The 43,217-nt window shown below is 72.5% G+C and carries 39 protein-coding genes and 2 pseudogenes; 24 read left to right on the top strand and 17 right to left on the bottom strand.

Going from position 1 to position 43,217, the window contains the following annotated elements; translation table 11 throughout:
* The first annotated feature begins 168 nt into the window (after positions 1–168).
* The 3 genes from ABEA26_RS15520 (at position 169) to ABEA26_RS15510 (ending at position 2,023) form a co-directional block, all read left to right on the top strand.
* Entirely contained in the window at positions 169–1,164 is a 996-nt protein-coding gene (locus ABEA26_RS15520) for a sporulation protein (protein WP_345592833.1), read from the top strand.
* A 60-nt stretch (positions 1,165–1,224) separates the two neighbouring features.
* Entirely contained in the window at positions 1,225–1,680 is a 456-nt protein-coding gene (locus ABEA26_RS15515; protein WP_345592832.1) for a tellurite resistance TerB family protein, read from the top strand.
* A 76-nt stretch (positions 1,681–1,756) separates the two neighbouring features.
* Positions 1,757–2,023 carry a twin-arginine translocase TatA/TatE family subunit gene (locus ABEA26_RS15510; protein WP_345592831.1) on the top strand — a complete coding sequence of 89 codons (267 nt, stop codon included), beginning with the start codon at positions 1,757–1,759 and terminating at the stop codon, positions 2,021–2,023.
* Positions 2,024–2,154: 131 nt separating this feature from the next.
* On the opposite strand, the gene ABEA26_RS15505 is transcribed toward ABEA26_RS15510, so the two are convergent.
* Positions 2,155–3,795, bottom strand: coding sequence for a penicillin-binding transpeptidase domain-containing protein (locus tag ABEA26_RS15505; RefSeq protein WP_345592830.1), 1,641 nt, complete (start codon positions 3,793–3,795; stop codon positions 2,155–2,157).
* A gap of 59 nt (positions 3,796–3,854) precedes the next feature.
* Complete coding sequence (locus tag ABEA26_RS15500) at positions 3,855–4,967, bottom strand: CE1 family esterase (RefSeq protein ID WP_345592828.1); 1,113 nt, start codon at positions 4,965–4,967, stop codon at positions 3,855–3,857.
* A gap of 85 nt (positions 4,968–5,052) precedes the next feature.
* Between ABEA26_RS15500 and ABEA26_RS15495 the strand changes: the two genes are divergently transcribed.
* Complete coding sequence (locus ABEA26_RS15495) at positions 5,053–6,015, top strand: LysR family transcriptional regulator (protein WP_345592827.1); 963 nt, start codon at positions 5,053–5,055, stop codon at positions 6,013–6,015.
* Entirely contained in the window at positions 6,012–6,890 is an 879-nt protein-coding gene (locus ABEA26_RS15490; protein ID WP_345592826.1) for a serine hydrolase, read from the top strand. Before ABEA26_RS15495 ends, ABEA26_RS15490 begins: the two co-directional genes overlap by 4 nt.
* Positions 6,891–6,979: 89 nt before the next feature.
* On the opposite strand, the gene ABEA26_RS15485 is transcribed toward ABEA26_RS15490, so the two are convergent.
* Positions 6,980–8,599, bottom strand: a complete 1,620-nt coding sequence (locus tag ABEA26_RS15485) for a right-handed parallel beta-helix repeat-containing protein (RefSeq protein ID WP_345592825.1) — start codon at positions 8,597–8,599, stop codon at positions 6,980–6,982.
* Positions 8,600–8,775: 176 nt separating this feature from the next.
* Here ABEA26_RS15485 and ABEA26_RS15480 point away from each other — a divergent pair, with 176 nt between their 5' ends.
* From ABEA26_RS15480 to ABEA26_RS15470, 3 genes are all read left to right on the top strand, one after another.
* Entirely contained in the window at positions 8,776–9,147 is a 372-nt protein-coding gene (locus ABEA26_RS15480) for a DUF6479 family protein (RefSeq protein ID WP_345592823.1), read from the top strand.
* A 341-nt stretch (positions 9,148–9,488) separates the two neighbouring features.
* A complete protein-coding gene (locus ABEA26_RS15475) occupies positions 9,489–9,992 on the top strand; it encodes an FxLYD domain-containing protein (protein ID WP_345592821.1) in 504 nt (167 codons plus the stop codon).
* A gap of 107 nt (positions 9,993–10,099) precedes the next feature.
* Positions 10,100–11,176, top strand: a complete 1,077-nt coding sequence (locus ABEA26_RS15470) for a M24 family metallopeptidase (protein WP_345592835.1) — start codon at positions 10,100–10,102, stop codon at positions 11,174–11,176.
* 48 nt (positions 11,177–11,224) lie between these two features.
* On the opposite strand, the gene ABEA26_RS15465 is transcribed toward ABEA26_RS15470, so the two are convergent.
* Positions 11,225–12,895, bottom strand: coding sequence for a glycoside hydrolase family 13 protein (locus ABEA26_RS15465; protein ID WP_345592819.1), 1,671 nt, complete (start codon positions 12,893–12,895; stop codon positions 11,225–11,227).
* A 90-nt stretch (positions 12,896–12,985) separates the two neighbouring features.
* The gene (locus tag ABEA26_RS15460; protein WP_345592817.1) at positions 12,986–13,969 is read right to left on the bottom strand and encodes a nucleoside hydrolase; all 984 of its coding nucleotides are present in this window, start codon (positions 13,967–13,969) and stop codon (positions 12,986–12,988) included.
* 382 nt (positions 13,970–14,351) lie between these two features.
* Between ABEA26_RS15460 and ABEA26_RS15455 the strand changes: the two genes are divergently transcribed.
* A complete protein-coding gene (locus ABEA26_RS15455; RefSeq protein WP_345592815.1) occupies positions 14,352–15,122 on the top strand; it encodes a hypothetical protein in 771 nt (256 codons plus the stop codon).
* Positions 15,123–15,356: 234 nt separating this feature from the next.
* Here ABEA26_RS15455 and ABEA26_RS15450 read toward each other — a convergent pair whose 3' ends face one another.
* Together ABEA26_RS15450 and ABEA26_RS15445 are read right to left on the bottom strand one after the other, a co-directional pair.
* Positions 15,357–16,103, bottom strand: coding sequence for a GAF and ANTAR domain-containing protein (locus ABEA26_RS15450; RefSeq protein WP_425587844.1), 747 nt, complete (start codon positions 16,101–16,103; stop codon positions 15,357–15,359).
* 91 nt (positions 16,104–16,194) lie between these two features.
* Positions 16,195–17,544, bottom strand: coding sequence for a helix-turn-helix domain-containing protein (locus tag ABEA26_RS15445; RefSeq protein WP_345592813.1), 1,350 nt, complete (start codon positions 17,542–17,544; stop codon positions 16,195–16,197).
* A gap of 117 nt (positions 17,545–17,661) precedes the next feature.
* On the opposite strand from ABEA26_RS15445, the gene ABEA26_RS15440 reads away from it, so the two are divergent.
* Positions 17,662–17,865 (top strand): hypothetical protein, encoded by a 204-nt coding sequence (locus ABEA26_RS15440; RefSeq protein WP_345592811.1) that lies wholly within the window; start codon positions 17,662–17,664, stop codon positions 17,863–17,865.
* Between the two features lie 114 nt (positions 17,866–17,979).
* On the opposite strand, the gene ABEA26_RS15435 is transcribed toward ABEA26_RS15440, so the two are convergent.
* The 3 genes and pseudogenes from ABEA26_RS15435 to ABEA26_RS15425 form a co-directional block, all read right to left on the bottom strand.
* Positions 17,980–19,071, bottom strand: a complete 1,092-nt coding sequence (locus ABEA26_RS15435) for a hypothetical protein (RefSeq protein ID WP_345592810.1) — start codon at positions 19,069–19,071, stop codon at positions 17,980–17,982.
* 76 nt (positions 19,072–19,147) lie between these two features.
* Positions 19,148–19,459: pseudogene (locus ABEA26_RS15430) on the bottom strand (transposase); the annotation flags it as partial.
* A gap of 153 nt (positions 19,460–19,612) precedes the next feature.
* On the bottom strand, positions 19,613–20,851 hold the full coding sequence (locus tag ABEA26_RS15425; RefSeq protein ID WP_345592808.1) for a PP2C family protein-serine/threonine phosphatase: 1,239 nt from the start codon (positions 20,849–20,851) through the stop codon (positions 19,613–19,615).
* A gap of 68 nt (positions 20,852–20,919) precedes the next feature.
* On the opposite strand from ABEA26_RS15425, the gene ABEA26_RS15420 reads away from it, so the two are divergent.
* The 4 genes and pseudogenes from ABEA26_RS15420 (at position 20,920) to ABEA26_RS15405 (ending at position 24,133) form a co-directional block, all read left to right on the top strand.
* Positions 20,920–21,390, top strand: coding sequence for a hypothetical protein (locus ABEA26_RS15420; RefSeq protein WP_345592807.1), 471 nt, complete (start codon positions 20,920–20,922; stop codon positions 21,388–21,390).
* 325 nt (positions 21,391–21,715) lie between these two features.
* Entirely contained in the window at positions 21,716–22,642 is a 927-nt protein-coding gene (locus ABEA26_RS15415; RefSeq protein ID WP_345592805.1) for a hypothetical protein, read from the top strand.
* 71 nt (positions 22,643–22,713) lie between these two features.
* Positions 22,714–22,959: pseudogene (locus ABEA26_RS15410) on the top strand (ADP-ribosylation/crystallin J1); the annotation flags it as partial.
* 163 nt (positions 22,960–23,122) lie between these two features.
* Entirely contained in the window at positions 23,123–24,133 is a 1,011-nt protein-coding gene (locus tag ABEA26_RS15405; RefSeq protein WP_345592804.1) for an endonuclease/exonuclease/phosphatase family protein, read from the top strand.
* A gap of 55 nt (positions 24,134–24,188) precedes the next feature.
* On the opposite strand, the gene ABEA26_RS15400 is transcribed toward ABEA26_RS15405, so the two are convergent.
* Complete coding sequence (locus ABEA26_RS15400) at positions 24,189–26,303, bottom strand: PhoX family protein (RefSeq protein ID WP_345592802.1); 2,115 nt, start codon at positions 26,301–26,303, stop codon at positions 24,189–24,191.
* A 264-nt stretch (positions 26,304–26,567) separates the two neighbouring features.
* Between ABEA26_RS15400 and ABEA26_RS15395 the strand changes: the two genes are divergently transcribed.
* The 4 genes from ABEA26_RS15395 to ABEA26_RS15380 all read left to right on the top strand — a co-directional run bounded on the left by ABEA26_RS15395 (position 26,568) and on the right by ABEA26_RS15380 (position 30,813).
* A complete protein-coding gene (locus tag ABEA26_RS15395; protein WP_345592800.1) occupies positions 26,568–27,890 on the top strand; it encodes a VWA domain-containing protein in 1,323 nt (440 codons plus the stop codon).
* 90 nt (positions 27,891–27,980) lie between these two features.
* Positions 27,981–29,597 carry a methionine--tRNA ligase gene (gene metG, locus ABEA26_RS15390; RefSeq protein WP_345592798.1) on the top strand — a complete coding sequence of 539 codons (1,617 nt, stop codon included), beginning with the start codon at positions 27,981–27,983 and terminating at the stop codon, positions 29,595–29,597.
* Positions 29,598–29,701: 104 nt separating this feature from the next.
* Entirely contained in the window at positions 29,702–30,067 is a 366-nt protein-coding gene (locus ABEA26_RS15385) for a PH domain-containing protein (protein WP_345592795.1), read from the top strand.
* A 137-nt stretch (positions 30,068–30,204) separates the two neighbouring features.
* Positions 30,205–30,813 carry a phage tail protein gene (locus tag ABEA26_RS15380; protein WP_345592793.1) on the top strand — a complete coding sequence of 203 codons (609 nt, stop codon included), beginning with the start codon at positions 30,205–30,207 and terminating at the stop codon, positions 30,811–30,813.
* Positions 30,814–30,919: 106 nt separating this feature from the next.
* Here the strand turns inward: ABEA26_RS15380 and ABEA26_RS15375 are convergent, their stop codons facing one another.
* Entirely contained in the window at positions 30,920–31,132 is a 213-nt protein-coding gene (locus ABEA26_RS15375) for a DUF397 domain-containing protein (protein WP_345592791.1), read from the bottom strand.
* Positions 31,129–32,004 (bottom strand): helix-turn-helix domain-containing protein, encoded by an 876-nt coding sequence (locus ABEA26_RS15370; protein WP_345592790.1) that lies wholly within the window; start codon positions 32,002–32,004, stop codon positions 31,129–31,131. The genes ABEA26_RS15375 and ABEA26_RS15370 overlap by 4 nt, the downstream gene beginning before the upstream one ends.
* Positions 32,005–32,162: 158 nt before the next feature.
* Here ABEA26_RS15370 and ABEA26_RS15365 point away from each other — a divergent pair, with 158 nt between their 5' ends.
* The 5 genes from ABEA26_RS15365 (at position 32,163) to ABEA26_RS15345 (ending at position 36,089) form a co-directional block, all read left to right on the top strand.
* The gene (locus tag ABEA26_RS15365; protein ID WP_345592788.1) at positions 32,163–32,717 is read left to right on the top strand and encodes an ATP-binding protein; all 555 of its coding nucleotides are present in this window, start codon (positions 32,163–32,165) and stop codon (positions 32,715–32,717) included.
* Positions 32,718–32,883: 166 nt separating this feature from the next.
* Positions 32,884–33,741, top strand: a complete 858-nt coding sequence (locus tag ABEA26_RS15360; protein WP_345592786.1) for a helix-turn-helix domain-containing protein — start codon at positions 32,884–32,886, stop codon at positions 33,739–33,741.
* A gap of 50 nt (positions 33,742–33,791) precedes the next feature.
* Positions 33,792–34,397: a Uma2 family endonuclease gene (locus ABEA26_RS15355; protein ID WP_345592784.1), complete on the top strand. Its 606-nt coding sequence runs from the start codon at positions 33,792–33,794 to the stop codon at positions 34,395–34,397.
* 175 nt (positions 34,398–34,572) lie between these two features.
* Positions 34,573–35,157, top strand: a complete 585-nt coding sequence (locus ABEA26_RS15350) for a DUF6932 family protein (RefSeq protein ID WP_345592782.1) — start codon at positions 34,573–34,575, stop codon at positions 35,155–35,157.
* Positions 35,154–36,089 (top strand): hypothetical protein, encoded by a 936-nt coding sequence (locus tag ABEA26_RS15345; RefSeq protein WP_345592780.1) that lies wholly within the window; start codon positions 35,154–35,156, stop codon positions 36,087–36,089. The genes ABEA26_RS15350 and ABEA26_RS15345 overlap by 4 nt, the downstream gene beginning before the upstream one ends.
* A gap of 160 nt (positions 36,090–36,249) precedes the next feature.
* Here the strand turns inward: ABEA26_RS15345 and aspS are convergent, their stop codons facing one another.
* The gene (gene aspS / locus ABEA26_RS15340) at positions 36,250–38,013 is read right to left on the bottom strand and encodes an aspartate--tRNA ligase (RefSeq protein ID WP_345592778.1); all 1,764 of its coding nucleotides are present in this window, start codon (positions 38,011–38,013) and stop codon (positions 36,250–36,252) included.
* Between the two features lie 198 nt (positions 38,014–38,211).
* Between aspS and ABEA26_RS15335 the strand changes: the two genes are divergently transcribed.
* Positions 38,212–40,446: a SpoIIE family protein phosphatase gene (locus ABEA26_RS15335; RefSeq protein WP_345592776.1), complete on the top strand. Its 2,235-nt coding sequence runs from the start codon at positions 38,212–38,214 to the stop codon at positions 40,444–40,446.
* Here the strand turns inward: ABEA26_RS15335 and ABEA26_RS15330 are convergent.
* From ABEA26_RS15330 to ABEA26_RS15320, 3 genes are all read right to left on the bottom strand, one after another.
* Positions 40,383–41,462 (bottom strand): AI-2E family transporter, encoded by a 1,080-nt coding sequence (locus ABEA26_RS15330; RefSeq protein ID WP_345592774.1) that lies wholly within the window; start codon positions 41,460–41,462, stop codon positions 40,383–40,385. The genes ABEA26_RS15335 and ABEA26_RS15330 overlap by 64 nt on opposite strands.
* Before the next feature lie 129 nt (positions 41,463–41,591).
* Positions 41,592–42,569, bottom strand: coding sequence for a pirin family protein (locus tag ABEA26_RS15325; protein WP_345592772.1), 978 nt, complete (start codon positions 42,567–42,569; stop codon positions 41,592–41,594).
* A 159-nt stretch (positions 42,570–42,728) separates the two neighbouring features.
* On the bottom strand, positions 42,729–43,208 hold the full coding sequence (locus ABEA26_RS15320; protein WP_345592834.1) for an SseB family protein: 480 nt from the start codon (positions 43,206–43,208) through the stop codon (positions 42,729–42,731).
* Positions 43,209–43,217: the final 9 nt, after the last annotated feature.

The following is a 43,217-nucleotide window of genomic DNA, read 5'->3' as shown; positions in this document are numbered from 1 at the left end:
GGGCGCCCGAGGTTTTCCCACTCATGGTAAAGGACGAGCAAAAGCATGGGGAGTCCCCAAATGTCCTCGGACCCCTATGCTTCTACCCGCCTGTAGAGAACGGCCGTACGGTTCCGGTTGTTCCCCGCACGAAAGCGCCCGCACGAACGTGAAGGAGAGAACGCCTCGATGGTGTTCAAGCGGCTGCCCGGTTCCCTCGGCGTGGGCGGTCCCACGGTGGACACGGTCCTCGACCCGGGCGCCGCCCGGCCGGGGGGCGCGCTGTCGGGCCGGGTACGGCTCGTCGGTGGCACCGCCGACCAGGACGTCGAGCACGTCGCGCTGGAACTGGTGGCCCACGTCGAGGCCGGGCGTGACACATGTGACGGGCGTGACGGGCACGACAGACGTGACGGGAACGAGGACGGGAACGAGGACGGGGCCGGGAGGAGCGAGAGGGGCGTCGTCTTCGGTCGGCACACCGTCGGCGGGGCCTTCCGGCTCGGGGCGGGCGAGCACCACAGCGTGCCGTTCACACTGTCGCTGCCCTGGGAGACACCGGTCACCGAGCTGGACGGGCGGCCGCTGGGCATCGCGCTCGGCCTGCGCACCGAACTGGCGGTCACCGGCGCCCACACCGGCGACACGGGCGACACGGGCGACACCGATCCGCTGACCGTCGCACCGCTGCCCGCCCAGGAGGCCATCCTGGAGGCCTTCGAGCGGCTCGGCTTCGGCTTCCGCTCCGCCGGCCTGGAGTCCGGCCGCATCGGCGGCACCGGGCAGCGGCTCCCCTTCCACCAGGAGATCGAACTCGCCCCGCCCCCGCCCTACGCCCATCAGGTCAACGAGATCGAGCTGACCTTCCTGGCCGTGCCCGGTGCCCTGGAGGTGGTGCTGGAGGCGGACAAGCGCGGCGACCCGTTCCCCGGCGGCCCGCTCTCCGAGGGACATGACGCCCTCAGCCGTTTCACCGTCCCGCACGAGGGGCCGGCCGGCCCCCTGGACTGGAACGCCCTCGTCGACGGCTGGGTACGGGAGCTGGTGGAGCACCGCGAGTCGTACGGCTCCCACGCGGTGTACAGCCACGAGTCCGGGCGCCTGGCCGGCACCGGATCCGGCAGGGGCACCCCTACCGGCTCCGGCAGCGACTCCGGAACCGTCGTGGGGGCGGAGGAAGCCTGATAACTTCTACAGGAGTGTAGAAGTCAGCAAGTCAGCTCCTCAGACCCGTACGGAGTTCTCATGGCCCTGTGGGACCGCTTCAAGGAGTCCGCGTCGCAGATGCAGACGCAGCTCGTCGCGAAGAAGAACGACCTCAAGAGCGGCGCCTTCCGCGACGCGAGCATGGCGATGTGCGCGCTGGTCGCCACCGCGGACGGGACTGTCGACGCGTCGGAGCGGCAGCGGGTGGCCCAGCTCATCGCCACCAACGAGGTGCTGCAGAACTTCCCCGCCGACGACCTGCGCCGCCGTTTCGAGGCCAACCTGGACAAGCTGACCGCCGACTTCGCCTTCGGCAAGGTCGGCGTCCTCCAGGAGATCGCCAAGGCGAAGAAGAAGCCGGCCGAGGCGCGGGCCGTGGTGCAGATCGGCATCGTGATCGGCGGCGCCGACGGGGACTTCGACAAGGACGAGCGGGCCGTCGTCCGCGAGGCGTGCTTCGCCCTGGATCTGCCGCCGCACGAGTTCGACCTCTGACGTTCGCCGGTTTTGCCGTAGATTCCGTGCGGGCCCGTGCCGCGGGTCCGCACCGTACGCCCACCAGGAGAGCGCCGTGTTCGGACTGAGCGAGCTCGCGATCATTCTCATCGTCGTCATAGCCGTTCTCGCAGCCAAGAAACTCCCCGAGCTGACCCGCTCGGCGGGCAAGTCGGCCCGGATTCTCAAGGCCGAGGCCCGCGCGATGAAGGACGAGGAGCGGACGCCGCCGGAGGACCGGGAGGCGCCCCGGGTCATCCAGGGCGAGGCGGTCCGCCGCGACGACACCGGGGACGGCGACCCCGGCACGGCGCCCGGCGCGCGGGGCACCTCCCAGGGCTGACCGGACCGGGTACAGGTCGGTCCGGTCAGGTGCAGGACGGTCCGCCCGGGTACAGAACGGTCCGCCCGGGTACAGAACGGCCCGCCCGGGTACAGAACGGTCCGCCCGGGTACAGAACGGTCCGCCCGGGTTCAGGACGGGTCCTCCGGTACGGCGGACAGCAGGCTGTGCACGACGGGGCCCGCCGAGCCACCACCGGTGACGCCCTCCTCGACGACGACGGCGACGGCGACGTTGCCTCGGTGGGCGACGAGCCAGCCGTTGTTGTCCTGGTCGTCGGAGACCTCTGCGGTGCCGGTCTTCGCGCCGATCTCCCCGGGCAGGTCGGCCAGGACGCGCGCGGTGCCGTCGGTGACGGTGGCCCGCATCAGTTCACGCAGTTGGGTGACGACCTCGTCGGGGAGCGGCTCGGTACGGGTCTCGTCCGTGTTTCCGGCGGTGACGGACGGCTGGTGGAACTCGCCGGAGACCGCGGTGGCCGTCACCGACGCCATGATCAGGGGGTTGGCCTGTACCCGGCCCTGCCCGATCATCGACGCGGCCTTCTCCGTCTCGTCCTTGGGTACCGGCACGGAGCCGTCGTACGTCGGGATGCCGATGTGCCACTCCTGGCCGACCCCGAAGTGGGTGCGGGCGACCTCGCCCAACTCGCCGTCGTCGAGCTTGCCGCGCAGGCTGATGAACGCGGTGTTGCAGGACTCCGTGAAGTCCTTCCGGAAGGTGGCGCCGGGGTACTCGGAGGTCTCCACGTTGTGGAACTCCTTCCCGACCGTCAGGTACTTGGGGCAGTCCACGACGTCGTCGGGCGCGACCGCGTCCTTGAGCAGCAGCGCGGTGCTGGTGACGATCTTCCAGGTGGAGCCGGGCGCGTAGGTACCGGAGGCGGCGCGGTTGAAGCCGCTGGAGGGGGAGTTGGCGAGGGCGAGGACCTCGCCGTTGTCGATGCGCAGGGCAACGAGGGCGGCGTTCTTGCCGTCGGCCTCGGCGAGGGCCTGCTCGGCCGCGGACTGCCAGGTGGCATCCAGGGTGGTGCGGACGGGCTCGCCCTCCGCCGCCGGGTCGGGCTTCTTGCCGAAGGACGCCTCGGTGCGCACGGTCTCGCCGGTCGCCCGGTCGATCAGCTCGACCGCGCCGCGCGGTCCGCCGTCGGCGCCACCGGCGAGGCGGCCCAGGAGGGGGGTCAGGGACGGGTGGTCGCCGCCCGAGAGTGAGGTTCCCTCGCGGTCGGTGACCTCGGGCGGGGTCGTCTCCTCGCGCTCCAGCCGGAACTTCGCCGTTTCGCTCAGCCGCGGATGGACCAGGGACAGCCGCCAGTCCACCTTCCAGCCGCCGTCGTCCTGTTCGCGCAGCGGCAGTCGCGACTCGTAGGTCCAGGTACCCAGACCGGTGATCGGCATCTTCGCGGTGAAGGGGACGCCGAGGGTGCCGTCCTCGGCCTCCTCCTTCACGTCCGGCGCCGCCGTCAGCTCGGGCTTACTGATGTCGAGTCCGGCGGTGAAGCTCTGCAGCACCTCCTGCGCCGTGTCGGGACTGGTGGTGCGGCCGGCCGCGCTCGGCAGCCGCCCGGCGGCCCAGTCGGCGAGGAAGGCGCGCGCCTGTTTCATCGCGGCGGGGTCGGGACCGTCGTCGCCGCGTGCGAAGGGTCCGAACCCGGCGGCGTACGAGCCGCCTGCGGCGATCGCGAGTACGACCCCCACCGCGGCGACGGCCCGCACGCCGTTGCGTGGGCCGCGGCGACGGGGGGAGGTGAGGTGGGGGGCGTCGTCAGGCATCGGAAGGTCCTTTTCTGTCCGTGACGGGCTGTCCGTGACGGGCTGTCCGTCGTCTCACGTCAGCGACCGGCGCCTGCGCCTGCGCTGCTGCCGGTGCCGGTGCCGGGGCCGGTGCCGGTGCCGGTGAAGAAGTCGATGATCGTGTCGGTGGCGTTCAGGGCCTTGCTCGTGGGGCCGAATCCCTTGGGCGGGGCGATCGTCGAGCCCGGCCAGGTGTGACCGGCGTCGTCGACGACGAGGAGCTGGACGGTGGCTCCTCCACCGGCCTCCGGGGCGTTCTTCAGGCTCCAGACGGTGCGGTCGTAGCCCTTCTTGTGTTCCGTGACCGGACCGCCCGCGTCGCCCTCGGCGGCGAACGCCTCCGCGCTGTCCCGGGCCGACAGGCTCGGCAGGATCGGCTCCTCGGGGTTCGGCGGCGGGGAGGGCCAGCCCTTGAGGGGGCGTACGGGGTCGTCGGCTCCGTAGACGACCATGACGGGGACGGGCCCGGTCGGCTCGACCGCGGCGTCGCCCGCGGGCAGCTGGCCGGACACCGAGGCCGCTCCCGCCAGCAGGTCGGGGAGTTGGGCGGCTACGCGCAGCGCCATCGAGCCGCCGTTGGAGAACCCGGCGACATAAACCTGCTCGGGGTCGGCCCGCTCGGTGCCTACGAGGTGCTTGACCAGCGCCTCGGTGAAGCGGACGTCGAGGTCCGGGTCCGGGCGCTGCTCGGTCGCCCGTGTGCCCGCGCCCCAGCCGTCGTCGAGGCCTTCGGGGTAGGCGACCAGCATGCCGCGCTCCCCGGCGGCCTTCTCCAGCCTGCTCTTCTTACGCATCTCCGCCGCGTCGGCGCCCCTGCCGTGGAAGGCGATGACGAGAGGCCTCGGACCGTCGGCGGCGGTGGTGGGCCGATGCAGAAGGTACTGGCGGGTGTGGCCGTCCACCCGTAGCTGTGCGCGGACGTCCGGCGCCGCGGAGGCCGTGTCCCCGGAAGCCCGGGACGGGCTGCTCGCCGCCGGCGCCGAGTCCGGGCCCCCGGACTCGGCGGCGCAGCCGGCCAGCGGGAGAGCGAGGGCGAGGGCGAGCGCGGTGGGCCACCGGCGGGGGCGCGGGGAAAGGCCGGAGAAGCGGCCCGACGAACCGTCCGAAGAGCGGTCCGAGGAAGAGTGGGGGAGGTCGCGGAAGGAACGCATGGCCCGAGGAGAGCAACCCGGTGCGACCCCTGTCCAAGATTGATATGGATGTCGGTTCGATCAATGCCCGATATGATTACTGGTCGTGGACCTGGTGCGGCACCTGGAGTGCTTTGTGGCTGTTGCAGAAGAGTCACACTTCGGGCGTGCTGCGGCCCGTCTCGGCATGGCCCAGCCACCTCTTTCGCAGCGCGTCCAGCGGCTGGAGAAGGAGCTGGGCGTCCGGCTCTTCGAGCGCACCAGCCGCCAGGTGACGATCACCGAGGCGGGCACGCTCCTGCTCGCCGAGGCCCGGGAGCTGCTCGCCCGCTCCGACTCCTTCCTGGCCACCGCGCGCCGCATCCGCAGCGGCGAGACCGGCCTGCTGCGCGCCGCCCTGTCCCCCGACATCTCCGGCGAGACCGTCGCCGCGCTGCTGGCGGACTTCCGGCACCGGCACGCCGGCCTGGAGCTGGAGCTGCACGAGCTGTCCACCGCCCAGCAGCTCGCCGGGTTCGCCGCCCACGAGCTGGACGTCGGCCTCATCCACCACCCGTGCGACGTCACCGGTCTGGAGCTGGGCCCCGTGCTGCGCCGCGACCTCGGCGTGCTGCTGCCGCGCGGCGCGGACCAGGCGGAGCTCGACGAGGTGCCGCTCGCCTCCCTCACCGGGTACGACCTGGTCCTCTTCCCGCGCTCCGGGGCCCCCGCGGTCTACGACGACCTGCTCACCGCCTGCGCCCGGGGCGGCTACACCCCCGCCGCCGTACGGCACGGCCAGGGCGCCAGCTTCGTCCGCGGACTGGTGCTGTCGTCCGGGGCCGTCGCCCTCGGTCCCCGCGACACCCGGCTCGCCGCGGCCGGTGACGGGGACCTGGTCTGGCGTCCGCTGGCCGGGGCCCCGCTGGCCTGGCGGCACTCGGTGGCCTGGCCCAGGGGGCGCGGTGACGCCGCCGTCGGCGCCTTCGCGGACGCGGCCACGCACGCCCTGCGCACCACGGCCGGCGCCCGCTCCGAGGCACCCGCCCGGCCACTGCACCTTCGCCCGGCATCGGAGTTCTGGCTATGACCGACACCGCCACCACCGGCCGTCTGGACGCGGCCTTCGCCGACGCCGGGGTCACCGGGTGGCTGCATGCCGTGGACATCGACTCCGGCGCGCAGGCCGGGACCGGGGCGGACCAGCCGGTGTGCACGGCCAGCGTCCACAAGGTGTGTGTGCTCCTCACGCTGCACGAGCTGGCGGCGGCCGGGGAGCTCGACCTCACCGAACGGGTCGAGTGCCCGCCGGCCGGGCGCACCCCGGGGCCCACCGGGCTCGCGGCCATGCTCGACCCGGTCCGGCTGTCGCTGCGCGACGCGGCGTTCCTGATGATGTCCGTCAGCGACAACACCGCCGCCGACCTGCTGCTGCGCCGGGTCGGGCTGGACGCCGTCAACCGCACCACGGCCCGGCTCGGCCTCACCCGCACGCGGGCGGTGTACGGCTTCGGCGACATGCTCGCCGCGATGCGCGAGGACACGGGGCCGGACGGTGCCCAGGCCCTGGCCGACCCGCACGTCATCGCCCGGCTCCGCGCCCTGGACCCGGCCCGCACCAACCGCAGCACCCCGCGCGACATGACCCGTCTGCTCGCCGCCCTCTGGCGGGACGAGACGTGCCCGCCCCAGTACGGCGCCGCCATGCGCCGCATCATGGGCCTCCAGGTCTGGCCGCACCGGCTGGCCTCCGGCTTCCCCTTCGACGACGTCCACGTGGCCGGCAAGACGGGCAGTCTGCCGACCCTGCGCAACGAGGTCGGCGTCGTCGAGTACCCCGACGGCGGCCGCTACGCCGTGGCCGTCTTCACCCGCACCGCCCACACCGCCACCGTCCTCCCCGCGGCGGACGCGGTGATCGGCACGGCGGCCCGGATCGCGGTGGACGCGCTGCGGGCACCGTGAGACGGAAACGGCGGGCGGGGGGCGGGGGCGGGGCGGCGGGCACCGGGTCCGGGCCCTCCCGGCAGCGGCGTCGAGGGGCGAAGGCGGCGTCAGCCGTCGTTGTCGCGCCAGCGCCCGCCGCTCGGGGCCGAGTCGAAGCGGGTCGCCGCCGAGGCGTTGCCACTGAAGTCGTTGCCGGAAACCCGGCCGCCGGTCCAGGTGGCCTCGTGCGCGATCCACACGGCGTGGGTCTGGGTGCGCGGGCGCCCGTCGTCCCGGACGCGGTTGCCGTGCACGTACGGGTGGGCCACGGCGGCGGCGGCGGTGATGCCGGTACGCGGGGCCGGGCAGTCCGGGAGACGGTAGGCGGCGCCCGGCGCGGGGGTGCCGCCGTCGGGCCAGGCCGTGTCCGCGCCCGGGCGCCTGGGGGCGAGGGTGAGCTCGGTGGCGGTGTTGTCACGGACCACGGCGTTTCGGCCGTCGCCGACCGTCAGCTCCTTGCCGCGGTGGCCGCCGGGGAGCCAGTCGGCGTTCTCGTCGGTGAGGGACAGCGGCCCGCAGTGGACGCCCTCGCCTCCCCCGTCCGTCGCCGGCGCGGCGCGGCGGCCGTTGTTCCGGATCCGGTTGCCGAAGATCGCCGGCTCGTGCAGCGGGGCGTCGACGCGGATGCCGTCCAGGGCGTTGTCGTGGATGTCGTTGGACTCCAGGACGATGTCGGTGGCGGGCTCCTGGTCGCCCCCGGCCAGGTTGTGCTGCCAGTAGCCGTACCGCCCGTTGCCGCTGACGCGGTTGCCGCGGAAGGCGTACGGCCCGGGGGTGTTGCCGAGCGCGATTCCGTCCCCCACGTTGCCGTCGGTCACGCACCCGGTGACGATGCCGCCGCGTCCGCCGACGCTCGTCGTGCCCTGCGCCGACACGTCGAACCCGGCGACGTGGTTGCCGAGCATCGAGCAACCGGTGACCAGCAGGCCGTCGGCGCCCCAGTCGGAGATGCCGTAGCGGTTGTCCTCGGTGTGGCAGGCGGTGACGCGGATGCCGCGGGGCGGGACCCAGTCGTCCTGCTGGAGTTCGAGGAAGATGCCGTTGGTGCCGTTGCCGGTGGCCGTGCAGTCGGTCACCGCCAGCCGTTCGACCGGCCCCCATCCGCCGACCCCGATCCCGATGCCGGCGCCGCCCATCTCCTCACCGGGGTCCTGTCGTCCGCACCGCTCGGCCAGCACGCCCTCGACGACGGTGTCCTGGAGGAAGTCGCACCCGAATCCGGTGGCGGCCGTGTCGTGGATGTACAGGTCGGTGAAGCGCCCGCGCAGCACGTACTGGAGCCCGAGCCCCTTGGCCAGCACCTCGTAGTCCTCGGTCTCCACCTGGGAGCCGTCGATCTCGAAGTGGGCGAAGGTGACGTCGGCGATGTGGTTGTCCCGTCCGGCGCCGTGCTGGGCGGTGGTGAACCAGGCCAGCGGCACCGGCCGCGTCGGGGCGCCGGGGTTGCACAGCGCGAAGCAGGTGGCACCGCGGCCGGCGCCGATCAGCGAGACGCCGCTGCGCCAGAGCACGGGCCGGTCCCGGATCACGTAGCGCCCGGCGGGCACCCGCACGGTGCGCGGCCGCCCGTCGGCGGCGGTGGCGTCGCCCAGCGCGTCCACCAGTTTCTGCAGGGCCGGCCGGTCGTCGGCGGTGCCGTCCCCGACCAGGCCGTACGCATGGGCGTCGGCCGTCAACGGCGCGGTCATGGGGCGCTCCTTCCACCGACGACGTGGGGGCACGGCGGCGGCGGGCTCGACACCGACGCCGCCGCGCTGCCGGCCGGGTACCAGGCACCGGCCCTTCTCAATCAGGACGAGGGGCCACCGGCACCTACTCGGACATTCCTGGCGCTTTATCTCATTTGGGGGTACATAATCAGAACATGAGTACGGCAACGTATGAACTGCTGGCCGCGTCCTCGCACGCGCTCAACGTGACCATGGCCTTCGTCGGCGGGCTGGTGATCGCCGGTGCGCTGATCTGGGCCGTGCGGATGGGCATGAGGGTCATGGAACGGGAATCCGAACGCCCCCACGCCGACGAGCAACCCAAGCTCCCCCCGACCGGTGCCGTCCACGAGGAACGGGAGATGCGGGAACCCGACGAGGTCCCGCTGATGACGGACGGAAGCCCTCGGCTGATGCCGTACCAGCTCCACCACTCGGGCAGCCGCCGTGGCCAGGACCAGAACCGCCGCCGCTGGCTGCCGGGGTCGAGCGGATCCTTCGGCGGCGGCGGCCCCGGGCACGTCTGACCAAAGCGGCCTCCGCCGACCCGAACGTCCTCCGGCGGCCCAAACGTCCTCCGGCGGCCCGAACGCCCCCCGGCGGCCCGAACGCCCCCGGCGGCCCGAACGCCCCCCGGCGGCCCGAACGCCCCCGGCGGCCCAAACGCCCCCCGGCGGCCCGAACGCCCTCCGGCGGCAGCGCTGCGCAGCCCGACGGGCTCCGCAGGGCGCCGCTCCGCCACCGCCGGGGCGCCCGGGCATCCCCCGCCCGGCCAGCGCCGGCGTGCGCGGCGGCGCCCGCGGACCTTCACTGGAGGAGCCCCGCGTGTCCTCGCGGGGCGTGTACTCACCAGGTCCCTGGAGGCGACATGGCCGGTCACCGGGTGCTGCGGGCGGTCGGTGCGACGGTACTCGCGGGCACCGTGCTGGCCGGTTGTTCCGACGGCGACGGCAGCGCCGCCGACGTGCCGTCGGACGCCGGGAGCGCCGCGGCCGAACGGGCCGCGTCGGCGGCCTCCTCGCTCGCGTCCCGGGGCTCGGACGCCGTGGCGTCGGCGACGGCGGAGGCCGGGCGGTGGCTCGAGGACATCCAGGAGGGCGCCGACGTCGAGGGCGACGTGAAGCTGGGTGCCCCGAAGACCGACGCCGACGGCCGCACCACCGTCGAGGCCACCGTCACCAACACCGCCGACTCCACGAAGTCCTTCGCGGTGCAGGTGAACTTCACGGACGCCGGCGGCGACCTGATCGACACGGCCGTCGTCACCGTCCCCGACGTCCCCGCCGGAAAGTCCGCCCACGCCACCGCCCGCAGCACCCACGACCTGTCCGGGGACGTGCGCACGGTGGTGGCCCGGGCCGTGCGCTACTGACACCCATGAGCGACCCGGACGCCGACGACGGCGAGGGCACGGGCGAAGAAACCCCCGGCACCCACGGCACCCCCGGTGTCTTCAAGGAACAGGACTACGCGGCCCGCATGGCACGGGCCGCGTACGAGGCCGCCACCCTCGGGCTCGCCGGTGTGCTGGTCACCCCGGGCCCCGACCTGGAGTGGCTGTGCGGCTACCGGCCCGCGGGCGCCACCGAGCGCCTCACCCTCCTCGTCCTCACCGCCGACGCCCAGCCCCGGCTGCTGGTCCCCGGACTGGACCGCCCGGACGCGGAGGCGGCCCCCGGCGCGGGCGCGCTGCGCGTCTTCGAGTGGTGGGACGGCCAGAACCCGCACACCGCGGCGGCCGGACTGCTGCGCCCGCACGGCCGGTACGGCGTCTCCGACGGAACCTGGGCGCTGCACCTGCTCTGCCTCCAGCAGTCGCTGCCGCTGGCCACCTACCAGCCCCTGTCCGCCGTACTGCCCATGCTGCGGGCGGTGAAGGACGAGCCGGAGCTGGTCCGGCTGGCGGCCGCGGCGGCGGCTGCGGACGCCGCGTACGAGGAGGTCCTCGGGCTGCGCTTCGGCGGACGCCGCGAACGCGACCTGGCCGCCGACCTGGCCCGGCTGCTGCGCGAGCACGGGCACAGCCGGGTCGGTCTCACGGTGGTCGGCTCCGGACCCCACGGCGCCGACCCGCACCACCGGGCCGGCGACCGGGTCATCGAGGACGGCGACATGGTGGTCCTCGACTTCGGCGGCCTCAAGGACGGCTACGGCTCCGACTCCGCCCGCACCGTCCACGTCGGCGCGCCCACCGACGAGGAACGCCGGGTCCACGAGACCGTCCGTGCCGCCCAGCAGGCGGCCTTCGAGGCGGTGCGGCCCGGGGTGTCCTGCCAGGAGATCGACCGGGCGGCCCGCGCGGTGATCGAGGAGGCCGGACACGCCGAGCACTTCCCGCACCGCACCGGCCACGGCGTCGGCGTCACCGTCCACGAGCCGCCCTACCTGGTGGAGGGCGAGGAGCAGCCGCTCGCACCGGGCATGTGCTTCTCCGTCGAGCCCGGCATCTATCTCCCCGACCGCTTCGGAGTCCGCATCGAGGACGTCGTGACCTGCACGGAGGACGGGGGCCGCCGGCTCAACACCACGTCGCACGAACTGGCGGTCGTGCACTGATCCGCCGGCCCCGCGGACCCCTGGAGCAGAGGCAGGGGCAGGGGCCGTCTAGAGCCCCAGCCACACCGTCGTGTCCGGGCCCAGGCGGCCGTCGTCCAGGGGTGCGCTGCTCAGCAGCACCTCCCCGGCCGGCAGGTCGACCGTCGTGCCGGAGAGGTTGGTGACGCACCGCCAGCTGTCCGAGCGGTCGAACCGGAGGACCCCGGCCGGGACGTCGTCCGCCCAGGTCAGCGACTCACCGTCGAGCAGTTTGCGGCGCAGTCGCAGGGCCGTGCGATACAGCTCCAGGGTCGAGCCCGCCACCCCGTCCTGGGCCTGGACGGCGTACGACGCGAAGTCCGGCGGCTGCGGCAGCCACGCGGCGCCCGCGCCGAAGCCGTACGACGGTCCGCCCGTCGTCCACGGCAGTGGCACCCGGCATCCGTCGCGGCCCTTGCGGACGTGCCCGGTCTGCTCCCAGATCGGGTCCTGGAGGACCTCGGTGGGCAGGTCGGCCACCTCGGGCAGGCCCAGCTCCTCGCCCTGGTAGACGTACGCCGATCCGGGCAGCGCCAGCATCAGCAGCGTCGCCGCGCGCGCCCGGCGCAGGCCGGCCCGCTCGTCGACGGCCGGCGCGTGGCCGCCGGACAGCAGCCAGGCGTCGGTGTCGGTGTCCGGCGGGAGGACCAGGCGGGTGGCGTGCCGGACCACGTCGTGGTTGGACAGCACCCAGGTCGCCGAGGCACCGGCGGCACGGGCGTCTTCCAGGGAGCCGGCGATGACCTCGCGCAGCTCCGCCGCCTCCCAGCGCGCCTGGAGGTACTCGAAGTTGAAGGCCTGGCCCAGCTCGTCCGGCCGGGCGTACAGCGCGCGCCGGGCGCCGGGCACCCAGGCCTCGGCCACCGCCATACGGGGCGGGGAGTAGGCGTCGAGGATCTTGCGCCAGTCGCGGTAGACCTCGTGGACGTCGTCGCGGTCGTAGAACGGGTGCGTGCCCGGGGCGAACCGGTCGAGTGCCGCCTCACTGCTCAGCTCGGGGGCGCCGAGGTCGCGCAGCGGCTCGGTCAGGTCCTTGACCAGCGCGTGCGCCACGTCGACGCGGAAGCCGTCGACGCCCCGGTCGCACCAGAACTTCAGCGTGGTACGGAAGTCGGCGCGGACCTGCTCGTTCTCCCAGTTCAGGTCGGGCTGCTGGGGCGCGAAGAGGTGCAGGTACCACTGTCCGTCGGGCACCCGCCTCCAGGCGCTGCCGCCGAAGACCGACTGCCAGTCGGTGGGCGGCAGCTCCCCGTGCTCGCCCCGGCCGTCCCGGAAGACGTAGCGGTCGCGGGCCGGGGAGCCGGGGCCCGAGTCCAGTGCCTCCCGGAACCACGCGTGGCGGTGCGAGGTGTGGTTGGGGACCAGGTCGACGATGACCTTGAGGCCCAGGCGGTGGGCCTCGGCGGCCATGGCGTCGAAGTCGTCCAGGGTGCCCAGGCGCGGGTCGACGTCCCGGTAGTCGTCGACGTCGTAGCCGCCGTCGGCGAGTTCGGACGGGTAGAACGGGCTGAGCCACAGGGCGTCGACGCCCAGGGCGGCCAGGTGCGTCAGGCGCTGGGTGATGCCGCGCAGGTCACCGAGCCCGTCGCCGTCGGCGTCGGCGAAGCTGCGGGGATAGACCTGGTAGATGACGGCCTGACGCCACCAGTCGGGGTCCTTGGACGACAGGTCGGGCGTGCGGGTGGTGCTGCGTACGGTCACGCGGTCTCCTTCGCGATGCGTGCGGGCGACACGAATAGATCTGTCCACATCACCCGAAAAGCGAACCCGCGCGCCCGCGACGCGCCGGGGTCACGAACCCGTGCGCTCGACCGCCCCCAGGTACAGATTCACGTACCGGGCCACGTCCACGTCCAACGCCACGTCCACCAGGGGCTGTTCGCGCGCGCCCCGGTGCAGTTCGGACTCGCCGGGGCGGGCGCGGCGGTCGACGACGGTCTGGCCGCGGGCCGGCCCGGGGGCCAGGGACACCTCGACGGGCAGCCGGTGCGTGGTCAGACCCTCCGGGTCGATCACCGCGCAGACCGCGCCCGCGTCGCCGAGGCCGCCGCCGGGGTCGGACTCGTCGGTGGCCGGGCCCCGGTGGGCGAGCAGCTCGCCGGCGAGCCGGGTGCCGGGCTCGGCGCTCGCGCGCAGCCGGCGTACGTCCGGCCCCGGGACGACCACCCGCTCGAACACGTCCAGCCCGTACATCGTGATCGGCACCCCGGCGGTGAGCAGGATCGCGGCGGCCTCCGGGTCGTGCCACACGTTGAACTCGGCGACCGGCGTCGCGTTGCCGGTGGCCACCGCGCCGCCCATGAAGACGATCCGCTCGATGTTGGCGGTGACCTCCGGGTGGGTGCGCAGCAGCAGCGCGATGTTGGTCGCCGGGGCGGTGGGGATCAGGGTGACCGGACGCGGGGAAGCGAGGATCTCCCGGCGCAGCAGGGTCACCGCGTCCACGTCGACGGGGCCGCGGGTGGGTGCGGGGGCGGGCAGGCCGAGGTCGCCCATGCCGTCCTGCCCGTGCACGTGCCGGGCGGTGCGCACGTCCTCGATCAGCGGACGCTCGGCACCCCGGGCGACGGGGACGTCCGGTGCGCCGGCCTGCTCCAGCACGGTCAGGGTGTTCCGTACGACGCCCTCCACGTCGGTGTTCCCGGCCACGCAGGTGACCGCGCGCAGGTCGAGCCCGGGGTGCCGGACCGCCAGCAGCAGGGCCAGGGCGTCGTCGATGCCGGTGTCGCAGTCGATGATCACCGGAATGGGGTGCCGGCCAGGGGCGGTCGTCACGGCGGGGCTCCTCGGGTTGGGGGGGGTGGGGGGTTGGGGGGTTGGGGGGTGCTGAGGGCGTGGGCCTCGGTGACCCTACGCGGGCTCACGCGGACACCCACGGCTCGGGGGCGCGGGCCAAGGAACGGCCGGCGCCGGTCCGCGACTCGCGGGCGCGAACCCAGGAACGGCCGGGACAGAGGCGGCTTCGGGGCGCGGGCCCACAACCGCCCGGCGGCGCGCCGCCGCGCGCGACCGTACGTCCGGTGCCGCCGTGCCTCGCCCACCGCGCCTCACCCGGACGGCCCGGCACGCTGGTGGCGCGGCGGGGGCGGTGGTGCCGTGGAGGGTGTGACCGGTCCTGCACGGCGCCGGTCGCCCCGGCCTTCAGGAGGCACCCCTGATGCAGCACGCCGCCCCGGCCGCCCGCCCCGTGCTCGCCGCCACGCTCTCGGCGCTGGCGCTGACGGTGGCGGCCTGCTCCACCGACGGACGGGGGACGGACCGGCCGGCCCGCACCACGCAGGCCACCGCGCAGTCCCCGGCCGCGTTGCCGACGCCCGCCGTGCCGCCCGCGCTCACCCGGGGACAGGCACGGGCGGCCCTGATCACGGAGGCCGACCTGGGGCAGGCGTGGCAACCGACGCGGGGTGCGGCGACCTGGCGGGACGAGGTGCTCAAGGCCTCCGCCGATCGGCCCGACTGCGGGCGGCTGCTGGACGTCCTCTACACCGAGGAACTCTTCGGCGCCGCCACCGCGCCCCGCGCCGTCGTCGCCCTGGACGACACGGCCGGCGGGGCCCAGCTGCACTACCGGATCACCTCGCACCGGGCAGCCGACATCGACCGGTCACTGGCCTGGCTCGCGACGCTGCCGGACGTGTGCGGGCGCTTCACGGCCCGGGCCGCTCACGGCGCCACCCGGACCGTCCGGGTCACCGGCGTGACGCTGCCGGAGTCGGGGGACGCCCGGCAGGGCCTGCGGGTGACGGTGAATGCCGAGGACGGTGCCGTCCTCGTCGTGGACCTCGTCGCCGTACGCGTCGGCGACGACGCGATCAGCCTCACCAGCGGCAGCCTCGGCGAACCGGCCGACGACGCCGTCCGTACGTCCGTCGCGGTCGGGACAGAGCGGCTGACGGAGGTGCGCCGACAGGGACGGGCACACGTCTAGCGAACGGACGAGCGGATGGCCGACCAGGCCGACGGACAGGGCGGAAGGCGGGCGGCCAGGCAGGCCGACGAGCGGAAGGCAGCCGACGGACGACGGATGACGGACAGACGGCTGGGCGGCTGGGCGGCTGGGCGGCTGGGCGGCTGGGCGGCTGGGCGGCTGGGCGGGCCGGTGAGCGCGCGGGCCGACGGACGGCGCGCAGGCCGGCACCGCGTTTCCGCCTCACCGGCCCCCCTACGCCCAACGGTCGCGGTCGCGGTCGAAGCGTCGGCGATGGGTGAGTACGTCACAAGCCACCTCGTGGGCGGTGCGGCCGCAGGCGAACGCGTCGGCGCGCAGGCGGGCCAGGGCCTCGTCGGCGCCGACTCCCAGCTGGGCCATGATCATGCCCACGGCCTGGTAGACCTCGTCGTGGTCACCGGCCAGCTCGTCCAGCCAGGCCGCCTCCTCCCCGCGCTCCTCCCCGCGCGACAGCACCATCAGCGCCACCGTCATGACACCGGCCACCAGCCGCGCCAGGCTCAGCTGCGGGCCGGTCAGCCCGCCGGGAGTGTCGCGGTAGAGGTCGAGGGTGCCCAGACACACTGCGTCGTTGCCCAGCGGCAGCGCGTAGACCGCCCGTACTCCGACCGCCGTCGCCTGCTGGGCGAAGACGGGCCACCGGCCGACGTCGGCACCGGCCGTCAGATCACGGGCGAGCACCGGGGCGCCCGACTCGGCGGCGCTCACGCAGGGGCCGTCACCCAGAGTGCTCTGGATCTCCGCCAGGTACGACGCCCGGTCACCGCTGGCACACAGCCGTACCGGTACTCCCTCGCCGCGCAGCGACGCGCTCGCGCCGGTCACCGGGAGCAGCCGAACGGCCACCTCGCACAGTCGTCCCGGGACCTCGCCCGGCGGGGCGTCCCGCACCTCCGCGGCGATCACTTCCGCGGCGCGAGCCCCGCCCGGGGACCACCCGGATTCGTCACTGGGCCGCACGCGCACCGCCTCCTTCACTCACGCGGCCGCAGGGTCGACTACCCGTGCCCGACCAGTGGAAACTCGGCTGGTCCCCGGGTTGTGGCAGCGTCTACAGAGGCGGCTGTGCGGGCGCCGGTCCCAGAGTGGTCGTGCCGGGTGCCGTCCGGTGTCCGAGGCCGGTGCGATAGGCGTCCAGCGCCGCCTCCACGCGGCCGGTGCGGCGCAGCAGGTCGCCGAGGAGCCGGCACAGGTCGGCCAGGTCGCCGGCTGCTCCGGCCCGCTCCAGCAGGCTCAGGGCGCGGACGTAGTGCTCCTCGGCGACCTCGGTGTCCCGGGCGTCCTCGGCGATGATGCCGAGCAGGCGGTGCGCGCCCGCGGAGTGCACGGCGCCGCGTTCGGAGGAGAGGTCGTCCAGTACGCCGTGCAGCAGTTCGGCGGCCTCCTGGGACTTGCCGCGCCGGTGCAGTACGTCGGCCAGCTCGACGGCGACCTGGCTGCTGTAGAGGGCGGCGCGGGTGACCGAGAGCATGCCGAGGGCCTCCCGCATCTCGGCCTCGGCGCGCCGCAGCTCGCCGTTCTGGGCGCATACGTAGCCGCGCATCCAGTGGCAGTTGGCCAGCTCGGTGCGGAGCTGGAGCGTGCGGTACAGCTCGGCCGCCTTGGCCAGCGAGGCGTCGGCCTCGGCGAGACGGCCCTCGGCGAGCAGCGTTCGGGCGACGGAGCGGTGCATGCGGGCCACCAGGGCGGGGTCACCGGCGCTGGGGGCGAGGGAGAGGGCAAGCTCGGCGGCCTGGGCGGCGCGCGCGTGCGCGCCCATGTCCATGTACGGGCCGATGGCGCTGGCGTAGAGCATCAGCAGCGCGTCGGGGTCGTGCAGGCCGCCCCGGTTCAGCTCGTCGAGGGTGGACTCGAGGAGGTAGACGGCGTAGCGGAGTTCACCGGCGAGGTAGTGGGCGAGGGCGCGTCCGCGCAGGGCGGGGACGCGGGCGGGCAGCGGGGCTCCGGCGTCGGCGAGGCACTGCTCGGCCCGCTCGAAGTAGTTCCGGCCTGTGACCAGCTCGCCGGTCTCCACCGCGCACTCCCCGAGGCCCAGCAGCGCGGCGGCCCGCTCCTCGGGCAGCTCGTACGCCTCGGCCTCGGCGAGCAGCTCGGCGTACTGCCCGGCCGCCCGTTCGGCACCCTCGGTGGCGAGCGTGCGCTGCGCCTCGGTGAGCCTCAGCCGCAGGTCGGTGGCGAGCCGCGCCGGACGCCCGGTGGCCAGTTCCTCGTAGCCGACGCCGAGCCGCTCGGCGAGATGCCGTAGCGCCTCGTCGGACGGGCGGACGCGGCCGGCCTCCAGGGTGGAGATGTAGGCGGGCGTGTAGGCCGGTTCCGCGAGCTGGCGCTGGGTCATTCCGCGCTCGGCCCGCAGCCGCTGCACCCGGCGCCCGATGGCCTCCCGGCCGTCACGGTCCCCCACTGTCAACTCCCCCTGCGGCTCTTGCCGTTCCACTCCGGCGGCTCTAGGTTAAACCGCGGGTTAAGCGCACTTAACAGCGCTTGGCGCCATTCCCGTCCCCCTCCGCAGAAGGACGCCGTGCCCGGACGCACCCGCACCGCCGAACGTTACGCCAGAGCTCTCACCGCCGCCGTCGCCGCCGTGGCCTGCCTGCTGCTGGCCGCGAACGCGGGACCGACGGACACGGCGCACCCGCCGGTACCCGCACCGACGGGGGACACCACCTCGGACAAGGGGGACACCCTCTCGGACCTGGACTCTCTGGCCACGGTGGACCGCTGACGACGCGCACCGGGCAGCGGGCACGAGGCAGCGCGCCCGGGCACCCGGCAGCGGGCACCGGGCACCGGGCACCGGGCAGGAAATGACTCAGCCCCGACGGAACCAGGGTCCCTATCAGCCCTGGGTCTGCAACCGGCTCAGCTCCCGTTGCACATGGTCCAGCGCGCCTTCGCGCGGGCCGGGGACCCGGCCCCGCAGCGCGGCGAGCGCCGCGCCCAGTTCCCGGGCCCGCCCGGCGTCGCGGACCTGCCCCCACTGGTGATGGGCCCGGTCGACGGCCGCCTCCACCGCGGGCGCCTGCGGCGGCTGCCCGGCGCCCAGGCGAGCCTCGGCCACCGTCAGCCACGCCCGGCAGCTGCGCGCCGGATCCCCCGCGAACATCGCCAGGTCGGCCCGGACCTCCGTCCAGTGCAGCGCGTCCTCGGAGGCGGGCCCGTGCGCGTCGGCGGCGGCCCGCTCGTGCCGGGCGGCGAGCGCGTCGGCGTCCGCGTGCCGCCCGGACTGCACGGCGGCGGCGATGACCGCGTGCGGGTCCCCCGCCACCGGCCCGGGCGCCGTCAGCACCAGGTCCGCGCCGGTGGACCCGACGCTTCCCGTCCTGCCCCCCGCGCCCTCGGCCGCGCCACGGGCCAGCGCCTGCTCGTGCAACTGGTCCGGCGGCGGCCGGTGCCCGCTGCGCAGGATCGTCGCGACGGCACGCATGTACGACGGGGTGGCCACCGTCCGCCGCGAGGGCGGCGGCGCGACGCGCCCGTAGACGGCGTTGTTGCGCCCGGAGTCCAGTGGGTTCGCCCGCAGCCACTGCCAGGTCTCCTGGTCGGCGTGCAGGTCGAGCAGCAGTGTCGTCGCGCCGCTCGGCCGCAGCCGCAGCTCCTCGCGGATCCAGTGCCAGGGCAGGGCGGTGTAGCGGACGGTCGCCGGTGTCGTACGGGCCAGCGCCAGATGCGGCAGGCGCTGGCGGCGGTCCAGCTGGAGCTGTCCGGCGACGTAGACGGTCAGCGGTCCGGGGGCCGCCGCGGCGGCGCGCAGCCGGGTGAGGACGGCCTGCGGCTCCAGCGGGTCGGCGAGCTCGACCACGTTCGCAGTGTCGGTTCCGGAGAGCACGGCGGGCGGCACGGCCGCGAGTACGGGGAGCACGGAGGCGGCGTCCACCAGGCACCCCCGGCCCACGGGCGACGCCGCGAGCAGCAGCACGGTTCCGGGCATGTCACCTCCCCCTGTCGATCGATCATTCACAATTTCAATTTCACACGTACCGCAGCACCTTGACGTGCTCCCTGGCCTAAAGTCCAGGGAATCCGGCCTGGGTCGTGTGACCCTTCCGGGGGCTTCCTGCTTCACCGGGCTGCGCGGGCACGCGTGCCCGTCTTACCTGCGCTCCACAGGCGTTCGGTGTCTCCGCCCGTCCGGCGGCGACGATGCGGCGTCCTTCGAAGAGGATATTGCGGGCTGCGTTGGCGACCTTGAGGCGGGCCTTGGCGCGGTTCTTCGATTCCTTGGCCTTACGGGACAGCTCCCGCTGAAGACGCTTGAGCTTCTTCTCCGCCCGGCGCAGGAAGCGCGGGCTGTCGATCTTGCTGCCGTCGGACAGGACGCAGGATGTCCGGCTCGGTGTCCACGACGAAGCTGAGGTGGCCAAGGTCGGCAACCTCAAGGTCAAGTGGTCGCGTCGGCTTCCCACGGCCCCGACTTCCCTGACCGTCACCAATAAGCAACCCGGTAACCGCTGCGGCTGCGAAGCGGGGCCTCAGCCGCCCGTTGTCCCTCTCCGGCGCCGTACCGCGAAGATGGTGGTGTCGTCGGCCACCCGCCCCTGGCAGTGCCGCAGCGTGCCCTCCCGTACGAGCGCCACCAGCCGCGACGGCGCGGCGTTCGAGGGGTCGGCGGCGACGGCGCGGGCGACGTCCTCGGCGTGCCGGTAGAAGCATCCGTCGGGGTCGCGTGCCTCGGTCACCCCGTCGGTGACCAGCAGCAGCGTCTCGTCCGCGGCGAGGGCCAGCCGGTGCACCGACACCGGCGGGCCGGGCGCGAGGTCGCCCATGCCCAGCGGCAGCCCGCCGACGGCCGGCAGGGACCGTACGCCGCCGGGGCCGACCGCCAGCGGGGGTTCGTGACCGAAGACGACGACGTCCACCGCGTCCGGCAGTTCCTCCGAGAAGCCGACCAGCACGGCGGTGGCGAAACGGTCGCCGTCGGACCGGCCGAGGGCCGCGGTGTGCGCGCGGTGGCGCACCATGCGGATCTCCAGGCGCTCGGCGACCGTCGCGAGGTCCGGCTCGTGGTAGCCGGCCTCGCGGAAGCTGCTGAGCAGCGCGGCCGCCGCCTCCACCGCGCCCAGCCCCTTGCCCTGCACATCGCCTACGAGGACGCGGGTGCCGTGCGGGCCGGGCTGGATGTCGTAGAAGTCGCCGCCGACGCGGGCCTCGGTGTCCGCGGAGAGGTAGACGGCGGCGTGGTCGAGGCCGCCGAAGCCCACCGGGAGCGGGCGCAGCACGGTGCGGCGCGTGGTGTCGGCGATGTCCCGCATGTGCAGCATGCGCTGCTCGCCGCCGACCCGGAGCGCGGTGGCCAGCACGGCGATCAGTCCGCCGAGGACGACGAGGATCAGCCCGGGGAGCCCGGTCTCGTCGCGGTGCTGCCAGGTGGTGTCGGCCAGGACGTAGACGACGACGGCGACCACCGCGTACACGGCCGTGGCCCACACCCCGCAGATCGCGGCGGCCGCGCCGGGCACGAGCACGATCCAGGCGATGATCTCGAACGCGCCGGTGGTGATGTCGGTCGCGGTGATACCGATCAGCAGGAGCAGTGGGAACACCCAGGCGACGCTGTGGCCGCGGACGCTGAGCAGCTCGTGCCGGGACACGGCGTCGCCCCGGCCGGCGGCGTGGACGAGCCGGCCGAACAGCCGCCACCGGCCGCGCACCGGTCTGCGGTCGCGACCCCTCACGGGGCCCAGCGAAACACGCGCTCCCACGGCCCGCATCCTGACTTGCCAGTCCGCCTGCCCAGGTGTGCCCTGGTAGACGGGGGCGAGGCGAGAGGAGTGCTCTCATGGCTCACGCGGTACCGACACGCGGGCCGTCCACGCGCGCGCCGTCCACCGGCACGGGCATGCGCGGGCGTACGAGGACGCCCGATGTCTTCAGCGAGCGGACCCACCTGGTGGCGAGGTGGACGCTGCTCGTCGCGGCCGGGCTGGTGTACGGCTACTGGGCCGCGTCCATCCACCGCTTCGGCGGCCCCATCACCGGCTGGAACGTGCTCCTCGGTCTCCTGAGCACGCTCGGGTTCGTCGTGCTCTACGCCGTGGTCCGGGCCGTGGGCCGACGGCTGCCCCGCGAAGGTCACGCGGCGCTGTGGGGCGCGTTCGCGGGCAGCGCGCTGGGCTGGCTGTACGCGCAGAGCGGCGTCGCCATGTTCACGTGCGTCCTCGTGTCCCTGCTCGTGGCGGCGGGGGTGGCCGGGGCCTCGTTCTACTGGTACTACACCCACGAGGACGCACGGGGACTCCCCGTCGCCTGACGGTCCGCGCGACCGGGCCCGCACGGCGACGCGGAACGGCGACGCACGCCCGGTGCGGTACCCGCCGCGGGTGCGGTACCCGCCACACGCCCGTGGCGACGCACGCCACGGTCGGCCACCTCGGTCGGCCGCCGCCCCGGGCGACGGGCGGTGCGCGGCCACCGGCGGCGTGCGCTCGACCGGAGCTCCAACCGGGCGGAGCCCCCACCCGGCGGGGCGCCCGCCGGAGCCACTGCACCGGGCAGGGCGCCCGTTCGGCTCGTCCCGGGGGCCATATGCAGTCACGCCGGTCGCCCGGCCCGCTCCCGGCGCCTTGCCTGGGAGGGTGCCCCCACGTCTTCGGAGCGCCCTCTCGGCCGTCCTGATCGCCCTCTCCTGCCTGGCCGTACCGTTCGGCACGCTGGCGGGCTGGGTGGCGTACGGGCTGACCGACCCCGGGCGGTACGCCGCCGCGACGGCGCCGCTCGCCGACGATCCGGACGTGCGGGACGCGGTCGCCGACGCGGTGGGCGACGGGGTCGTGGACCAGGTCGCGGCCGGCCCCTCGAACAGCGCCGTACGGCTCTTCGCGCAGGACGCGGCACGGTCGTTCACCCGGACCGAAGCGTTCCGCGAGGGCTGGGACGCGGCCAACCGCACCGTCCACGAGGCCGTGCTGCGCGCCCTGCGGGACGAGCGGGCGGCCGGCCGCCCGATCACCGTCGACCTGGCCCCGGTCACCGCCCGCGTCAAGGACCGGCTCGCCGAGGACGACGTGCCCTTCGCGCGGCGCATCCCGGTCCGTCACACCGCGGTCACCGTTCTCCCGGCCCACCAGGCGGACCGGCTCAGGAAGGGCTACCACGTGCTCGACGTCGCCGCCTTCTGGCTGCCGCTCGCCGCCGTCCTCTTCGCGGTGACCGGCATCGCCGTCGCCGCCCGCCGCCGGCGCGCCCTCACGGCCGCCGGGATCGGCACCGCCCTCGGCGGGGCGCTGCTCGCCCTCGCCGTCGTGGTCGGCCGCCGGCTCACCGTGGCCGAACTCCCCGACGCGGTGGACGGCGCGGTGGACGGCCCGGCCGCGGGCGCCGTCTACGACGCCCTCACCGGGACGCTGCGCACGGCCTCCTGGCTGCTGGTCGGACTCGGTCTCACCGTCGCCCTGGCCTCCTGGCTCACCGGCCGGTACGGACATCCGCCGCCCCGCCGCCGGGCACCCGCGGGAGCGCCCGCCGACCCGCCACCGCCCCGGCCGACGCGGGCCCGGTCCTGAAGGAGCGGGCCCGCGGGGCCACCGGGTAATTCCTTGGCCGGGTTCACGGCCGACGGTTAAGGTCGCCGACCATGTCCAAGACGACGCCGACCACGCCCAGGACGACGACCCTGTGGCGCCCCACCGGTCCCGAGGAGCTTGCCCTGGTCAAGGCCTCCGGCTGGACCGCCTGGCCGCCTCGCCTGCCCGAGCAGCCGATCTTCTACCCGGTGCTCAACGAGGACTACGCCGTCCGCATCGCCCGCGACTGGAACGTCCCCGCGTCCGGCTCGGGCCACGTCACGCGCATCGAGGTGGTCCGGGAGTTCCACGCACGGGTATGAGGACCCCTGCGCAACTTTCGGGTCCCGTCGCCCGTCTTTGAGGGAGGGCGCGCACTCACGCAAGGCGAGCACCGCGCGGGACGGTCCCACACAGGCGGGCACCACACAGGCAGGCACCACACAGGCACGCACCACACCCGCGAGCGAAGGGCCGGACTTGGACACCGACACGGCGACCGGTGAGTGGACGGACTCCCGCGAGCGGTCGACGGGCCGCCGCACGCGGTTCGGGGCTTGGTGCGCGGGGTTGCTGTTCACCGGGGTGAGCGTGGTCGTCGGCTGCCGTGTCGCCGACACCGACGGCGTCACCCCCGTACCGCAGCTGCTCGCCTTCCTGCCCTGGCTGCTGGTGCCGACCGGCGCCGGGCTGCTGCTGACGCTGCTCTCCCGGTGGTGGACCGGCGCGGTGTGGGGGGTGGCGCTGCTCGGACTGCTGGCGTGGTTCATCGAGCCGTACGGCAAGACGGGCGACCCCGTCGGCCTGCCCGTCGCCGAGCTGAGTGTCCTGACCTCGAACGTCGAGTTCGGGCAGGGCACCGACGAGCTGATCTCCGCCGTGCGGCGCGAGAAGCCCGACATCGTGTTCGTGCAAGAGTGCGAATACACGTGTGCCGCGGCGCTGCGGCGCGACCTCGCCGGCGACTACCCCCACCGGCAGGCCGTCGAGGGCGGCGGCTCCGAGGGATCCGTCATCCTGAGCACGTTCCCGCTCAAGGCCGCTCCCGACGTCCCCGGCACCATGGGCATGCCCGGCGCCGTCGCCGACGTGCGCGGCCACGCCGTACGGCTCCAGCTCGCCCACCCGATGCCGCCGCTGCCGGACCAGGTCGGCCTGTGGCGCGAGGAGCTGGACGCCCTGCGCGACGTCGCCGACGAGAGCACCGAGGGAAACGGGACCCCGACCATCCTCGCCGGCGACTTCAACGCCTCCCAGGACCACGCCGCCTTCCGCCGCATCCTCGACACGGGGCTGCGCGACGCGGCCCGGCTGTCCGGGGCCGACCGGACGGTCACCTGGCCTGCCCGGACCGCCCCGGCGTTCGGCGTGCAGATCGACCACGTCCTGGTGTCGGAGGACTTCACCGCACGCCGTGCCCGGTTCCTGGACCTGGCGGACACCGACCACCGCGCACTGGTCGTCGACCTCACCCTGCACAGGGCCGGCTGACGCCGGCCCCGCGCGGAAGGGCCACTCTCCGGAAGGGTGTGCCCGAAAGGGGGGCTCAGACGCCGATGTCGCGGCCGTCAGCGCGCCACACCGCCACGACCGCCGGACGTACGAGCTTGCCGGGGCCGTCGGGCCAGGTGCTGGCCGGCTCCTCCACGGAGGCACCGTCGACCTCGCCCGGGTGCTGCACGGCGACCAGCACGCGCCGGTCCTGGATGAGCGGTCCGCAGGTCTCCGCGCCGTTCGGCACGGTCAGGAACTGCTTCAGCTCACCGCGTCGGTCGCCCTTCGTCGCGACGCCGAAGAGGCCGTCGTGGGTGCCGAGAGCATTGCCGTCGGTGGACAGCCACAGGTTGCCGTGGTCGTCGAAGGCGACGTTGTCGGGGCAGGAGATCGGGCTGACCCGGTCCTTCGGGAAGCCCGCGAAGTAGGTCGCCGGGTCCTCCGGGTCACCGGCGACCAGGAACAGCGACCAGGCGAAGGTGGTGGCGTCGGCCCGGTTCCAGCGCTCGGTCAGCTCCAGGACGTGGCCGTGCTTGTTGCTGCCCCGCGGGTTTGCCTCGTCCGGGCCCGCGTAACCGGACTTGCCGCGGTTGGAGTTGTTGGTGAGGGCCACGTACACCTTGCCGGTCGTCGGCGAGGGCTCGATGTCCTCGGGGCGGTCCATCTTCGTGGCGCCGACCTTGTCACCGGCGAGCCGCGTGAACACGCACACCTCCTCGGCGCTCATGCCGTCGACGTGCGAGACGGCGCCGTCCTCGGTGGCGGTGACCAGCGGGATCCAGCGGCCGCTGCCGTCGAACTCGCCGTCGCGGGGCAGCGTGCCCGTGCCGTCGATCTCGATCGCCGGGGAGTCGCCGCTCAGCTTGGCGACGTAGAGGGTGCCCTCGTCGAGCAGCGACAGGTTGTGCTCGCGCGCCCAGCGGCTGCTGCCGTGCCGCATCCGCTTGCTGCCGACGAACTTGTAGAAGTAGTCGAACCGCTCGTCGTCGCCGGTGTAGACGACCGGGCGCCCGTCGTGGGTCAGCCGCACGGTCGCGCCCTCGTGCTTGAAGCGGCCGAGCAGGGTGTGCTTGCGGGGCGTGGAGTCCGGGTCGTACGGGTCCAGCTCGACGACGTACCCGAAGCGGTGCACCTCGTTCGGCTCCTGGGCGACGTCGAAGCGCTTGTCGAACCGCTCCCACTTGCGCTCGGTGGCGCCGGTGCCGATGCCGTAGCGCTTGTCCGTGGCCCGGCCGCTGTTGGCGAAGTACTGGTTGAAGTTCTCCTCGCCGTGCAGCGTGGTGCCCCACGGGGTGGTGCCGCCGGCGCAGTTGTTGAGGGTGCCGAGCACCTTGCGGCCACTACGGTCGGCGGAGGTCCTCACCAGGTCGGAACCGGCGGCGGGCCCGGTCAGCCGGAACTCGGTCGTCGCGGTGACGCGGCGGTTCAGGCGGTGCCGCTTGACGGGCGTCAGCTTCCCGCTGCGTCGCTCCTCCTCCACCACCACGGCGGACAGCCCGTGCGCGGCCCAGGCGATCTCGACCTGCTCGCGGGTCGGGTTCTCGGGGTCGTAGCCCCGGAACATGAGTACCTCGTCGGTGTACTCGTGGTTGGCGACGAGGACCTGCCGGTCCCGCTCCCCGCGCAGCGGCAGCAGGGCGAGGAAGTCGTTGTTGTAGCCGAACTGGCCGGCCTGGGCCCTGGCGGTCTGGCGCTCCGGGTCGAAGTCGGGCGCCCCGCGCAGGATGGGCTCGCCCCAGCGGATCACGACGTCCTGCCGGTACCCCTCCGGGACGGTGACGGCATCGTCGGTGTTGGGTGCGACGGGCGTGAACCGCAGCCCGCGCGCCCCCTTCGACACGGAGGGTTTCCCGTGCCCGTGCCCGTGCCCATGCCCATGCCCGTGCCCGTGCCCCCTGCCGGCGACCGGCGCAGCCTGTGCGGACGGCGCCCCCGCCACCCCCACGGCCCCGGCACCCGCCGCGGCGACGGTGACGACGGCCGCGGCACGCATCATGGAACGGCGGCTGAGCGCGCCGGCGATGACGTCACCGACGTACTCGTTGGAACTGGTGTTGGGCACCTCGTGGAAGCAGGCGTCACCACACCGGAAACGGCAGGTCATGGCGGACCGGCCGCCGGGATGCGAGCCGGACGGCGTTCCGATCAACGGCAGCAGCTTGCGCACGTGTTTCTCCCCTGAGAAGCCCTTGGATGCCCTTGGTGTCAGCGTGACCGTAGGTGCACATACGTGCGGGAGACGGGCGTCGCGATGAACGATGGGTGAACCCACGGAAGCCGGAGAGGAATTGCCACGGCGTCTCGATCCCTCCTTGACGCGCCCGTGCTTTCGTGGCAGACCCTGCACAAGATCACAAGTCGGGGCCGTTAACCTTACGTGTCCGTCCTGGCCAGGGATTGACGGCATCAACTCACGCGAAGGGTTGCGCACATGGGCATTCTCACTCTCCTGCGGAACGCGTTCGGCCGGTCACGCAAAGAACAGGCCGCCCAGGCGGAGGGTGCGACGCAGGAGACGGCACCGCCGGCCATCGCGCCGGAGCCGAAGCTCCCGTCCCAGCCCACCGCACCCCAGGAGCCGATCCCGGCCCCGGAGCAGACGGCACCTCCGGAGCCGACCGCGGCCCCGGAGCAGACCGCACTCCCGGAGCCGATCCCGGCTCCGGAGCAGACCGCGGCGCCGGAGCAGACGGAGGCCCCCGACCCCGACCCCGCTCCCAAGGCGGCGGCCCAGGTCCCCGAGCCCCGCTCGGAGGCCTCCTCGGACGAGCACGAGCACGAACTCGTCAAGGCGGCGTTCGCCAACATCACGGTCCCGAAACCGACGGAGTCCCCGGACGAGATCACGGCCGAGCAGGCCCCGGCTGCCCCGGAGGCGCAGACGCAGCCCGAGCAGGCCGCGGAGCCGGAACGCGAGACGAAGCCGGAGCCCGCGGCCGTCGTCGACGAGCAAGCCCCACAGGGGCCACCCGCACCTGCCGACGAACCCGGCACGGGTGGTGCGGGTGGGAACACAGGCACCGAGGCCGAACCGCACCCCGAGCCGGAGGCCGAACCGCACCCCCAGCCGGAGGCCCCCGCCGAGACCCCGAAACCGGCGACGACCGCAGCCCGAGTCCGCTCCCGCGCCCCGGGTCTCGCCACCGCCTACAAGGCCGCCGCCACCGCCCTCAAAAAGCACGGCCTCACCGGCACCCGCGCCAAGGTCCACCTCGTCCTCGACCGCTCCGCCTCCATGCGCCCGTACTACAAGGACGGCTCCGCCCAGGCCCTCGCCGAGCAGACCCTCGCCCTCGCCGCCCACCTGGACCCCGAGGCCACGGTCCACGTGACGTTCTTCTCCACGGAGGTGGACGGCACCGGCGACCTCACCCTCACGGACCACGAGAGCAAGATCGACGAGCTGCACGGCGCCCTCGGCCGGATGGGCCGTACCAGCTACCACGCCGCCGTCGAGGCCGTCCTCGCCCACCACGGGAAGGAAGCCCCCGGCACCCCCGCCCTGGTGGTCTTCCAGACCGACGGCGCCCCCGACGCCAAGACGCCCGCCACCCAGGCCCTCGCCAAGGCGGCGGCCGATCACCCGGACGTCCACTTCTCCTTCGTCGCCTTCGGAGACCCGGAGAACAAGGCCTTCGACTACCTCCGCAAGCTCAAGACGGCCAACGCCTCCCACTTCCTCGCCGGCGAGGCCCCCAGGGAACTCACCGACAAGGAGCTCTACGAAGGCGTACTGGCCACCTGGCGCCCGTAAGGCCCACAAGGGCGGACAGGGGACGATCCCCCTGTCCGCCCCCCGAAACGCGTGTGAGTCGATCTCCATCCGACCAGTAGGATTTCGACCATGGCGGCCACTGGAAACGAGAAGCAGGGGGCGAAGGCGTACTACGTCTCGACCCCCATCTACTACGTCAACGACGCTCCTCACCTGGGCCACGCCTATACGACCGTCGCAGGCGACGTGCTCACCCGCTGGCACCGCCAGCGCGGTGAGAAGGTGTGGTACCTCACCGGCACGGACGAGCACGGTCAGAAGATCATGCGCACGGCCGAGGCGAACGGGGTCACCCCGCAGGCCTGGGCCGACAAGCTCGTCACCGAGGCCTGGAAGCCCCTGTGGGAGCACCTCGACATCGCGAACGACGACTTCATCCGCACCACGCAGAAGCGGCACACCGACCGCGTCCAGGAGTTCGTGCAGGACCTGTACGACAAGGACGAGATCTACAAGGGCGGCTACGAGGGCCCGTACTGCGTGGGCTGCGAGGAGTACAAGCTCCCCGGCGAGCTGCTCGACGGCGAGGGCGAGTACGCGGGCCAGAAGCTCTGCCCGATCCACAAGAAGCCGGTGGAGATCCTCAGCGAGGAGAACTACTTCTTCAAGCTGAGCGAGTACAGCGAGAAACTGCTCGCCCACTACGAGGCCAACCCGGACTTCATCCAGCCCGAGTCCGCGCGCAACGAGGTCGTGAACTTCGTCCGCCAGGGCCTGCAGGACCTCTCCATCTCCCGCTCGACCTTCGACTGGGGCGTGCCGGTCCCCTGGGACGACAAGCACGTCATCTACGTGTGGATCGACGCCCTGCTGAACTACGCCACGGCGGTCGGCTACAACGAGAACCCGGAGAAGTTCGAGGCGACCTTCCCCGCCGACGTGCACCTGGTCGGCAAGGACATCCTCCGCTTCCACGCGATCATCTGGCCGGCGATGCTGATGGCCCAGGGCCTCCCGCTGCCCGGGAAGATCGCCGCGAACGGCTGGCTGATGGTCGGCGGCGAGAAGATGAGCAAGTCCAACCTGACCGGCATCAAGCCGCAGGACCTGACCTCGCACTTCGGCGTGGACGCGTACCGCTGGTACTTCCTGCGCGCGATCGCGTTCGGCCAGGACGGCTCGTTCTCCTGGGAGGACTTCTCCGCCCGCTACACCAGCGAGCTGGCCAACGACTACGGCAACCTCGCGTCCCGCGTCGCGGCCATGGTCGGCAAGTACTTCGGCGGCGCCCTGCCGGTCTCGGCGGCCGACGGTGACGCGGAGAAGGCGATCCACGACGGCCTGACCAAGGCCGTCACGGAGGCCGACCGGAAGATCGGCGAGGAGCTGGACTTCCAGGGCGGCATCCTGGCCGTCTTCGACTTCGTGAAGCAGGTCAACGGCTACATCACCGAGCAGGAGCCCTGGAAGGTCGCGAAGGACACGTCGGACGAGGGCAAGGCCCGCCTGGCGACGATCCTCTACACGGCCGCGGAGTCCCTCCGCGCGGTGGCGGTCCTCCTCAACCCGATCATGCCGGACACCTCCCAGAAGCTCTGGGACTCCCTGGGCGCCGAGGCGTCCCTCGGCGCCCTCGTGGACCAGAAGGTCCAGGAGTCGGCGGACTGGGGCCGGCTGCCCGCCGGTACGACGGTCACCAAGGGCGCGGTGCTCTTCCCGCGTCTCGAGGAGAAGCCGACCGCGTAACGCGCTCGCTACAGCACGGGGCCCGGGAGAAGGCAGACCTTCACCCGGGCCTTCCGCTTTGCGAAGATCGGACGAGCACACCGGCTCACGAGGGGGCACCAGCCATGGCACTGTTCGGCAACGCACACAGCATCAACCCGGCCCAGGCGCAGCAGGACTACGCGCGCCTGCTCGGCCACGGAGAGCAGATCCACGCCGCCTACCTGCTGATCCGCGACACCATCCTGCTCACCGACCGGCGCCTCATCCTGGTCGACAAGCAGGGCATCACCGGCAAGAAGACCGAGTACCACTCGATCCCGTACCGCAGCATCACGCACTTCTCGGTCGAGACGGCCGGCCACTTCGACCTCGACGCCGAACTGAAGATCTGGCTCTCGAGCTCCCAGACCCCCATCCAGAAGACCTTCACCAAGGGCGTCGACATCTACGAGGTCCAGGCGATCCTGACCCAGTTCGTGGCGCGGTAGGTCTCTTGAGAACCCGTCACCGCCCGAAGCCTCGGTAGCAAGCCCGTGACATGATCACAATGCAAGCTGCACAGCGGGTTGAAAGTGTCAGTGACGCCCGCCCGGTACGGGACGTCCGACGACACAGGGGATTCACCATGGCCCGCTCCACTTCCACCCGCCTTCGCCGCCGCCGCATCGCAGTCGCGGCCACCGCGGGGCTGCTCTCCCTGGGGCTGCTGACCGCATGCGGCAGCGGCTCGTCGGACGCGGGATCGTCGGGCGCGAGCTCGTCCGACGCCGGGGCGAAGCCCCGTTCCAGCGCGACCGAGGAGGTGGAGACGAAGGACATCCTGGCGGGGGACGCCCTCACCTCCCACAACTTCGCCTTCAACATGGACGGCCGAGACGTCGAGTACCTCGCGGAGGTCTCCGGCCTGCGCACGGAAGCAGACGAGCAGACCACGCAACAGTCACAGAACGGCCAAGCCGGTCGCCGCCTGATTCCCGGCGCCGGCGCGGGTGGGGAGGCGGTGATCGTTCGCGGCCAGACCAGGTCCGAGGAGCTCACCAGGTTCGCGGCCGGAGAGACCACGCCCGAGACCGTCTCCCTCGTCGTTCTCGACTACCAGAACAATCCCGTGAAGCGGTACGAGATGGCGAACCCCAGGGTCACCAAGATCGACCAGTCTTCGGTCACAACGGGCTCTGCCGAAGCAACGGCGGAGACCCTCACGATCAGCTTCTCGCAGCTGACCGTCCACTGAGCTTGATGCAGACGAGGGGCCGTGAGGGATCCAGCCCCAGGCAGCCTGACCACAACGCGCCCCGCGTCCGGTGACAACCGGACGCGGGGAATGCGCAGTTGAGAAATCAGCTTCCGGACGCGTATGTCACAAGGTCCGCCCACGCCTCCGGCGCCACCGCGAGGCGGGGGCTCGCGTCGCGGTACTTGGAGTCGCGGACGTGGACGGTGCCGGGTGTGGTCGCCACCTCGACGCAGGAGTCGCCTTCGTTGCCATCGCTGTAGCTGCTCTTGAACCACGCCAGTTCGGAGGCATCCCCGGTGGAAGCCTTGCGGATCATGTTTCTCCCAGCAGTTGTTCGATGAAGGCCAGCGACTCCCCCGGCGGGAAGGCCTGCGCCCGGATGGTGCCATACCTCAGCTCAAGGACGCGCAGTTGCCTCGGGTCGGAGATCGGCCGCCCACTGAACGCACCATCGGAGCGTCCCACGGCCGTTCCGTCCTCGAACTTCAGCAACTCGATCTTGCCGTCCAGGCCAGGGTGGGTCTCGCGGTGCGTCGGCATCACCTGGAGGGTGACATTACGCAACCGCCCCACCTCCAGCAGACGTTCGAGCTGCCGCCGCCACACCATTGTGCCTCCGAGAGGCCGCCGGAGCGGCGCCTCTTCCAGGACGAAGCTGATTGCCGGGGCAGGCTCCCGATCAAAGATCGCCTGCCTGGCCATGCGAGCGGCGACCATCCGCTCGACCTCCTCCTCTGAGTACGGAGGTTGCCGTGACTCGAAAGCTGCCCTGGCATGCTCAGGTGTCTGCAACAGCCCACTGATGCTGTGGCACACATACACCCCGATCTCGACCGCCCGCGCCTCCATCTGAGCAAGATCCCGCACCCTCTTCGGGTACCGGACCTTCGCCACGTCCTCCTTCATGGCAGCGAGCAGCCCGCCCGCCCCCAGCACCTCGTCGGCCATCTCCAGGTACTCGGGCCGGGGAATCCTCTTCCCGCCCTCGATCTTGTAGACGAGGTCCTCGCCGTACCCCACGGCCCTGCCGAACTCCCCGGCCCGCATTCCCACGGCCTCCCGGCGCAGCTTCAGCTGCCGCCCCACGGTGGCGACCACCGCCACACCCCACTCGTCGTCCGGGTCCACCTCCCACCCCGGCTCGTCAGCCTCGGTCCTGAGCTGCCGAACCTCACCGTCCACCGACATGCGCGCGCCCCTCCGTCGTACCGCCTCGTACCAGCCACGCCCTACCCGCACGCACCGCCCTGACAAGCCCGGACACCACCGGACAACCGCCAGACAGTGACCGTACGCAACGGCGTCATCACTCCTCACGGTACGCAGCTGCGGCCACTCTGAGTGACGTGAATCAGAAACTCGCCCAGCCCGGTGGACGCGTCCGCAACTTCAGCCTCCTGCTGTCCCCCACGCCCCGGGGCGCCCGTCTGGCCCGGCTGCTGGCAACCGAACAACTGCGCGCCTGGGGGTTGCCGTTGGACCCGGCGGCACACATCGTCGCCGAGCTGGCGAACAACGCCGCCACCCACGGACGCGTCCCGGGCCGGAACTTCCAGCTCCTGCTCTACGTGGTCGGCGACACCCTCCGCGTCGAGGTCACGGACACGCGCGGTGACCGGCTGCCGTGCCTGCGCTCCACCGACCCCACCGCCCCCGCCGACGAGTCCGGTCGCGGCCTGGCTCTCGTGGCGGCCCTCGCCGACCGCTGGGGAGTGGCCCCCGGCCTGCCGCCCCGCAAAACGGTCTGGGCCGAACTCACCCTCCCGCCCCAGGAAACGCCGGAACGCGACGAGGCGAGTTCCGGTCCCACCCGCGCCCCCTATGAACCACCAACTGGGGAGAAAGCAACCCACCAAGCCCCTCCCCTCCCTCCCGCCGGGCGCGGTCACTCCGGCGAGTGAATATGCCAACTTGGCTGGATTCGGGACCGGTTGTCTGCCCTACGCTCAGCGGCGACACACCACCAGACATGCGACGGCCCTCGCCGGGAGTGGGATCCCAATGCGAGGGCCTAGCCACCAAGGAAGAGAAAGCTTCCCGATGGATGCACAGCACCCTAACGCGCCCATGCCCACCACGTCCGGAACCCTGGACGAAGACCACCCCCACGAGCAGCCGCTCGCGGGCGTCGTCCACGACAACGTCCGCCACACCGAGAGCTTCACGGTGGTCGGCAACCACCTCGTCCAGCACAAGGAGCTGTCCCTGCTCGCCATCGGACTCTCCTGCTACATCCAGTCCGTGCGCCAGGGCACCTCCGTCGACATCAAGAGCCTCGCCGCCCGCTTTCCCGAGGGCCCGACCCGCATCGCCGCCGGACTGCGCGAGCTGGAGAAGCACGGCTACCTGCAACGCACGTGTACGCGCACGTCCACCGGCCGGATCGTCACCCGCACGGTCTCCTGCAACAGGCCCGGACACAGCAGCGGCGGCGGCACACGGGAGGCGGCATCCCGCCCTTCCGCCCGGCGCGCGGCCCAGGAGAAGCCGCCGCCACGCAAGCGCCTCCCCGCCGTGCCCCAGCCGTCGTGTCCCGCCCCCGCCCTCCTCCAGGCAGCCGTCGACGTCCTCACGGGTCTGCGCCGCCGCGACCCCCGCCTCCTCCTCTCCGCCACCGACGCCGAACACCTCGCCCCGGGCGTCGCCGCCTGGCTGGAACGCGAGGTCACCCCCACCGCCGTACGCCACGCCCTGACCGAGAACCTGCCGCTCGAGCCTCTGATCCGGCCGGCCGCCTTCCTCGCCCACCGCCTGACCGCCCAGCTGCCGCCCCCACCACCGCTCCGGCCACCGGCCCCGTCGGCCGCCGCCGAGTCCCGGCACCCCCTCCAGACCTGCGACGGCTGCGACCGAGCCTTCCGCGCCCCGACTCCCGGCCGCTGCCGCGACTGCCGAACCGATCACCCGGAGGACGCCCTAGCATGAACTCGACGATCCTTGCCCGAGCCCGTGGGCACAGACGAGGAGCAAGCGCCATGACCACCGTCCCGGACAACGCGCAGCAGGGCGCTTCCCACCGCTACCGGGCCATGCGGGATTTCGTTCAGTCCGCAGACGACACCCTGCCCGGCAAGTTCGAGATCACCCAGGAAGGGATCGTCCACGACATGATGTCGCCCAGCGGTCGGCACGAGCTGACCACGCTGCGGCTCCGGAGGCGCCTGGAAAGGGTGATGCCGGAGGAGGTCGTGGCTCACACGGGTGAACCGGATGTCGAGGACGAGTCCCAGGGCCTCATGCGCCGGCCTGACGTCATGGTGATCACCATGGAGGACATGGATGTTCCGGGCTCTTTCGATCCCCGTACTCTCATCGCTGCCATCGAGGTCGTGTCCCGCTCTAATCCGGACAACGACTGGGTCACCAAGACGCGCGACTACCCCCTGATGGGCATCCCCGTTTACGCGATCTTCGACCCTCGCTCTGGCGAAGGCGCCGTCCTCACCGACATCCACACCACCCCCGACGGCCCCCGCTATGCCACCCGCAAAGACTTCGTCTACGGCGAGGACGTCACCATCGCCGACTGGACCATCCCGACCCGGGACCTGCCGCTCTACCGGAGCGAGGACCCGGCGTGACGACGACGAAGGGCCAGAGCGAAGACGCCGACCCCAAGGGCGGACGCCAACATCAGCGACTTTCTGACCGCTTCGGTGAGCGAAGCCGCGCGCACGTCGTCTGAGCCGTGCCGTCGACCGCCCCCTCATATCCCGCCCCACCCCAGCGCCCCATCCGTACCCGACAAGGACTCATGTGCTGCCTTCCTTCGCCGCGAACGGACTCCTTCCTCCGGGCCGCTACTCCCTCTCCTTCGGCGAGGCAGAGGACATGCTGGTCCGCGCGCCGGAGTTCCAAGGCTCCGACACACGTTGGGCACTGTGGGACGGACTGAACAACTATCTGGAGCGGTTCTTCGCGCTGGAGGACTCCTACGCGGACGCCCTGGACGGGCGCACTCTCATCCACCGGCTGTGGCTCGGTGGCAGCTTCGTGAGCGCGAAGACGGATCCGGGGAACATCGACACGACTCTCCTGATCGACGTGGAAGCCAAGCGCGCCGTTCGCGGCAGACCCGGCTCCAAATGGCTGACCACCGCTTTTCAGAGCCGGGAGAGCATGCTGCGCAAGTTCGGCGTCTCACCGGTCAGAGTCGGATACCGACCCGTCGGCCATGTCTTCCGATCCGAGCACTTCACCGCCGAGGAGCGGACATACTTCATGGAACGGGGTGTGTGGGACGACTGGTGGCAGCGCTGCCGTCTGCCCGGCCATACGGACCGTGCTCCGTCTCATGAAAGTGCCGCCCCGGCACGCGGATACCTGGAGGTGCGACTGTGACCACCGGCGACAGCTGGCGCGAGCGCAGGCGTGCGGCACTCAGGAACGATCCGGGCGCCACCGAGACCGCCGCGCGCCTCCTTGAAGAGATGGGCACCGAGGAACGGGACGACGAGGAGGTCGAGGCAGATCACCGGGCAAGCCGCCTCGCGGCGGTGCGTGCGTACGAGCCGGACGCTCGTCTCGACGAGGAGCTGCGGCTCCGTCTGACCGGGCCGGACACCGAAGGGGGCGCCCTGCGTTTCCAGTGGGGTGACGCTCTGCTGAACCCGGTGGAGAACGCGATCTCCGTCGCCGCGGGCACTCCCGTTCAGCTGGAACTCACCGGCATCTCGGTCGGCAGCACCGTGGTACATGCCCGTCCCGTGGCTGCTGTCCTCCCTTCAGAGCCTCCGGCCATGGAAGCTCCCGTCACTTCCGCCACGAGCACCGGCATGCGTACGCTCACTCATCTGCTGAGCGCGCTGGAGGCAGAACAGGACGTCCGAGAGTGGTCGCGCCTCTTCGACGCGGTGGACACCCTGGCCCGGGCTCTGGGCAAGTACAAGCTCGACCTGGGGGTGACCTGGTACGGCGCCGACGGGGACATGCGCAGGGCGCGGCTCACCGAGCGTGGCAGGCGTTATGTGGAACGGCTTCGTGAACCGTCACGGCCCCGCGACCAAGAGATGATCATCTCTGGCCGCATCACGGAGCTACGCGAAAGCGGCTGGGTGAAGGTCAAGACGGGCACGTCCAGGAACGCACCGGCCTATGACGTCCATTTCGAGGAGCCCGAGGAACTGCTCCGCATGCGCCCCGGCCTCGGGGACAACATCCACTTCCGGGTCCGCTTCCGCCAGTGCCTGGATTCGGTAGGGATCGCACGGTCGACGGAGTACACCTACCTGGGATCTGCGGCGGAACAGCCCTCACTTCCACTTGAGTCCTGACCGAGGCCTCTGCCCTACTCCGGCCGCACCACGCCCCCCGTCACCTCCACCCGTGCAGCCGGGCGTCACGCCATCGGCCGACGGCCGTGGACAGGACGAGGGCCCGGCACCGGAGATCGATCCGGTGCCGGGCCCTACGCCGTGACGTGACGTCGGCGGACTACTTCGGCTGCGGCTTGCGCACCGTCAGGTGCAGTTCGCGCAGCCGGGTCTCGTCCAGCTCGGTCGGCGCGCCCATCATCAGGTCCTGGGCGTTGCCGTTGAGCGGGAAGGCGATCGTCTCGCGGATGTTGGGCTCGTCGGCGAGCAGCATGACGATGCGGTCGACGCCCGGGGCGATGCCACCGTGCGGCGGGGCGCCGAAGCGGAGCGCGCGCAGCATGCCGGCGAACTCGCGCTCGACGGTCTCCGCGTCGTAGCCCGCGATCGCGAAGGCCTTGAGCATGATGTCGGGCTCGTGGTTCCGGATGGCGCCGGAGGACAGCTCGACGCCGTTGCAGACGATGTCGTACTGCCAGGCGAGGATGTCCAGCGGGTCCTGGTTCTCCAGGGCGTCCATGCCGCCCTGCGGCATCGAGAAGGGGTTGTGGGAGAAGTCGATCCGGCCCGTCTCCTCGTCCTTCTCGTACATCGGGAAGTCGACGATCCAGCAGAACCGGAAGACGTTCTCCTCGAAGTGCCCGGCGCGCTTGGCGGCCTCGACCCGCACCGCGCCCATGATCTTCGAGACCTCGTCGAACTCGCCGGCGCCGAAGAACACCGCGTGGCCGGGGGCCAGGCCGAGCCGCTTGGTCAGCTCCGCGACGTTCTCCTCGGTGAGGAACTTCGCGATCGGGCCGGTCAGCGCGCCGTCCTCGCCGACGCGGACCCAGGCCAGGCCCTTGGCGCCCTGCGTGACGGCGTAGTCGCCGAGCTGGTCGAAGAACTTGCGGGACTGGCCCGCCACGTCCGGAACCGGCAGCGCGCGGACGTGCTTGCCGGCGAAGGCCTTGAACTCCGAGCCCGCGAAGACGTCGGTGATGTCGACGAGCTCCAGCTTGGCGCGCAGGTCCGGCTTGTCGGAGCCGTACTTCAGCATGGCCTCGCGGAACGGGATCCGCGGGAAGGGGGAGGTGACCTCGCGGCCGCCGCCGAACTCCGTGAACAGCTCCGTCATCAGCCGCTCGACCGGCTGGAAGACGTCCTCCTGCTCGACGAAGCTCATCTCGACGTCGAGCTGGTAGAACTCGCCCGGCGAGCGGTCGGCGCGGGCGTCCTCGTCGCGGAAGCAGGGCGCGATCTGGAAGTACCGGTCGAAGCCGGAGATCATCAGCAGCTGCTTGAACTGCTGCGGCGCCTGCGGCAGCGCGTAGAACCGGCCCGCGTGCAGACGGGAGGGGACCACGAAGTCGCGGGCACCCTCGGGGGAGGTGGCGGTGAGGATGGGCGTCGCCATCTCGTTGAAGCCGAGGGCCACCATCTTGCTGCGGATCGAGGAGATGACCGACGTACGCAGCATGATGTTGCGGTGCATGCGCTCGCGGCGCAGGTCCAGGAAGCGGTACTCCAGGCGCCGCTCCTCGTTGACCCCGTCCTCGGCGTTGATGGTGAAGGGCAGCGGCTGGGCGGCGCCGAGCAGCTCGACCTCACCCACCTCGACCTCGACCTCGCCGGTGGGTAGCTCGGGGTTGATGTTGTCGGCGCCCCGGGAGACGACCTTGCCGTCGACACGAACGGTCGATTCCTTGGTCAGTTTGTCCAGCGCCTCGTACGCCGCGGTGCCCGGACGGGCGACGAGCTGCGTGATGCCGTGGTGATCGCGCAGATCGATGAAGAGGATGCCACCCAGGTCGCGCCGATTGTGCAGCCAGCCACTCAGCCGGACGTCGGTGCCGACGTCAGAGGAGCGGAGCTCGCCGCAGGTGTGGGACCTGTACCGATGCATCGTCGTTCATCCAGCCTTCGTGGATCGGGGATGGTGTTCCGCGTTTCACGTGAAACAACCCCAGCGTGAAACAACCCCCAGCGTACCGGCCGGGCACGGCTGTCCTCCTCCCCATTGACGCGACGCTCCCCATTGACGCGGCGCGGACCCGGGGGCGAGCGGTGGCAGTGTCCGATCACCTCTTCCTACAGTGGATGAATGCGCACTGGTGAGCCCCTGCCCGAGGTGGGGGACCTGCTCGCCGCCCTCGCGACCGGTCTGTGGCACTGGGACACCGCCGCGGGGACGGTCACCGTCGACGCGGAGGCGGCCCGTCTGCTCGGGCTGCCCCCGAAACGGGCGATTCTCACCGAGGCCCAGGTACGGGCCCGGCTGCATCCGGTGGACTGGAACGAGATCACCGGGGTGGTCCGGCTGGCCGCCGCGGAGAGCACCCTCGCCGAGGTCCGGATCCGCGTCATGGACGAGCGGGGCCACATCGCCCGGATCGTCCGCAGCCGCTCCAAGCCGTCGTTCGACCCCGTGCGCAAGGCGTACGAGCTGATCGGCACCCTGCAGGAGGTCGCCGAGCCGGCCCCGGGCACCCCCGCCGGGCGCAGCGCGGTCACCGGCGACTGGCGCCGCTCGCGGGAGGCCTTCCTGCTGGACGCGGGCAGGGCGCTGGCCGAGGCGCGGTCCACCGAGGAGGTGCTGCGGGTCGCGGCGGGCCTGTCGATGCCGGGGTTCACCCCGGACGGGCTGGCGGTCTTCGGGGTCTCGGGCGACCGTCTGACGGTCATCGGCCACCACGGACAGCCGCAGAACGACATGAACCCGTTCGTGAACATGCCGCTGGAGACGGATTACCCGGCCGCCGAGGTGGTCCGCACCGGCCGCGCCGTCTACCTCTCCTCACCCGAGCAGTACCGGTCCCACTACCCCCTCACCTGGCCCCTCGCCGAGCGATTCGGCCGCCGCTCCTGGGCCTTCCTGCCGCTGACCGTGGCCGGCCGCCCGATGGGCGCCTGGATGGCGGCCTTCACCTATCCGGTCGCCTTCACGCCGGACGAACGGTCGGTGCTCACCACCGTGGCGCGGATGCTGGCGCAGGCCCTGACCCGCGCGGGTGCCGCCGAGACCCAACGGGAGCTGACCGACGGGCTGCAACGCACCATGCTGCCCGTGCTCGGCCCGGAGATCCCCGGCATGGGCGTCGCCGCCCGCTACGTCCCCACCGGCGGCGGCCTCCAGGTCGGCGGCGACTGGTACGACATGATCCAGTTGCCGGGGGGCCGCTTCGCCCTGGTCATCGGCGACGTCCAGGGGCACGACGTACGCGCGGCCGGACTGATGGGCCAGCTGCGTATCGCCCTGCGCGCCTACGCCGCCGAAGGGCACCGTCCCGACGCGGTGCTCGCCCGCGCCTCCCACTTCTTCCACGGCCTCGCCCAGTCCGGCGACGACCCCGGGGACCTGCGCTTCGCGACCTGCTACTACGCGGAGGTCGACCCCGCTACCGGCACCCTGGAGAGCGCCCGCGCCGGGCACCTGGACCCGGTCGTACGCATGGCGGACGGAACGGCGCTGATCCTCGCCACGGCGGGCGGGCTGCCCCTCGGCATCGACCCGGACTCCGACTACCCGATCACCCGGCTCGCCCTGGAACCCGGGGACACCCTGATGCTGTGCACGGACGGTCTGGTCGAGACCGGCGGCCACGATCTGCAGACCGGCTGGCACCGCCTCCGCGTCATCCTGGAAGAACACGACGGCGGCCTGGAGGAACTGGCCGACGCGCTGGTCCAAGGCGTCCACGGACCCTCCTCCCACCACACCACCGGCCCGCTGGCCGACCGGCGGGAGGACGACATCGCCCTGCTGCTGCTGTGCCGGCAGGGCGAGGGCTGCGGCTGCGGCGACAGCACCGTGGCCCGCGCCCCGGTACGCCGGACGATGCTGACGGTCGCGCAGGCCGAGCCCGCGCGGATCGCCACGGCCCGGCAGCATCTGCGCGACCTGCTGCACGACTGGCCCAGCGAGGAGCAGCGGGACGCCGCGGTGCTCCTGCTCTCCGAGATGCTGACGAACGTCCTGGTCCACACCGACGCCGACGCCCTTCTGGTCGCCGAGGTCGCCGGGGAGCCGGGCGCGCGGCAGATCCGGGTGGAGGTCACCGACAGCGGCGACGACCTGCCGCACAAGCGCCGTCCGGGGGAGATGGCGTCCTCCGGACGCGGGCTGATACTGATCGAACTGCTGGCGGACGCCTGGGGCGTCGCCCCGCGCGGCAAGGGCAAGAGCATCTGGTACGAGGTCTACGAGTCGGCGGGCCCGGAGGACGGTGGTCAGGCGGGCGGTCGTCCGGAAGACGGTCGTCAGGCGGGCGGTCGTCAGGCGGGCGGTCCCGGAGACGGCCGTGGCGGCGGTCCGGCCGGCGACCCCGAGGCGGCGTAACGCGCCTGGAGCTCGTGGACGACTCCGAACGCCGCGGCCGTGAGGGGAACGGCCAGAAGCATCCCCAGGATGCCCGCCACCGACGCCCCCGCGGTCAGCGCCAGCAGCACGATGGCCGGATGCATCTGCACGGTCCGGCTCTGGATCACCGGCTGGAGGATGTGCCCCTCCAGCACCTGCACGGCCAGGACCACCCCGAGGGCCCACAGCGCGATGACGAACCCCCGGTCGGCCAGCGCGACCAGCACGGCGACGGCTCCGGAGATGAAGGCGCCGAGGTAGGGGATGTAGGCGCCGACGAAGACCAGCGCGCCCAGCCCGATCGCGCCGGGGACGCGGAGGACGAGCAGCCCGATCGTGATGCAGGTCGCGTCGATGAGGGCGATGAGGGTGGTGCCCCGCATGAACCCCTCGACGGCCCCGAAGGCCCGCCGGGCCATCGCCTCGACCATGTCGGCGCCGCCGGGCGGGGCGATGGCGCGCACCGTGCCGGTGGCCCGGTCCGAGTCGCGCAGGAAGAAGAAGACGAGCAGCAGGGCGAGCACGGCCATGGCGACCATCTCGCCGACGACGCTGATCCCGGTGACCACGCCCGAGGCGGCCGTACCGCCGAACTTGCCGAGCAGCTCCCGCGCGTTGGACGCGATGTCGTCGAGCGAGGTCCCGGCGGCCCCGAAGTGGTCGGCGAGGTCCTTCGCGGCGTCCCGGAGCGAGGCGATGATCTGGTCGCCGGTCTCGACGAGCGCGGACACCACGATGTACACGGCCCCGCCCACCACGGCCACGACGGCGACGCAGGTGAGCCCGGCGGCCAGCGACCGCTGCACGTGCGCCTTCACCAGCCACCGGTGCAGCGGTCTGAGCAGGGCGGTGCCGAGCAGCGCGAGCAGCGCCGGCGTCACCGCGGTGCGGAACTCGACGCAGAGCCGGACCGCGACGTAGACGACACCACTGGCGAGCAGGATGACGGCGCACCAGGCGGCGAACCGACGGACCGGACCGGGAAGCAGCTGCACGCCCCCAGCCGATCACGCACCGGGCGGGCTGTCCTGCGTGGACGGCCCGCCCGGGTTACGCGGTGTCGGCACGGCACCCCGTCGGCACAAGAGCGGAGGCCGGCACGGCACCCGCCAGCGCAGACCACGTCAGGCGTCCGGCCCCGCCGCCGACATGCCGTGCACGGCCGGGACGGTGCCCAGGCGCCCCTTCTGGAAGTCGTCGAACGCCTGCTGGAGCTCTTCCCGGGTGTTCATGACGAACGGCCCGTAGTGCGCCATCGGCTCCCGGATCGGCCGCCCGCCCAGCAGCACGACCTCCAGGTCCGGCGTGTGGGAGTCCTGCTTCTCGTCCGCGCGGACGGTCAGCGACCCTCCGGCGCCGAAGACGGCGGTCTGCCCCAGGTGCACCGGACGCCGCTCGGCGCCCACGGACCCGCGCCCGGCCATCACGTACGCCAGCCCGTTGAACTCCTCCCGCCAGGGCAGGGTGACCTCCGCGCCCGGCGCGAGCGTCGCGTGGACCATCGTGATCGGCGTGTGCGTGATACCGGGGCCCTCGTGGCCGTCCAGCTCACCGGCGATGACGCGCAGCAGCGCGCCGCCGTCGGGGGAGGTGAGCAGCTGGACGCTGCCACTGCGGATGTCCTGGTACCTGGGGGCCATCATCTTGTCCTTGGCCGGCAGGTTCACCCACAGCTGGAGCCCGTGGAAGAGCCCGCCCGACATGACCAGCTGCTCGGGCGGCGCCTCGATGTGCAGCAGGCCGGAGCCCGCCGTCATCCACTGGGTGTCGCCGTTGGTGATGGTGCCGCCGCCACCGTTGGAGTCCTGGTGGTCGAATATCCCGTCGACGATGTAGGTGACGGTCTCGAAACCGCGGTGCGGGTGCCAGGGAGTCCCCTTCGGCTCCCCGGGCGCGTACTCCACCTCACCCATCTGGTCCATCATGATGAACGGGTCGAGATGGCGGTAATTGATCCCGGCGAACGCGCGGCGGACCGGGAAGCCCTCGCCCTCGAAACCGCCGGGCGCGGTCGTGACGGTGAGCACGGGACGTGCGACGGCGTCGGCGGTTGCGGATACGCGGGGCAGCGTCAACGGGTTCTCGACGGTCACTGCAGGCATGTCGGTACCTCCTCGGGTACGCCCACTTTAGTTGAGCATTGAACTTCTTGTCACCTGGAACCGAGAAAGCCCGGAGGGCATTCCCTCCGGGCTTTCTCGGCGGCGGCGGGTCGGCCGCCGTGAAGCGCTGGCGTCCAGCCGTCTGCGAAGCAATGGCGTCTAGCCATACATACGACGCATCGCGAAATCGACCATCTGTTCGACGGCCTTCGCGTCGAACACCATCCGGTGCTCCCCCTCCATGTCCAGCACGAAGCCGTAGCCGGTCGGCAGCAGGTCGATGACCTCCGCGCCGGTGATCACGAAGTACTTGGACTCCTTGCCCGCGTACCGGCGCAGCTCCTTGAGCCCGGTGAACATCGGGATCACCGGCTGCTGGGTGTTGTGCAGCGCGAGAAAGCCCGGGTTGTCACCGCGCGGGCAGTAGACCTTCGAGGTCGCGAAGATCTGCTGGAAGTCCTCGGCGGACATCTGGCCGGTGGTGAAGGCGCGCACCGCGTCCGCGAGTGAGGGCGGGGACGGCTCGGGGTACAGCGGCGGCTGCTGGCCGTACCCGCCGGCCATCCCGCCGGACATCGGCTGCTGCGGCGGGGCGTACTGCTGCTGCTGTTGGCCCGCGGTCTGGTCGTAGCCGTACATGCCGCACAG

It is taken from the genome of Streptomyces marokkonensis (assembly GCF_039539045.1).
Taxonomy (GTDB): Bacteria; Actinomycetota; Actinomycetes; order Streptomycetales; family Streptomycetaceae; genus Streptomyces; species Streptomyces marokkonensis.
Note: the sequence above shows the minus strand (reverse complement) of the source record. Positions and strands in the feature narration are given on the sequence as shown.

What these genes read in the sequence shown, in the direction of transcription:
- ABEA26_RS15420 (WP_345592807.1), top strand. Translation starts at nt 20,920, where the DNA reads ATGGCTCACGCGGTACCGACACGCGGGCCGTCCACGCGCGCGCCGTCC.
- ABEA26_RS15375 (WP_345592791.1), bottom strand. Translation starts at nt 31,132, where the DNA reads ATGATCCGCAAGGCTTCCACCGGGGATGCCTCCGAACTGGCGTGGTTC.
- ABEA26_RS15325 (WP_345592772.1), bottom strand. Translation starts at nt 42,569, where the DNA reads ATGCCTGCAGTGACCGTCGAGAACCCGTTGACGCTGCCCCGCGTATCC.
- ABEA26_RS15515 (WP_345592832.1), top strand. Translation starts at nt 1,225, where the DNA reads ATGGCCCTGTGGGACCGCTTCAAGGAGTCCGCGTCGCAGATGCAGACG.
- ABEA26_RS15370 (WP_345592790.1), bottom strand. Translation starts at nt 32,004, where the DNA reads ATGTCGGTGGACGGTGAGGTTCGGCAGCTCAGGACCGAGGCTGACGAG.
- aspS (WP_345592778.1), bottom strand. Translation starts at nt 38,013, where the DNA reads ATGCATCGGTACAGGTCCCACACCTGCGGCGAGCTCCGCTCCTCTGAC.
- ABEA26_RS15475 (WP_345592821.1), top strand. Translation starts at nt 9,489, where the DNA reads ATGGCCGGTCACCGGGTGCTGCGGGCGGTCGGTGCGACGGTACTCGCG.
- ABEA26_RS15395 (WP_345592800.1), top strand. Translation starts at nt 26,568, where the DNA reads ATGGGCATTCTCACTCTCCTGCGGAACGCGTTCGGCCGGTCACGCAAA.
- ABEA26_RS15435 (WP_345592810.1), bottom strand. Translation starts at nt 19,071, where the DNA reads ATGCCCGGAACCGTGCTGCTGCTCGCGGCGTCGCCCGTGGGCCGGGGG.
- metG (WP_345592798.1), top strand. Translation starts at nt 27,981, where the DNA reads ATGGCGGCCACTGGAAACGAGAAGCAGGGGGCGAAGGCGTACTACGTC.
- ABEA26_RS15320 (WP_345592834.1), bottom strand. Translation starts at nt 43,208, where the DNA reads ATGTACGGCTACGACCAGACCGCGGGCCAACAGCAGCAGCAGTACGCC.
- ABEA26_RS15520 (WP_345592833.1), top strand. Translation starts at nt 169, where the DNA reads ATGGTGTTCAAGCGGCTGCCCGGTTCCCTCGGCGTGGGCGGTCCCACG.
- ABEA26_RS15500 (WP_345592828.1), bottom strand. Translation starts at nt 4,967, where the DNA reads ATGCGTTCCTTCCGCGACCTCCCCCACTCTTCCTCGGACCGCTCTTCG.
- ABEA26_RS15480 (WP_345592823.1), top strand. Translation starts at nt 8,776, where the DNA reads ATGAGTACGGCAACGTATGAACTGCTGGCCGCGTCCTCGCACGCGCTC.
- ABEA26_RS15385 (WP_345592795.1), top strand. Translation starts at nt 29,702, where the DNA reads ATGGCACTGTTCGGCAACGCACACAGCATCAACCCGGCCCAGGCGCAG.
- ABEA26_RS15360 (WP_345592786.1), top strand. Translation starts at nt 32,884, where the DNA reads ATGCCCACCACGTCCGGAACCCTGGACGAAGACCACCCCCACGAGCAG.
- ABEA26_RS15455 (WP_345592815.1), top strand. Translation starts at nt 14,352, where the DNA reads ATGCAGCACGCCGCCCCGGCCGCCCGCCCCGTGCTCGCCGCCACGCTC.
- ABEA26_RS15485 (WP_345592825.1), bottom strand. Translation starts at nt 8,599, where the DNA reads ATGACCGCGCCGTTGACGGCCGACGCCCATGCGTACGGCCTGGTCGGG.
- ABEA26_RS15335 (WP_345592776.1), top strand. Translation starts at nt 38,212, where the DNA reads ATGCGCACTGGTGAGCCCCTGCCCGAGGTGGGGGACCTGCTCGCCGCC.
- ABEA26_RS15425 (WP_345592808.1), bottom strand. Translation starts at nt 20,851, where the DNA reads ATGCGGGCCGTGGGAGCGCGTGTTTCGCTGGGCCCCGTGAGGGGTCGC.
- ABEA26_RS15380 (WP_345592793.1), top strand. Translation starts at nt 30,205, where the DNA reads ATGGCCCGCTCCACTTCCACCCGCCTTCGCCGCCGCCGCATCGCAGTC.
- ABEA26_RS15505 (WP_345592830.1), bottom strand. Translation starts at nt 3,795, where the DNA reads ATGCCTGACGACGCCCCCCACCTCACCTCCCCCCGTCGCCGCGGCCCA.
- ABEA26_RS15490 (WP_345592826.1), top strand. Translation starts at nt 6,012, where the DNA reads ATGACCGACACCGCCACCACCGGCCGTCTGGACGCGGCCTTCGCCGAC.
- ABEA26_RS15355 (WP_345592784.1), top strand. Translation starts at nt 33,792, where the DNA reads ATGACCACCGTCCCGGACAACGCGCAGCAGGGCGCTTCCCACCGCTAC.
- ABEA26_RS15470 (WP_345592835.1), top strand. Translation starts at nt 10,100, where the DNA reads ATGGCACGGGCCGCGTACGAGGCCGCCACCCTCGGGCTCGCCGGTGTG.